Below are 57,671 nucleotides of genomic sequence, written 5' to 3'. Positions count from 1 at the left end.
TTGATTGTGGAGTAACCAACATAGAAATCTTCAGAACCGGAAACAGGATGTTTATGATTTTGGAAACTGTGGACGACTTTACTTTCGAAGAAAAAGCGAAAATGGATGCTGAAAATCCCATCATTCAAAAATGGGAAAACCTTATGTGGAAATACCAGCAGCCGATTCCTTGGGCAAAACCTGGTGAAAAATGGGTCTTGATGGATCGAATTTTCAAGTCAGGCGAATAAAATCTTTTAAAATGAAAAAATCTTCTTCTTTACTGGTATTCAGTATCATATTAATGCTTTTCAGTGGCTATTCGCCAAAAGCGAAATCTCCCAAACACGTACTTATTTTTGGCATCGATGGTTTAAGTGTAGAAGGCCTTAAACAAGCCTCTACCCCCAACATTGATAAATTGTTTTCAGATGGGATTTTATCCCTCAATACCCGATCAGTCATGCCATCAGTGACCTTGCCAAATTGGACAAGTCACTTAACCTCCGGTGGGCCTGAGCAACATGGGGTGACATCGAATGGGTGGACATTAACGGAACATGAATTGACCCCAATTGAGACGGATTCTGAAGGTTATTATCCATCCATCTTTAAAATTCTCAAAGATCAAACTCCGGAAACTAAGACCGCATTTTATTATAACTGGGGGAATTTAATCAACTCCTTCAATCAGAAATATTTAGATGAGGTAAATTTTGAAGCGGATGATCAGTATTCAGAAAACTATGAAAAGGCATTTCAGTTTTCCAAAGCCCATCAAGATGTCCCCTCTTTGATCTTTCTATATACAGTTCATGTCGACCATGCCGGTCATAACAAAGGTTGGATGTCTAAAGATTACATCAAAGCAATTGAAGCTGCTGATAAAGCCATTGGAGATTTAATCAAAAAGATGAAATCAGATGGGCTTTTCAAAGACACCAATTTCTTGCTGATCACAGATCATGGAGGAAAAGAAAATGGTCATGGTGGTTTAAGCATTGGTGAAATGGAAGTTCCATGGGCAATCACAGGGCCTAATATCAATAAGGAACAAAATTTTAAGACTCCAAATAGCAATGCAAATACTGCCAAGGTCATAGCCGATATTTTCGGAGTAAAAGAACTCCAGCCTTCTGCCATTGGTAAAACTCCCAAAGGAATATTTAAGAAATAAGGAAAAATACCCCATACTTGTATAGCCCAAATGATCTGTTTCTTACAACACGTCTAAAACCCCAACCCACATTTACATGAGAATTTCAATTTTTGGTTTTCTTGCAATTCTTCTTGCTTTTGGATGCAGCAGCCCTGAGAAAGCGGAAAAGGATCTCCCTAGAATTGCCATTGCTGGTCTTGCTATAGAATCCAGTACCTTCTCCCCTGCGCAAAGTGATGCTGCAGCTTTCCGAACTAGAACAGGCAATGAGATTTTCTCTTATTACCCGTTTTTGGATTCAGGTTCAGTAGACCGAGGAAGAGCAGAATGGTTTCCGACCTTAAGAGGTCATGCGATTCCTGGCGGAATTGTCACCCGGGAAGCTTATGATTCCCTGGTCGGTGTCACTCTTGAAATGTTGAAAGAAAATCTTCCTTATGATGGTCTATTTTTCGATATCCATGGAGCCATGAGCGTGGTTGGTTTGGATGATCCAGAAGGTGATTTTATCACCAAAGTCCGTGAGGTAGTTGGAACAGAAACATTGATTTCAACTTCCATGGATTTGCATGGGAATGTTTCCAAAAGACTTGCTGAAAACACAGATTTGATCACCTGCTATAGAATGGCTCCACATGAAGATGCCTTGGAGTCAAAACAACGGGCAGTAGAAAACATGCTGGATAGATTGGAAAGCGGTAAGGGTAAACCAGCTTACAAAGCTTGGATTCCTGTTCCGATTCTTCTTCCTGGAGAAAAAACCAGTACGAGAATTGATCCGGGAAAAAGTCTTTATGCTAAAATCCCTAGCCAAACTGAAAAGCCTGGAGTAATCGATGCGGCCATCTGGATTGGCTATGCCTGGGCAGACGAACCTAGAAATCACGCGGTGGTGATGGTAACCGGAGATGATGAAAAAGCAGTTTCTGAATCTGCTGAATATTTAGCCAAAAGCTTTTGGGATGTAAGGAATGAATTTGAGTTTGTGGCACCTGTCGCAACTTTGAATGAAAGTTTAAAAATGGCATTGGCAAGTGATAAAAAGCCTTATATGATCTCTGATATGGGTGATAACCCTACAGCCGGTGGTGCCGGAGATGTCACTTGGACAATTACAGAACTCCTGAAAAGACCTGAGTTCAAATCTGAAAATGGCCCGACTTTGATTTATGCATCTATCCCGGGTCCTGAATTTGTCGCAAAAGCGATGGAGGCTGGAATCGGAGGTACGGTAGAAGGAACTGCTGGAGCTGCTGTGGATGATCGATTTGCTCCGCCAGTATTCCTTAATGGCACCGTAGAAGCAATTAAAGAAGGTGATGGAGCAGCTGAAGTAGAAGTCGTGGTAAAAATCGGTTCTATGCATGTAATCGTGACAAAAAAACGAAAACCTTATCACAATGAAAATGATTTTACCGATTTGGGACTGAAGCCAAGAGAAGCAGATATAGTGGTTGTGAAAATCGGATATTTGGTACCTGAGCTGTACGACATGAGAGGAGATTGGGTGATGGCTTTGACTCCGGGCGGTGTAGATCAGGATTTGGAAAGATTAGGTTACAAACGGATCAATAGACCGATGTTTCCATTGGACAAAGACATGGAAACTCCTGATTTGAGTACGCGATTTATTCCTGCTTCCGACACCAACTGAAATAGAATCCCAATAATTTATTTAAAATGCTGTTCTCAAAAGGAGCAGCATTTTTTTATCTTCAATCCCAACAATTCATTTCGTTCATGAAAAAGCTGTCCATCCTTCTGATTTTCATTTTTGCTTCTTACTCCGGCTTTGCGCAGCAAAATGGATTATCAGATGAAGAACAAATCCAAAACCTCATTCAGGAATCTTTTGATGTACTTTTTTCGACATATGATCTTGATAAAATAGAGAACTACTATACGCCGGATATCAAAATCCTGGAAAATGGAGAGATCTGGGACATAGAAATAATCAGAGGGATTCTGGAAAATGCCAAAAGCCGAAACTCAGGAAGTAGGGTCAATAAATTTGACTTTATTGAAACCCAAGTGGATGGAAATATGGGCTATTCTGTATATCATAATTTCGCGACTATTTCTATGAATGGAGAAGTCGTCAGGGAAATTCATTGGATTGAAAGTGTGGTGGCCGTGAAAACTCAGGAAGGTTGGAGGATCAAAAACCTTCACAGTTTTCCTGCAAAAAAAGAATAAATTATGAGCCTTAAAAAAACTGTTTTCCCGATTTTAATCGCTTGCCTTTTCTTTTTCCAACCTTCTTTTGGGCAAGAAAACTTTAACAATCCAACCGATACCAAACAGATCCTATTCCTAGGAAATAGCATCACGTATGCTGGTCAGTACATCGCTTTTGTAGAAACTTACTACCGTATCAAACACCCGAATTCGTCCATTGAATGGCTGAATCTAGGTTTGCCGAGTGAGACAGTTTCGGGACTTTCTGAAGAAGGCCATGCTGGTGGAGCATTCCCAAGGCCAGATTTACATGAGAGATTAGACCGAATTTTTGAGCAAATCCAGCCAGATTTTGTGTTTGCCAATTATGGAATGAATGATGGGATTTATCTTCCTCTGAATGACGATCGCTTTGCTTCCTATAAATCGGGAATTGAGTGGCTAAACCAAAAGATAGATTCAATTGCCGCAGCCGCAATATTTGTCACTCCTCCGGTTTTTGACCCGATCAAAGGTGAAGCCTATGCCAATGTTTTGGATATTTATTCCGATTGGCTGATCAGCAAACGATATACGGATTATTGGAAAGTGATTGATTTGCATTGGCCTATGCGGAAGTTTTTGGAAGATCAGCGTAAAACAGACCCTACCTACTTTTTGGCAAAAGATGGCATCCATCCCGGAGAAACAGGTCATTGGCTGATGGCAAAACCCATTCTTGAATATTTAGGTGAAAATGTAGGGGAATTTGATTCATTTCAAGAAGCAATCGCAACCGAAGAGAATGCTCCTGAATTATTGATGCTTATCACCCAAAAACAGGCAATTCTAAGAGATGCTTGGTTGAAATCCACAGGACACCAAAGACCGGGATTAGCTAAAGGATTGCCTCTTAATGAAGCAATGGAACAAGTAGAAAAATTAGAGCAAAAAATTCAACAATTATTGAACTGACAGATGCAAAAAGGAAGGTTAGAAGCTTTTAGCGATGGGGTTTTGGCCATTGTCATCACAATCATGGTGCTAGAGATCAAGGTTCCTCACGGCCATGAATTGGCGGATTTAAAGCCTTTGATTCCTGTGGTGCTCAGCTACATTTTGAGCTTTATTTATTTGGGGATTTATTGGAACAATCATCATCACATGATGCATACTGTCAAAAAGGTTTCCGGATCGATTCTTTGGGCAAACTTGCACCTACTATTCTGGCTTTCACTGGTGCCGTTCGTCACTGGTTGGATGGGTGAAAATAACTTTGCCAATATCACCATGGCACTTTACGGAGTGGTTCTTCTGATGTCAGCGATAGCCTATTTTATTTTGCAACGAATTATCATTCAAGCACATGGAAAAGATGGAGTATTGGCAAGAGCTGTAGGAAATGATCTGAAAGGTAAACTATCCCCTATTTTATACATTCTGGGAATTGCTTCCAGTTGGATCCACAGTTGGATCGCCGCTACCTTTTATATTCTGGTTGCCCTGATGTGGTTAATCCCTGATAAAAGAATAGAAAACACCTTGAAAGAAACTGAAAATTCCTAAGAGAAAATCTTCCTTTATTAATGAAAATCAACACTAAAATCGTTTTTACTTTATCTTCAATTTTTCTGGCAATCTTAGGAATCTCCCTCTCCTTTTTCCCTCAAGAATTAGCAAACTATTTTGGCTTCCCTTCCGAGTCTAGTATTTTCCTCCAACTCACAGGCGCCCTTTACTTTGGCTTTGCTATGGTCAATTGGATGGTAAAAGGAAGCACCATTGGAGGAATCTACAATCGTCCGATTGCAATTGGGAATTTTTCACATTTTATCATTGGAGCTTTGGCCCTGTTAAAATACCTTCCACAGCATTTTGACAAAATCCCACTTTTGATTTTAGCTGCTATTTATGCTGTATTTGCTGTGATTTTTTCATTAATTGTATTCACACACCCTTTACAAAAGTCCTAATGGAAAATCTTCATAAAACCTCTTTTCAGTTTATCAGTGAACCTTCAGATGTCAATTTCGGTGGGAAAGTCCATGGAGGCGTGGTGATGAAGTGGATAGATCAGGCAGCTTATACTTGTGCCAGAACATGGGCTGAAAGTTATTGTGTCACTGTATATGTGGGTGGTATCAGATTTTATAAACCCATCAATATCGGTGAGGTAATTAAAATAGATGCAGCTGTGATTTATACCGGAAACTCCAGTATTCATATCATGGTAGAAGTGTATTCCAGAGATTTTTCAGAGCATGAGTTTGAGAAAAAAACGCATTGTATCATCATTTTTGTTGCAGTGGATGAACATGGAAACCCTAAGAAAGTAAAGCCTTGGATTCCTCAATCTGATCAGGAAAAGAAGTTGGAGGAATATGCCATGCGACTCAAAACTTTGAGAGAAAATATCCACAATGAAATGAAGCCATTCTTTAATGAATAGCAGAAGTCTTCATTTCAGAATTTATTGAGTTTAAAGGAAACAAATTCCTATAGCCCTCATGCAACTAATGAAGCCTGTATTGCATCTTGTAAGTGACTGACAGATATTTTTATGAAAAAGCTAGCGGGGACCATTCTCTTTTTAATTCTTCTCAATTCACTTTTTGCGCAAAATAAACTTGAAGAGATTGATATTTCATACGGTCCTTATACTGTTGGATTTTCCCATTATCCTTCTTTTGACAGTTCTAGGGTATACAGCCGTATTTTTGATTATTCAAATAAAAAGACTCCTCGCCCAATCCCAATAAGCATTTGGTATCCATCAAATCAAGAAGTAAAAGAAATAACTCCGCTTACTGTCAAAGACTATGTGAAAATCCTTGCTGAAGAACAGGAATGGGAATATTTACCAGATTACCACTTATTGAACTGGTTCCAAGAAATCCAAAATACTCCTCAAAACGAAGAGCAACTCCAGGAAAAAAGCAATGCATATTTTGATTTGAAACAGCTTGATGGAAATTTCCCCACTGTTATTTATTCACCAAGTTACCAAGCATCTTCAATCGAAAATTTTATACTTTGCGAATTTCTCGCAAGTCATGGATATATCGTGATCTCAAGTCCAAGTAGAGGTGCGGATTCTCGATTTTTAGAAGGTGGAACAGTTAAGGATTTAGAAACTCAGGCTAGAGACATCCAATTTTTAATTGAAAAAGCGACACAAATGCCAGGTGTTGATCCCGATAAAATTGCATCAATGGGATTTAGTTTTGGAGGTATGTCCAATGTACTTTCACAAATGAGAGATAGCAGGATAAAAGCTTTGATTAGCCTTGATGGAACTGTCAAATACGCATATCAAACACTACAGGCTTCACCATTCTTTAACATTGAAAATGTCAATGTCCCTTTCATTCACATGGCACAAAAAGACATACCAAAGGAGGTTCTTGAGGCAGATAATATTGAGGCTTCCTTAAATTCAGAATTTACATTTTTTGACGAATTGGAGCAGAATGATGCCTTTCAACTCAAATTTCTACATTTGACCCACCCCTATTTTAGCACTATGGGGATTTTATTTGGAACCAGAGATCCCCGGCAAGATCATGCAGATTCTATGATTGCGGAGTCTTACAAGATCGTCACATCCTATACTTTAAACTTCCTAAATGCCTATTTGCTTGGAAATGAAAAAGCACTTGATTTCATGAAAGTCTCTCCAGAAAATAATGGCATCAAAGATGGTTTTTTGACAATCAAGAAAAACCAACCTATTGAAAATAGAAGTTTTGACTTTTCTGATTTTAATGATTTAAACAATAAAAATGGATATGCCACTTTGAATGAAAATTATGATTCTCTCAAAGTAGTTTATCCAAATTTAGAATTCCCCGAGGGGAATTTGAATACGTTAGGTTTACAATTGCTTTATAACAAAGAGACAACCGAAAAAAGCATTAGGATTTTTGAATTTGCAACGAGACTATATCCCAATTCTGCTAATTTATTTGATAGCCTTGGTGAGGCTTATTTATTCCATGGAGATATAGAAAAGGCGAAAATTAATTATCAAAAGTCTCTAGAACTTAACCCTCAAAATGAGAGTGCAGCATCAGTTTTAAAACGATTAGAAAAAACTAAAAAATAGCTGATTTTGAAGGACAAGTATTTTTAATGTGCTTTTTTAGAGAATAGCTTATGGAAGAGTTCAAATATCCCGAAAGCTGCAAAACCAATCACCAAACCCAACAGGATTTCTTTCAGAAGGGAAGGCCATGATTCCAGAAAATGATGAAAAAACTCCACGTTGTGGGCGAAAATCCCTCCTGAAACCAAGATTAACGCGATAGTACCAATCACTCCCATTCCTTTGATAATCTTTGGCAAGGCATTCACTAATATTCTCCCTACTTTATCTGAAAAGCTATCATCCTCTTCATTTAGTGAAATCAATTTGTATCCAAATTCATCCATTCTCACAATCAAAGCGACAATGCCATAAACACCCACAGTTGCCAATAAAGCGATAATGCTGACAACAAAAATTTGAGTGGTAATAGGTGAATCTACAACAGTTCCAAGGGCTATAATTACGATCTCCACAGAAAGAATGAAATCCGTGACAATCGCAGATTTTATCTTTTCCTTTTCTCTCTTTAAAATTTCTTCCTCCGAGAGATTTTCGATCAACTCCACTTTGTTTTCATGCTTATGGGGAACTAAGTACTCGTAGATTTTCTCTGCTCCCTCAAAAGCCAGGTAAACACCCCCAATCAACAAAATAATTGTCACCGCGACAGGAACAAAGGCACTTAACAAGAAGGCAAATGGTAAAATAATAATCTTATTAAGCAGGGATCCTTTGGTAATTGCCCAAAGGACTGGTAACTCCCGATCGGAAACGAAACCAGAGGCTTTTTCTGCATTCACTGCCAAATCATCTCCTAAAATTCCTGCGGTTTTCTTAGCAGCAACTTTACTCATAACCGCCACATCATCCATCAATGTGGCAATGTCATCTAATAATGCAAATATTCCTGAAGCCATATTTTATACTCTAAAAACTTGATTAACAATCAACGAAGATACCTCTCAATTAAAACTCACCAAAAACTATTCTTTTATCTTTTCAATAAATAAATGCTCCACATAAAACTGCCAATCAGCAAACTTCTTAGCCTGATTTGCTAAATGCACATGGTGATCTTGGTCTAAAATATAGTCTTCAGGCTTATCCAGAATTCTGGTTTTGCCATATACTTTTTCAACATCCTTTTCAATGGAATTCCACTTTGCTGCCATTCCAGCCAGTTCGGCTTTTGCAACATTTCTCTCCTCTCCACTCGGATGATCTAGTTTCGCTAAAGTAATGAGTGCCTCGTTGCTGAATTGCACCGCTTTGGCCACTTGCTCATAAGCTTCCAGGTTGTAGACATTCCTTTTTGCAAGTTTTTTGGAAGCTTCAATTTTTGCTAAAATTTCCTTCACAACCTCCATGTTTTCCTCTGCCTTTTTTACTCGCTCCTGATACTTTTCAGTCCAGACACCCGCAGAATCAAGATTTGGCAATTCTATCAAGGCTTGATTTTCGGGATCATCCAGATTTCTAAGTCTATTTCTATCTCTTCCATCCAAAAGCGCGTTTTTCCAGAAAGCCACCGGACCTTCCAACTTCTCTACAAAAGCGAATTCATCCGATGCCAGCTCAGGCCCGAATAAACGCTGACGAAAAGCAGTGTGAATCTCCTCATCCGACCTTTTTTCCCCTGACCAGGTGTATTCGGCAAAAGTTGAAATACCTCTTTGGTACAATTCAAAAAGAGGGGAATCATCATCCCACAAAGTCAACAAGAGTCCATCTGCGTTATTGTTGATGGAAATCAAAGCAAAATCCCGAATGTTGGCAGTATTGCTATTTTCCAGCGGCATCAAATTCCAACGGGTTTGGCCTGCAGTCGCTCCCATTACTTGAAAACCATTTTCTGCAAACCATTTCATCGCTTTCTTATTACCGGGAGATTCTGGCATGCTATAGTTCCATCTCATGTAAATGCAGTTTTTAGGAAACATGTCCACAAACTCATTCAACTTCACTTCATTTTTTGCCCAAATGCTATCCACTTGTGCTTCGCTCAATTTCGGATCATAAATAGATCTATAAACGGAAGCATTTTGGAGCGGCATATCATCCCAAAAAATCGGAGTCAAACCTTTATCTTCTGCATACTTGCTTACCCGGTTTAGCCAGATAAGTTGGAGTTCCAATGGAGATTTACCACTATTTCTTCCTGTAGTATGTACCTCATCACCTCCGACATGCAAGTAATTTGCATGGGTAAAGGCCTTTAATGCATCGGTATATAGATCAAATTGAACTTCGTACGTTTTTTCATTCAAAGGATTAAATGCCCAGTCGCTTTCCGGGTCATCTCTCAATTCTTCATATTCTGGATGTTTCAAAATAAAGGAAGCATGTCCCAATCCTTGTACCAAGGGAGAAATACGGATATTTCTGGCCATAGCATAATCAGAAATCGCCTTCCAATCAGCAATCGAAAAAGCATCAGAAGAAGCCACCGCTGGTTGCAGTTCAAAACCAAGTTTATCTTCGATTTCTATAATGATCCCATTGATTTTTAAAGCAGCCAAGCGGTCCATTAACTCATAGTAATATTCCTTTTTCTCCAAATGATGCTTTACATCCAAATGAACGGCACGGTAAGCCAATGCCGGCTCGTCTTTAATTTCCACTTGAGGTAAATAAGCTTCTTGATCCTCGGCATCTTGCACTAGCTGATCCAAAGTCATTAAGCCATACCATAGACCAGACTCGGAGTTGGATTCTATTTTAATTTCATTGGCATCGATAGAAAATAGATATCCCTCATGTTTAATTTTTAGATCAGGATTCAGTTCAAATAAAATCTCCGGAGTTTTAAAGCTTTCCAACCTTCCACCAGAAGTAAATTCAGCTTTTGCGTTTTCCAAAACCGACCTGACAGAGCTTGGATCAATACCAGAACTACCATTAATGGAGAATTCACTAGGAAGGGGAAGCAATCTAAATTCAGCTTCTGTTTTCAATTGAGGCTGACAACCAAAAAAAGTGATTAAAAATAGCATGGAAAGGAGAAAAGAAACTCTTTTCATAAAGGACATATTTAGGTTTATTTCTATTATAACTTGGAGTTGAAAATAGATAAAAAAATTGTCCTTCAAGGCTTTTCCTGATTGAAAGTGGAGAAAAATTAGGGCATTTAGCCAATAACAATAGGTAAATCAAAGAGATACAGAACTAAATCCATGTACGGCCTTTTTTATTGAGCATTTTTCTTTAATTTTTAGGTTGAACCTAAGGTGATATTTACCTCCAACCCAAAATAAACTAAGTAAATTCATGATTACCCTCCTGATTATTCTGGTGGCGCTTGCGTTTATTATGATCGCCATCGTCAAGTTTGACATCCATCCATTTCTAGCCCTTTTTGTCGGAGCAATTTTTTACGGTTTGCTTTCAGGCATGTCAACAGAACTTATTCTCAAATCCATATCAGATGGTTTTGGAGGTGTTTTAGGAAGCATCGGACTCTTGATTCTGTTGGGTGTGATGATTGGGACTTTCTTAGAAAAAACCGGAGGAGCTCTAGTAATTGCCCAAAAGATTTTATCCTGGATCGGAGAAAAAAGAGTGACTTCTGCGATGATGTTCAGTGGCTATATTCTGTCCATTCCTGTTTTTGGGGACAGTACATTTATCATGATGAATCCGATCAGTAAATCGCTTTCTCTTAAAGGGAAAGTACCCTTCGCAGCTACTACGATAGCTTTGGCATTAGGAGCTACAGCTTCTCACTCTCTCGTCCCGCCAACTCCAGGGCCTATTGCCACCGCTGGGATCTATGAAGCAGACTTAGGAATGGTGATTTTCTGGGGTTTGATAGTCAGCCTCACCACATTGATTCCGAGTTATATTTTCGTCAATAAGGTGGTTTCTAAAATCCCTTTGGAGCCAAAGTTTGCGACCACCAATCCTGAAAAAGAAGAAAAGATCGCTCCAAGTCCATTTAAATCATTCCTTCCGATTATTCTTCCATTGGTATTAATAGTCCTCGCTTCCATTGCTAAATATCCTACGCAACCATTTGGAGACAATACCTTTACACAGCTGATTTTATTCTTAGGAAGTCCTGTGATTGCTTTATTAATCGGCGCATTTCTTTCCTTTGCTTTGCCTCCGAAATTCGACAAGAAATTATTAAGCTCCACAGGCTGGATCGGGGAAGCTATGCTGATTGCTGCTCCGGTAATTTTAATCACAGGTGCAGGAGGTGTGTTCGGCAAAATGCTGCAAAACTCAGGAATAGGAGATCTGGTTAGTTCAAGTATGAGTGGAGCGAGCTGGGGAATTTTCCTTCCATTTTTGATCGCTTTCTCTCTGAAAACTGCTCAAGGGTCCTCCACAGTAGCAATGATCACGACTGCTTCGATCATCGCTCCATTGCTGGGAAGTTTAGGATTGGACTCAGATACGATGAGAGTATTTGCTGTGCTGGCTACGGGTGCAGGTGCTATGGCCATTTCCCATGCAAATGATAGCTTCTTCTGGGCTGTGACCCAGCTTTCGGGACTTTCGATCAAGCAAGGAAATAAGTCCCATAGCTTTGGAACCTTTATCATGTCGATCACAGCGATTTCGATGATTTATCTGATATCCTTATTTGTAGGCTAAAGTCTTATCTATGTTAAAACAACTGCAAAAATTGAGGTTGTTCCCATTGGTCCTCTTCTTGGTTTTAGGAATTGGATTTCATTCGAAATCTCAAATAATCAAGAAGCCAATACCAGACAAACTAGTTGTATTGACATTTGACGATGCCCCTGCCAGCCACTATTCCGTGGTGGGTCCAATGTTGAAAAAATATGATTTTGGAGCCACTTTTTTTGTCTGCGAATTCCCGCCAAATTCTCAAGACAGCAGTTTGTACATGAATTGGAGGCAGATTCAAGCATTGAATACGATGGGATTTGAGATCGCAAATCATACCCATACGCACGCCAATGTCAGCAAGTTGACGAAGGAAGAATTCAACTCTCAACTCAGCTACATTGAGGATAAGTGTGATTCTTTGGGTATTCCTAAACCTATAAATTTCGCCTATCCGGGATATGGTTTAAACGCCCAGAGCTTGGGTTTCCTTGAGAAAAAAAGCTATCACTTCGCAAGAGCGGGAGGAAGTCGGGCTTATGATCCTGAACACGATCATCCTTATTTACTGCCTAGTTGGGCGACTGATGAAACCAACAAAGAGGAGATCTTTGAGGCCTTAAACATGGCCAAAAATGGAAAAGTCGTGATTTTGACTATTCATGGAGTACCTGATTTAGAACATCCTTGGGTGAACAACCCTCCAGAGTTGTTTGAGGAATATTTGATTTTTTTAAAACAAAATAACTATCAGGTCATCTCCTTGAGAGACTTGGAAGATTTTGTGGATTTTGAAATGGCGAGAAAAACGATTTCTCCTGATTTCAAAGGAAAACTGAACAATTAAAAAAGGTGGCCTTTTTCAAGACCACCTTTTCAATCAATTAGTTACGCTTTTCGATTATTTCAAATCAAATCGATCCAGATTCATCACTTTATTCCATGCTGCTACGAAATCCTTGACAAATTTCTTGTCGGAATCAGCGCAAGCATAAACTTCTGATAATGCTCGAAGTTCAGAGTTAGAACCGAAAATCAAATCAACTCGAGTACCAGTCCATTTTGGCTCACCGGTCTTTCTATCACTTCCCACAAAGATGGATTGTGAGTCAGTAGTAGCACTCCAAGTGGTATTCAAATCCAATACATTTTTGAAGAAATCATTACTCAAAGTACCTGGATTAGCAGTAAAGACCCCATGCTTGGAGTTATCAAAATTCGCATTCAAAACTCTTAATCCACCCACCAAAACTGTCATTTCAGGAGCTGTCAAAGTCAAGGTTTGAGCTTTGTCAATCAATAGTTCTTCAGCAGAAGCCTTATGCTTTGGCTTATAATAATTTCTAAATCCATCAGCAGCTGGTTCCAAGGCCTCAAAAGAATCAATCTCTGTTTGTTCCTGAGAAGCGTCATTTCTACCAGGAGTAAATGGAACTTCAATTTCATGACCTCCAGCTTTAGCAGCTTTTTCAACTGCAGCGCAACCTCCTAACACAATCAAATCAGCCAAAGAAATTTTCTTCCCGTCAGATTGAGCTGAATTAAATTCAGATTGAATTCCTTCCAAAGTGCTTAACACCTTAGATAACTGAGCTGGATTGTTAGCGGCCCAATGTTTCATTGGTTCCAGACGGATTCTTGCTCCATTGGCACCACCTCTTTTATCTCCTCCTCTGAAAGTAGAAGCAGAAGCCCAAGCGGTAGAAACCAATTCCGAAACAGAAAGTCCGGAGTCAAGAATTTTGGATTTCAGAGCAGCAATGTCTGAAGCATCTACCAATTTATAATCCACTTTTGGAATTGGGTCTTGCCAGATCAACTCTTCTGAAGGTACCTCAGGTCCTAAATAAAGTGACAATGGCCCCATATCTCTGTGGGTTAATTTGTACCATGCACGAGCAAAAGCATCTGCAAATTCGTCTGGATTTTCAAAAAAATGTCTTGAAATCTTCTCGTATTCCGGATCAAACTTCAATGCCAAATCTGTTGTCAGCATCGCAGGAGCATGTTTTTTACCAGGAATATGCGCATCAGGAACAGTTCCAGCTCCAGCATCTCCTTTTGGTTTCCACTGATATGCTCCTCCAGGACTTTTGGTGAGTTCCCAGTCGAAGCCAAATAGGTTTTCGAAGAAATTGTTGCTCCATTGTGTAGGAGTTGTGGTCCAAGTCACCTCTATACCGCTGGTAATGGTGTCCTCAGCATTTCCTTTTCCGAAGGAATTTTTCCATCCAAGACTCATCTCTTCGATAGATGCTCCAGCTGGCTCAGCTGCTACATATTTCGCAGCATCAGCAGCACCATGGGTCTTTCCAAAGGTATGCCCGCCTGCAATCAATGCCACAGTTTCGTAGTCATTCATAGCCATTCGGCCAAAGGTTTCACGGATATCTCTTGCCGCCCCAATTGGATCAGGTTTTCCTTCAGGACCTTCCGGATTCACATAAATCAAACCCATGTGAGAAGCTCCAAGTGGATTCTCCAACTCGCGATCTCCGCTATATCTTTCCTTATCTCCTAACCACTCACCTTCTGAACCCCAATAAACATCCTCCTCTGGCTCCCAAATATCTTCTCTACCTCCTCCAAATCCGAAAGTTTTCAAACCCATGGACTCAAGGGCGCAGTTACCTGCCAAAATCATCAAATCAGCCCAAGATAACTTTCTGCCATATTTCTGTTTGATAGGCCAAAGCAACAATCTGGCTTTGTCCAAATTGGCATTATCAGGCCATGAATTTAGGGGAGCAAATCTCTGTGCACCTGCACCTCCTCCACCTCTTCCATCTGCAATTCTGTAAGTTCCTGCACTATGCCATGCCATACGAATCATAAAAGGACCATAATGACCAAAATCCGCTGGCCACCAATCTTGTGAGGTGGTCAAGGTGTCAACAATGTCTTTTTTTACTTCAGCCAAATCCAATGAATTGAATTCATCTGCATAATTAAAATCCTCATCCATCGGATTTGTCAAAGATGAATGCTGTCTTAAAATTCCTAAGTTTAAAGCATTTGGCCACCAGTCTCTGTTTCTGGTTCCTCCTCCAGCACTGTGCTGCATTGCTCCGCTTGTAAAAGGACATTTTGCGCCCTCCTTATTCGTTTCAAAAGCATTTCCGTGAGGATTATGTTGGTTATCCATAGTGAAATATTGTTTTAGTGAGTTCTTGTATTTGCTAAGATATTAAAAATAATATTTATGATTTTAAAATTTCGATAGATAATAACTATGACTGTTACTACTTTTCAATCCCATTCTGAGCATGAGTAATTTAACAAAAAAGGAGCAATTCGGAAGGTAGAAATCTCGTTAAACTGACAAAAATCATCGTCTTGTCAAGATTTCAAGCAAAGCAAAAAATTACATTTTCAACGCTTGTATTAATTTATCGCTGAGGATTTCGATTGACAGAATTTAAGATCATGGTGTTTTGGATAAAATAAAGTATTTTCAAGTGGTTAACTAGTTATCCGATAAGTAGCTAACATCATTTTGTATCCTTTCACTTTAGACTCGAACGCATGTCTTCAATACTAATCATTCTTGCCTTTGTAGTAGCACTAGGTTTTATGATTGTTGCAATTTTCAATCGCTTTGTCCGAAATAAAAACATGGTCAAAGACGCCTGGAGTAATATTGATGTCGCATTAAAAAGGCGATACGATTTAATCCCAAATCTAGTAGAGACTGTAAAAGGGTATGCCTCACATGAAAAAGAAACATTGGAAAAAGTGATTTTGGCCAGAAATGCGGCGATGGCTGTTCCAAGTGGAGATATCAACAAGCAAATTGAAGCAGAGAATACCCTTCAAAAAACCCTTCGAAGTATTTTTGCTTTGAGCGAAGCGTATCCTGATCTTAAAGCCAACACCAATTTTCTCCAGCTTCAGGATAAGCTAAATGAGATCGAAGAAAATCTAGAAAAAGCACGTCGCTATTATAATGGTACTGTCCGAGAAAACAACACCTATGGAGAGAGTTTCCCAGGGGTACTTTTTGCAGGAATGTTCAACTACCAGCATTTTGACTATTTCGAAGCAGAGCCTGAAAGCAGAGAAAACGTGAAAGTTGATTTTTCTTAATCCACTTAAAATTTATAAATCAGCGGGCCGCAAATCCATCGCTAAACCAATGAAAAAAGTATTTTTTCTTATTGTTATCCTATTTGGCTGTATAGATCTTTTTGCACAGGATTTTACGGTTAAAAACTATTCCGTTGAGGTTTACATCAATAAGGATGGGTATTTTGATGTGGTAGAAAAATACCATCTGAATTTTGAATTCCCAAAACATGGGATTTACCGAGATATCAAGGTTTGTTATGACTTGGAAAACCAAGATGGATCGATCGAAAAACGGGAAATACAGATTGGAGAAATTGAGGTTCCTGGATACAAATTTGAAAAGAGCTCAAAGTTTGAACAAAGAATGAGCTGCAATGCTCAGATCAAAATCGGAGACGCAGATATTACCTTAGTCGGAGATCAGGATTATGAAATTCGATACCGGGTGTATAATGCGTTCTTACATGAAGAGTCTCAAGACCAGTTTTACTGGAACATAAAACCCAATAATTGGAATGCTGATTTTCAAAAAATCAACTTCCAAATTCACTTACCTGAAGGAGTTAACATCTCCCCTGACAAAGTCTTAATTTATTCCGGTCTCGTGGGAAACTCCACTCCTAGCTCAGACTTTGATTCGAGCTTAAATGGCCAGGTTTTTTCCGCTTCAAGTAACGACGGAGTGATTTCATCAGGTGGTGAAGCGGTAACTGTTTTGATAAAAATGCCTCCCGGAAGCATCAAAGAGATCAAACCATTCTGGCCATTTTGGTCAGACTACGGATGGACCATCATCTTGGGGTTGATTATTTTCGGATTCATTAGAATTTGGGTTTTGCATGGCAAAGATGACCATGTGTCCACCACCACGAGTTATTACCCTCCTCAAGGGATGGACCCAGCCATGGCAGGATATTTAATAGATGATTCCGGAGACACATCTGATTTGATATCACTGATCCCATTTTGGGCTACCCAAGGTTATTTGAAGATTGAAGAAATTGACAAAAAGGGATGGTTTGCAAAAGACGATACCAAGCTGATCAAGCTGAATTCTCTTCCTCCTGGAACTCCTTCCTACCAGAGGAAGATTTTTGATGGGCTTTTTTCCAAATACGGCGATTCTCAGGAAGTTTTAATCAGTAGCCTCAAGGAAAAATTCTATACCACCATGAATGCTTCCAAAAGCTCATTAAAAGATGCTGCCCAGATTTATTATGTCAATGAGTCACGTAAGATTAGAAATTATACCATTGGAGGGTTGATTTTCTTATTGATTATTCTCTCTCCTATCGCTTTGTATTTTTGGGGTATTTTAGCGGTGGTAGCTACCGTCGTTACTCTTATTTTTCTTTTGATCATGAGTCAGTTTTTGATCAAAAAGAACTCGAAAGGCAATCTAGCCTTATCCGAGCTGAAAGGCTTCAAGAATTTTATCAAAATCGCCGAAGAGAACAAACTGAAGATGCTGTTGAATGAAGATCCTACTTATTTTGAAAGTACGATGAGCTATGCTCTTGCTTTTGGGATGTTTGATAAATGGTCTAGAAAATTTGATGCACTAAATATCCCACCTCCAACTTGGTACACTTCCAATACAGGTAGGATGATGAATATGAATCATTTTTCTCAGTCATTTTCGAGTTCCATCAATTCGGCAAGATCCACCATGGTCAGTTCACCATCCAGTTCTGGAAGTTCAGGAGGCGGAGGTTCCTCCGGTGGCGGATTTGGTGGTGGCGGAGGAGGAAGCTGGTAATAACTATTCCATGAATCTTCTCAGGGAAATCACCATTCTACTTATAAAATGAGATGATAAAATCTATTACACTTTCTATTCTTTTTCTTCTTGGATTTGGCACCTCATTCAATCAGGACAAACTAAAAATCCTCATTATTGGTGATTCAATTTCCATTGGTTACACACCCTTTGTGCAGGAATATTTTTCTGATCAGGCAATCATTTATCATAATCCCGGAAATGCTGAGCATACTGGAACGGGAATTCAAAAAATTGAAGAATGGATCGGAGAAGAAGATTGGGATATCATTCAATTCAATTGGGGATTGTGGGATTTAGCCTATCGACATCCAGACTCGAAAGAATATGGAAACCGCGATAAAGTAAATGGCAAAATCACTTCTAGCCTTGAGGAATACGAACAAAATCTCGATTCTTTGGTCACTTTTATCCAAAAGAAAACAGATGCGAAATTGATATTTGCGACCACGACTTATGTTCCCAAAAAAGAGGCAGGGAGATTTGCAAAAGATGCCCAGAGATACAATAAAGTGGCAAAATCCATTATGAAAAAACATGGTGTGCTTATCAACGATCTCTATCCACCTTCTAAAAAAATACATTCCAAATTAGGCTTGGGGGAAACGGATGTTCACTACACTCCCGAGGGATACAAGGAACTGGGCAAAATCGTGTATGAATTTCTCAAAGATGAATTAGAAGATTTTTAAATAACTTCGAAATTCCTTCAAAAATCAAACTCCATGGAAAAGAAAAACAGTGTTTTTATCGCCAATTCTTTAGACGGTTTTATCGCAGGAAAAAATGACGAATTGGACTGGCTTTCCACCTTTCCTGAAATTGATCATATCGACACTGGATTTCATGATTTCACATCAGGGGTTGACGCGATTTTGATGGGAAGAAATACTTTTAAAATCGTGGAAGGTTTTGACGGAGAATGGTTTTATAAAAAACAGGTTTTTGTCTGGAGCAATTCAATGGAAGAAATGCCGGAAAAATTTAAAGACAAAGCATTCCTAATTAGCGGAACTTTAGACGAAGTCCTAAATGAAATTCATGGTAAAGGCTTTTATAAATTGTATATCGATGGAGGAAAAGTCATCCAAACCTTTCTAAAAGAAGATCTAATCGACGAAATGATCATCACGACAATTCCGGTTTTATTGGGATCTGGAATCCCGATGTTTGGAGATTTGCCAAAGCAGCTGGTCTTTGAATGCATCAAATCCACCCGCTTTTTAGACAAAGTCGTGCAAAATCATTTCGTCAGATCTAGGTAAACTATCTCGCTGTCCAGCCTCCGTCAACAGTCACCATGGAGCCTACCATATATTTCCCTGCATCCGAAGCCAGAAAAATAGCTGCGCCCTGAATTTCTTTCAATTCACCCCAGCGTCCTAAAGCAGTAGCGCCAACGACGAATTTCTTTCCTTCTTCTGTATCTGCAATTGGCAGGTTCATTTCCGTCAAAAAAGGTCCTGGGCAAATCGCATTTACATTGATATTAAATGGGGCAAACTCCAATCCCAATGCTCTTGTCATCTGCACAATGGCACCTTTGCTGGAAGTATAAGGAGTCCGATTCGATAATCCCACCAAACCCAGCGTACTAGCCAAATTAATAATGCTACCACTTTTCGCAGCTTTCATGTAAGGAGTCACTGCCCTGCTACAAAGCCAAGTTCCAGTAACATTGATATCCATTACTTTTTGAAAATCATCCAGTGTTAACTCATCTATCGCACCACGTATATTGATGCCTGCAGAGTTTATTAAAATATCAATTCTTCCAAAGGCATCCATCGCTGCTTTTGCCATAGCAATGGTCTGACTTTCATTGACTACATCAGCCTGAAAAGCTACTGCCTTCACTCCAAAAGCATCCGCAATTTCTTTGGCGGCAGCCTCTCCTTCTTCCAGAGTTCTACTGACCAGCATGACATTAGCGCCTGCACTTGCCAGTCCGGCAGCCATGGCTTGACCGAGGCCCTTTGAACCACCGGTAATGATGGCTGCTTTTCCTGTAAGATCAAAAAGTTTAATTCCTGGTAATTCGCTGATTGTATTCATTATCGTTATTTATTGTTTCAATTCGCATTTAATTTTAACCTAATCCTAGTCTTTTTTCGCTGTATTCCAGACAGGAAATCACATTTTTCTCTTCAAAGGCCAAACGTTCCTCTTCACTTAATCCTGTAACTTTCGGAAGTCCATTTTCCGGCTCAGACTCTTTTACTACCCTTAAAGTTCTAGCAAGTTCCGAGGCTTTGGTATTCGGAAAAGTACTCCAATAGTCGGCTTTCATCACGGGAATTTCTAAAGGATCTCGAGTGATCATCTCCAAACTGAAATTGATTTTAGGATTATACTTTTTGCAAAGCTCCACGCCTGCTTTGATATCCACGATTCCAGCGCCAAGAGGAACCTCGGATAGCAAAAAGCCCTGATCGTATTCCTTTACAGCCATATCTTTCACATGAGTAGAAAATGCCATCGGGGCCAAAGTTTCAATCACAGTCATCGGATCCTCCAGCAAAGCCATATTATTTCCAAAATCCACCGTCACTCCTACCCACTCACTTCCCAGATTCTTGATGATTTCAGCAAGTTCAGCCGCTTTCCAGTCTTTGTGATTTTCTACAGCCAATTTCATTTGATGCTTTCTGACGATGGGCTCCGCCAAAGCTAAGGCTACCAAAGCGCCGGCTTTGAAGTTTAAAAATTCCTGCTCAGAGTGAAAGTTTTCATATCGTCTCCCATTCAAACAAACGGTTCTCAATACCTCTGCCCCTGCTTCTTTGGCCGCTAAAACTTCCTTTTCAAATTTTGGAACCTGATCCGCTGACTTCGGCAAACTGATGCTTCCTTCTAAATACAACCCACTTTTTTCTCTTACATCCCGCACTTGCTTCGCAAAGTCACTTGCCCAACCGTTTACTCCTACTTGAACACCACCAGCTCGTATATTCTTACAATGATTAATTAAATCAATCGCATTTTGAAAAGCCGGGTAAGCTGAACTTTGTACTTTTGAATTCCATCTTGCACCATAAGAATGAACCACAATTCCCATGGGAACTCCGGACAAATAATCCGGAATATTCGGCAGTGGGAAATTCATGGCCAAAACTCCTAAACTTGCTTTTTGGAGAAATTCCCTTCTCCCAAAAGTTGAAATGCTTGGTTGATTTTTCATAGGTTAATTGGGTAAGGTTTGTGATTATTCGGGCTTAGTCGTTTCTAAATTTTCAATATGCTTATTTAACTCCTCTGCTGACCAAGGGTACACTCTTCCTTGTGTCAAAACGCGCATCCCTCCCACAGTTCGTCTAGACACTGGAGTCGCCTGATTCCCCCATTCGTTTCGGATATAGGTAAGAATTGCAGCAATACTGGCGTCATCCATCGTGGAATGTGCTGGCATCACTGGTAATATTTCCGGGGCATCATACTTCTTCCCGTCCACTTCAATAGGCCCTTCCAACCCATGAAGCAAAATCAAGGTAAGTCTTTTTTCATTTCCCAAAACCCAATCTGAATTCACCAACGGTGGCCCCATACGATTAGCTCCTTTTCCATTTGCTCCATGACAACTTGCGCAACTCGTCAAAAACTTTTGTCTTCCATCGGCAAATTGCTTCATGGCATCAGCATCCAAGGAATTAGAAGAAGCTTCAACCACCTTCGGGTCAAAACCAGGCCAGGAGAAAATGCTTTTGAGCATTTCGACACGGCTTGATTCCAAAGGAATATCCGCTCTTTGGAAAATCGATGGTTCTGAAGCAAATTTCACCATTCCCTTTTCAGGTAAATTCCCTGATTGAATCGCCAGAGAAGATAAAACCGCTTGTTCCTTCCATCCGAACTCTTGACTGTCTACCAATGCCAAAAGTTGCTTAATTTCATTGCCATCTGCTTTTTTTACAATTGCAGCTGTGAGCATCTCAAGGACGATTTCCTGATACGATTGATTTCCTCCCCAGTTATCATTTTGCCAAAGGGCCTGTAGAAATTCAAATTCATGATCCTGTAAACTGCTCATGACTGCATCACGAATCAAAGCGTCATTTCCATGTTCTTTTAAAACTGAGGTCAAGATAGTCTGTGACTCTTCCTGAGGAAGTGCATAAGAACTTAAAGCTAGCTGTAAGGTCAAATTTTCCTGAGCATTCTCGGCAAGTTCTAACATAGCTTTAGCCAGTCGATTTTTTACTTCAGGGTCAATTTCTGCCTTGTCATCCAAAATCCTTAATGCAGCACTTTGCACTAATTCGGAATGACTCTCCAGCGCATTAATTAAAAAATCAGCATCCGCTTGCCCCATTCCTTCCAGGGTCCAAATCGCATGAAAAGCTCCTAATTCCGAAGGAGAATTCAACACAATCTCCTTAAGATTCGGAACCACGGAAACATCCATTCGCTCTACCAAAAGTCTTTGAGCATTATCCCGATACCATCCATCTGGATGAGATAAAAATGGGAGCAGTTCCTCACTGGATTTGGAGCCTAGTTTCTCTATGGGTTTTGGAGAAGAATCCTTCGGAACGATTCTCCAAATTCTTCCCATATGAACTGGCGCATCCAGCTTTCTCTCCAAAGTTTGCTCCTTAAGATACTCAGTCATATAGTCAATATGTTGGACGATTCCATGGTACATATCCACCACATAAAATGCTCCATCTGGACCTATTGTCCCATGAACAGGCCTAAAACGCTCATCCGTCGATGCTAAAAACTCCTTTCCAGGATTCGGATCTTCGGCAGAAAGGTAAATTCCATTTTCTGTAATGACATTTCTTTTGACAAGGTTACCTGCATTTTCCATGACGAAAATATTCCCTGCATATTCCTGCGGAAATAATGTGCTTCGATAAACTATAGGGGAACAAGCAGATGTGAATTCCAGAAGGCGACCATTTTCATCCAAAGTACCGGGAATATAACCTCGATTGATCGCGAGGTTAGATCTTATTGGATAGATTCTCCTATCAATGGTCAGCCCATAATCAATCCCTGTGGATGGCGTATGATTTGGGTTTCTGAAAAGGTAATTTGCCGGAACGAGGTCACCATGTAACTGCGACCAATTATAATTGTAAATCAATCTTCCTTTATCATCCTGTGAAATCCCCCATTGCCCACGGAATTCTGTACTATCACGGATCCATTCATCCCCCTGCATTTTATACCGAAGTCTGGATTTGGCACTGTAATACCAGTTGTCGACATTTCTCACAAACCCGTTATCAGTGTGCTCCACTACCCCATTACTAGAATAAGTAGAATCCAGCAATACTTTTGAATCTGCTTTTAAGTCTCCATCAAGATCTTTGGTTACCCAGAGTGAATTTCTTTCTGCAACTAATGCTCCGCCTTCAAAAAGCCCAATGGACCTAGGCATCACCAAGCTGTCGAGATAAATAGTGGATTGATCCATCTCTCCATCCCCATCTGTATCTTCCAAAATGGATATTCTTCCTATCGGCTCATCCTCATTACTCCCATCGATATCCATCATATAACCTCTCATTTCCACCACCCAAAGTCTTCCTTGCTCATCAAATTGAACCGCAACTGGTTCCTGAACCATCGGTTCAGCAGCTACTAACTGGATTTCAAAGTTTGGATCTAATTGAAAAGTTTTGAGTTCCTCTTCGGGCGAATGTGGGGGAGAAATAGCATTCGGATCTTTTGATTCGGGGCTGGCACAGGAAAATCCCGCCAGCATCAAAAGATGAATGCCTAAGAATCGGCTAATGGACATAGGTTTATTTTGGGTCAATGAGCTACCAAGTCCCCAGAAGAATAAATCAAACTAGAAAAAATGGCAAGCTTTCTAATTTGACACTTATTTGATTGATTCACAAGGCCATTTTATCAAGTGGTCTGATTATTTTTATAAAAACTGTGAGTACCATCCCTAAACTTCGAGAAATCAAATGATAACTTTTAAGCCTCTTTTCACCTTATTTTTAGTCGTCTTTACTGCGATCAGCACCTATTTTATCACCACCAAAAACCTCGAAAAAAATGAATCTGAGGTTTTAATTATTTCAGAAGAAAGCTGGAATGGTACGCCGATTCCCGCATATCCTGAAGGCAAACCAAAAATCTCAATTTTAAAGATTACAATACCTCCAGGATCTTCTTTGCCCAAACATATACATCCGGTAATCAACGCCGGGGTTTTATTGAAAGGAGAATTGTTTGTTGAAGATGAATTCGGAAATCAGTTACAGATGAAAGCCGGAGATCCCATCATAGAAGTAGTCAACACAGTTCATTATGGAGTAAACCATGGAGATGTTCCAGCTGAGATCATTGTATTTTATGCTGGTACAGAAGGAATGACTATAACCAAGGTCCTGGATAAAAATTAAAAAAAATATCTATTCCAGTTTTCGATTTTAACCGAATCTAGATTAGGAATTCAAAACGGCTCCTTAAATCCTGATAATTAATTGTTTGATTTTCAAAATTTAGACAACAGTCTTGTTTTATTGCTAAAATAAATAACTGAATTTTGCGAACTCAATAAACAATTTGCCTGTTCGGTATCAATAATCAGTAGGAGCTAAAATTTATTTTTCGTTGGTGAAGCAGATATCAAAAAAGGAATATTTCAAAATTGTCCTGGTCCTTGGAGCTCTTTGTACAATCAGTCCATTTTCAATAGACATGTACTTACCGGGGTTTCCGGCTATGGCCAAAGATCTGGATACTTCCATTGCAAATGTTCAGTTGTCATTAACCGCCTATTTGGTAGGGATTGCGATTGGACAATTGTTTTATGGCCCCTTGCTTGATAAATACGGCAGAAAGAAACCTCTTTATGTAGGTCTTGGAATTTATGTTCTAGCCTCCATCGGCTGTGCCATGTCCGGAACGGTTGAAAACTTGATCATCATGCGTTTTCTTCAAGCTGTTGGTGGTTGTGCCGGAATGGTAGCTGCTCAGGCAATGGTTCGAGATATTTTCCCTGTGACCAAAACAGCCCAAGCCTTAGCATTATTGACTTTGGTCATTGCAGTTTCACCTATGATTGCCCCTACTCTTGGTGGCTTTGTAACTGCCTATTACCACTGGCATTGGGTCTTTATCGTGTTGGCTTTCCTTACGGTGATCATTTGGATTGCAGTAATTTGGGTTTTGCCTGATGGTGCTGATCCGGATAAATTGGTTTCCTTAAAACCAAATCAAGTTTGGAAGAATTACATCCAAGTTCTTCAAAATCGCCAATTTCTAGTTTACATGTCCGTAGGTGGTCTGGCCGGTGCGGCTCCCTTTGCTTATATCGCAGGATCTTCAGACGTGTTTATGAATATTTATGGAGTTTCTGAAGCCCAATACGGTTGGATTTTCGCCATTCTTGCTTTTGCAATGATTGGATCTACTCAACTGAATCATTTATTGCTGAAACGATTTACAAGTCAGCAAATCATTAATTTCTCCATGCATTATCAGGTTTTGGTAGGGATTATTTTAGTATGTGGGATCTATTTTCAATGGCTGGGATTAGAAATGCTATTAGTCTTGATGTTTGTATTTCTTACTGCCCATGGCCTCAATGGCCCAAATACAGCTGCCCTTTCTTTAGCACCTTTTTCAAGAAATGCCGGCAGTGCTTCTGCCATTTTGGGAAGTATGAGAATGGCATTTGGTGGATTGGCATCTGCCGGAGTTAGCTTTTTCCATGACGGGACATCCTTGCCGATGGTTTTCGGAATGGCAGCCTGTGCCGTAGCCGGATTTTTGGTTTTGAAACTGGATCAAAACATCAGCGGAACAATCAGTAAAGTTTATAATAAAGAGGCGATTGCTTAATTATCCTCTTTCCCTGATGTCAGCTTTTCTTTCTTTGAGCTGTTCAAGAACTCAATTTTACTTTTCAATTCAGAGAACTCCTTACCTTTGTGAAAATTGAATTCTATGACCTTCGCTAAACTTGGATTGAATCAGCTGCTTTTGACTGCAATCGAAAAAGCAAACTATCAAAGCCCCTATCCAATCCAAATTGAGGCAATTCCCGCATTTTTAGAAGGAAAAGATTTACTTGGAATTGCTCCCACGGGCTCCGGAAAAACTGCTTCTTTTATTTTACCTATACTTCAGATACTTCAAGGAAAGAAAGAAAACAAAAGCAGAAATGTCCCAGTATTGGTGTTGGTTCCGACTAGGGAACTTGCCTCTCAAGTGGCTCAAGTAGCTGACAATTTCTCTAGATTTTTAAGCAGAAGGGTCAAAACAGTAGCAGTTTTCGGAGGTGTTTCCATCAATCCTCAGATGAGGAAAATGAACGGAACTGACATCTTGATCGGCACTCCAGGAAGGCTTTTAGATTTACTTTCGAAAAATGCACTTTCATTAAACCAAGTTGAAATTCTTGTCATGGATGAGATGGACAAGGTTTTAAACATGGGATTTAGAGAAGAAGTCAATCAAATTCTAGCTGAGATTCCTAAAAAGCGACAAACCATTTTGTTCTCAGCGACCATGGATGAAACCTTGGAGGAATTGATTTCAAAACTTTTGAAGGATCCAAAAAGGATTTCTGTCAAGCCGGCTGAGGTAGAGGTTGATCTCATTGATCAATATGCCTACCGGATAACTCCAGAGAAAAAAGGTCCTCTTTTGAGACATATCATCAATTCCGGAGATTGGACTCAGATCTTGGTTTTCACATCTTCCATTCGCACAGCCAACAATGTCACTCAGAAATTGGTAAAAAACGGCATTGACGCAGTTGCCTTTCATGGTGATAAAAGCCAAGGTGCAAGAACTGAAGCCTTGGCAAAATTTAAATCGGGAAAAACCCGAGTTTTAGTAGCCACAGACTTAGCTGGAAGAGGAATTGACATTCAGTTTTTACCACTAGTAATCAACTTTGAACTTCCACGATCTCCAAAAGACTATGTGCATCGAATCGGCCGAACAGGCCGTGCCGGAGCTACGGGAGAAGCGATTTCCCTGATCACCGAAGAAGATTTACACCATTTCAAAATCATCCAGAAAAAGATGAAAAAACACGTGCAGTTGAGAAGCACAGATGATTTAGATCTTTAAACGAGAATTTGAAATTCCTTTTTATTTAGAGATCTTATACCTGATTCAGGTTGCATGTAAAATGACTCTTTCTAAAAACGTCCTCTTTTTATTTACTTTTCTCGGAGCAATTCAATTTTCTTCAGCTCAAAGACTTCCAAATATCATTTTGATCATCACTGACGATCAAGGATACGGTGATTTTGGCTTTACCGGAAATCCACATATCTCCACTCCTACGATCGATAAATTAGCCCAAGAAAGCATTGAGTTTACCAACTTTTATGTTTCGCCGGTTTGTGCCCCCACCCGATCCAGCTTGATGACTGGGCGTTATTCTTTGCGGACTGGAATTAGAGATACCTACAACGGAGGAGCTATGATGGCTACCGATGAAATAACCATTGCTGAGCTTCTAAAAGAAAAGAATTATACGACCGGGATTTTCGGAAAATGGCATTTGGGAGACAATTTCCCTATGCGTCCAAGTGATCAGGGTTTTGACGAATCATTGATCCATCTATCAGGTGGAATGGGCCAAGTCGGAGATTTCACCACCTACTATCAGGGAGACCGAAGCTATTTTGATCCGGTCCTTTGGCACAATAACAAGCAAGAATCATATGCAGGATATTGCTCCGATATTTTTGCTGGAGAAGCCATCAAGTTTATTGAGAAAAATAAGGATGTTCCATTTTTCACTTATCTCTCTTTCAATGCGCCTCACACGCCTCTTCAGGTTCCAGATGAATATTATCAGAAGTATAAAGATCTAGATCCTATAGAAGGTTTTGGGAAGGATGAAAAACCATTTTATCCAATGAATGAGTCCCAGAAAGAGGATGCAAGAAAGGTCTATTCGATGGTGGAAAACATCGATGATAACCTGAAAAAACTCTTTTCTAAACTAGATGAATTAGGGATTGATGATAATACGGTGGTCATTTTCCTGACAGATAATGGTCCTCAACAGCAGCGCTATGTAGCCGGCCTTCGAGGTTTAAAAGGAAATGTGTATCAAGGTGGAGTTAGAGCTCCATTGCTTATTCATTTTCCAGAAAAATTCTCCAAGAATCAACAAATAAATGCACTGACTGCACATTTGGATATTCTTCCGACAATTGCAGATTTGATGGGAATAGATCTGCCTAATGATCGAAAAATCGATGGTAAGAGCTTATTGCCTTTAATCAATGGGGATGAAAGTAATTTTAAAAATCGAAGCTATTTCACCTACTGGAATCGAAAATATCCTGAGAAATACACCAATATTTCTATTCAAAATTCCGGATGGAAACTGGTCGGAAAAACAGATTATGATGCAGAAATTGAAGACTTTCAATTATTTAATCTTCAGGAAGATCCCTTTGAGCAAAGGAATTTGATTTCCGAAGAAAAAGAAAAAGGGCAAGAACTGAAAGAGGAAATGGACCAGCTTTACAATGAGCTGATTGAGGAAAAGAATTTAATCGATCAACCCAAAATTCAAATCGGATATGGAGCCGAAAATCCAACATTTTTAAACAGAAATGATGCTGCTGGCGAAAGAGGAATCTGGGCTCAGGAAGAAATCTATGGGTTTTGGGACGTGAAATTGGCTGCAGGAACTTATGATTTCAGATTCAAATTTGTGAAGCCGGTACCGGCAAAAGGTACTATGTTTTTGGAAACAGGCACAATTGTCAATTCAAAGACTAACAGTTCTGAAGACGAGGTGGATATGATCGAAATGAATGGAATAGAACTTTTTGAAATGGAAACTCAATTGATCCCTTTTTACCGAGTCAATGGAAAAGAGATTTTCCCATTTTGGGTGGAGGTAATAAAGAAATAACCGCTTGCCTTTCATCATAAAATTCAATGCTATCTATAAATCAAGTTTAATAGATTCGTTTATTAGCTTATCTTTTTACCTGAAAAAGACCAAAATATAATAGTACATGCCCAATCCATCAAGTCCGGAAATTCAAGAAAAATTACCAAGAAACTTAGGGCTTTGGGGAGTTTGGATGCTTGTAGTCAACGGGCTGATTGGTGCAGGAATTTTTGGTCTCCCTTCCGGTGCTGCTAGATTAGCTGGGGAATACAGCGTTTTCATTTATGCCTTTTGTGCCTTATTGATGCTGCCAGTCATATTGTGTTTCGCAGAACTTGGAAGTTATTTCAGAGGAACTGGTGGACCAATTCGTTATGGTAAATTGGCATTTGGATCCTTTGTTGGTTTTCAGGGAGGCTGGCTTTATTATTTGGCAAGACTCATTTCTTTTGCGGCCAATACGGTCTTATTGACAGACAGCATTGCCTATTTTGTTCCATTCGCGGGAGAGGGATTTGGAAGACTTGTAACCATCGCCCTAACCTGCGGGGGACTCAGTTTGATCAATATTTTAGGTTCTTCCGAATCCATCCGGTCCATGACCTTATTCACCATTATCAAATTTACCGTCTTGGTAGGATTGATCTTTGGAGGATTTATTCTTCTTGGACCTTCAGTAATTCCTGTTTTTGACAGCCCATTACCGGAAAGTTCGAGTTTAGGTGCTGCAGCATTGTTATTGATTTATGCTTTTGTCGGTTTCGAAGGCGCTGTGGTCCCTGCTGGTGAAGCGAAAAGACCAGAACGAGACATGCCTCTCGGTTTGATTCTTGGATTAGTGATTGTAGCTGTATTGTATATGCTGATTCAGCTTGTTTCTCAGGCAGCAGTCCCAAATCTTGCCGGAAGCAGCACTCCTCTTTTGGATGCTTCCTCTGCCCTATTCGGGAATACAGGGGCAGTAATTTTGATGATAGGAGTAGCCACATCTGTGATTGCAAACTTGATTGGTTCAATGTTTTCCGCCACGAGAATTACCTATGCTTTATCATTGGAAAAGTCACTTCCAGAATGGTTTGGAAACGTTAATGAGAAGTTTCTGACACCTGCTAATTCCATCTTGTTTTTTGGAGTTTCAGCATTTACATTGTCGGCATTTGGTACGTTCACTTTTTTGGCTGCCATGACGGTACTGTCTAGACTATTCTTATTTATCATGAGCTGTGCTGCCATTCCAGTATTACGACCTCGATTCAAAAAAGACAGTCCATTTATTTTAAGAGGGGGATATTTGATTCCGATTTTAGGAATTGCTGCCTGCCTTTGGCTAATGATTCAGGTAAGTTGGACTTCGGTTTGGCTTACTGCAGTCCTAATTTTAATTGGAACAGGATTATATTGGCTTGGAAAAAGAGGCCAAAAAGTAGAATAAATATTGGACTAAAGTTTCTTGGGTAAAAGGAAACCCAGACCTTTGCAAAATCGGTTATCCTTTTTATAAACTGGATTCCGAGCATCTCTTTTAAAATAAAATGTCCAACCAGAATATCGCAGTAAGAACCGTAATTTTCAGCATGCTGGGAAATGTGGCTTTGGCCACTATCAAGTTCCTGGCTGGGATTTTTGGTAATTCTTATGCGCTGATCGCTGACGGAATCGAATCTGTCGTGGATATTTTTGCTTCTATATTGGTTTTAGTGGGTCTACGATACGCCCATCGACCTGCCGATGAAAATCATCCCTATGGTCACGGTAAAGCAGAACCCCTGATTACTTTTTTGGTAGTGGCGTTTTTGATCCTTTCTGCAGCCACCATTGCCTATCAGGCTATTCAACATATCAGGATTCCACACGAGCTTCCAAAAAGTTTTACCCTCTGGGTTCTGGCAGGAATTATTATTTGGAAAGAAGCATCTTATCAGATAGTCATTCGAAGAAGTAAAAAAATAAATTCTGACTCACTCAAAGCGGAAGCCTGGCACCACCGTAGCGATGCGATCACTTCCGTCGCTGCATTTATCGGTATCTCCATGGCTTTGTATTTAGGTGAAGGTTACGAAGTTGCTGACGATTATGCGGCTTTGGTTGCTGTTGTTTTCATCGTTTACAATTGTTACAAAATCTTCAGGCCTGCTTTAGCTGAGGTCATGGATGAAAACAATCATGAGGATATGATTGAAGAAATCCGGAAAATTGCCATTCAGGTAAAAGGTGTCAAAGGCACTGAAAAATGCTTTGTCAGAAAAGCCGGAATGGACTACCACGTCGACCTACATGCTTTGGTGGAAGGTCACCTTACAGTGCGAGAAGGGCATGATATTTCCCATGTTTTGAAAGATCGTTTACAAAAAGAAATGCCTGAGATCGGACATTTACTGATACATATTGAACCTTACTAAGAGATTTCTATTTTTAAATCTCTCAATATTCCCAATACCTATGAAAAAATCCTCTGTTGACGAAATACGAGCTCGATTTGACAATGATGTAGAAAGATTCTCCAACATCGAAACCGGGCAAATCTCGACCATTGATGCTCAAATATCTTTGGAACTCATCACTGAAGCCGCAAAAAGAATCACTCCAAATGCAACCCAACTTTTAGATGTGGGGTGCGGAGCAGGAAATTACACCATCAAAATGCTTTCAAAACTTCCCAATCTACACTGCACTTTGGTGGATTTAAGTCTGCCTATGTTACAAAAAGCAGAGGAGCGAGTAAGTAAGGCAACCACTGGTAAAATCAGAACAGTTCAACAAGATATTCGCGAGGCAAAATTGGAAGATCATGGCTTTGACATCATTTTAGCGGGAGCTGTTTTGCATCATTTGAGAGATGATGAAGATTGGGAGCAGACATTTACTAAGCTTTATCATTTATTAAAACCAGGGGGTTGTTTGATGATTTCAGATTTGATCACACAGGAAAACCCGATCCTTGATGCTTATACTTGGGAGCGCTATGGAGACTATTTGGAAGACATCGGCGGCAAAGAATATCGCCAAAAAGTCTTGGATTATGTGGACAAGGAGGACTCTCCAAGATCCATGAGTTATCAATTGGAACTGATGAAAAAAGTAGGATTTAGCAGCACAGAGATCCTCCACAAAAACATGTGCTTCGGCGCTTTTGGCGGAATTAAATAAGAATAAAATCCAATCTTTTAAGGAAGCTTGTAGGCTTGTCTGGCGAGAAGCTTCCAACTTCCTTTTTCCTTTTGCCAAACTAGCATCACACCGATTTTGATAGGATTCACTTTATCTCCTTCTACCACATCCGCCACTAAATAATGGCGAACAATTCCAATATTTTTTTCTACCATAATCTTCTGATCTTCAAAAGAAACAGAAGCAAAATCTGATTTGCCAGAAACAAGTGCTTCAATAAATTGATCTTGATTTTCTAACGCACCACTGGAATGACCATAGGTAAGCGAAGTAGAACTTAGCTCTTTTAAAGCTGCTTCAGTAGGATCAATTAAAGCGAGCCTAAGTTTTTCAACCTGATTTTCTAGGTCTTTTTCAGTTTGTGCGAAAGTGCAAAAACTACCAATAAAAAAAGCGAGAGTTAGTAGGGTTTTCATTGTATTGATCTGGAGTAAAATGGAATAGAAATTTCTGTGAATTTTTAAAGGGTTATACCTTGATTTAGCCTTCATCTTTAATAGGCTTTTTGTGCCAATAGGAGGCCAAAATAGACCCTGACACATTCATGAATGGACCAAAGACCGCAGGAGCAAGGCCGACGGTCGCAATTTTCCCCATTTCTTTGGCAATCCCGGAAGCGAGACCTCCGTTTTGCATCCCAACTTCAATCGCAATTGTTCTACAATCTTTTTCATCCAATCTAAACAAACGGCTTGCCCAATATCCCAACATATAGCCGGCAAGATTGTGAAAAACCACCATCAAAATCAGCAAAGGACCAATGTCCAACAAACTATCTCTTCCTGCTGCCACGATTACTACCAGAATAAGTGCAATGGCGGCCATAGAGATAATCGGCATTAAATCATCCAACCATTTCGCTTTCCCACGTAGGAAATAATTAAAAATCAAACCAGCTCCAATCGGAATGATGACCATTTTCACAATACTAAACATCATATCCACCACGTCAATCGCTACAAATTCTCCCGCTAACCAACCCATCAGGTAAGGCGTAACAAAAGGTGCCATCAAGGTGGTTACAGAGGTTACTGTAATAGAGAGAGCCAAATTTGCCTTCGCCAAATAACTCATCACATTAGATGCCATTCCACTTGGGGAGCAGCCAATCAGAATCATTCCTGCGGCAATTTCCGGTGGAAATCCACTGATTTTCGCAAGTGTATATCCAATAAAAGGCATAATAGAAAACTGGCAGAGAACTCCAATCAAAACACCTTTGGGCATTTTAACCACTCCAAGAAAATCTTTGACGCTCATGGAAGTTCCCATTCCAAACATGATCACTTGTATCAATGGAACGATGAGTGCACTGAATTTAAACCCATTGTACTCAATGAAATATTGCGGGAAATAGAGGGCAATTGCCACTGAACCAAATATTATCATCGAAAAAGCGTACCCTCTTAAATTGGGATTGCCTAAAAATGATATGGCGCAGATAAAGAAAAATCCGATCCATAAAAAGCTTGCATTTTCGATACCAGAAAATATGCTGGTTGCAATAGCCGCAAGAAGTAAAACAAGGGAAAGGATTGAGAGTGCTTTGGTGATTTTAGGGTTCAAAATGCTGGTATTTTGGGTGGTATTGAAATTTAATCTGAAAGCTTGCCAATTCACAAGCTCTCAGATATTTCTTTTTAAATAATCCTGATTTTAACTGTAGGTTCTGTCATGTGAACGCTTGTCATTCCACATGTCAGTTGGTGCAAAATAAGAATTGTCAGAAGGATGAAGATGAGCTTTCACTACCTCTTCATTCAACTCGATTCCTAATCCAGGAGCATCCAGCGGTACAGGAGCATATCCTTTATCAATCATTTTTCCTCCACCAGTCATAGTCACCAGATCTTCCCACCATGGGACATCGACAGAGTGATGTTCCAGTGCCAAGAAATTCTGAGTTGCCGCAGCGCAATGAACATTTGCCATAAATGAAACCGGAGTACCCGCTTGATGCATGGCCATGGAAATTCCTTTTTCTTCAGCATAGTCAGCAATACGTTTTGTTTCCAAAAGACCACCAGAAGATGCCAAGTCTGGATGCACAATATCCACTGCATGGTTATCGATCAAATCTTTGAAATACTGAAGCAAGTAAATATCCTCGCCAGTCGTGGTTGGAGTATTAAGTGCAGTGGTAATGGTTTTATGCTGCTCCCACATTTGCCAAGGTACCATATCCTCAAGCCAGGCTAGTCTATATTTATCCAAAGCCTGACCTAGTCTGATACAGTTGTTCAAATCAAAATGTCCATAATGGTCTGTGGAAAGTGGAATCTCATATCCAACCATTCCTCTCACGTGGTCTACAATCTTGGCAAGTTCATCCAGTCCTTTTTCAGTAATTTGAACTCCAGTGAATGGGTGAGCAGTATTTGCATAGGACATGTATCCACCTTGCCATTGACTTTTGCCCATTTTAAAAATCTCAGGATTGACAATGCAGCCTGGAATATCCATGATTTCCCCAATGGAAACATCCATTTTCAGCCAAGTATATCCTTGCTCTTCAGTTCTATATTTGATGAGTTTCATCTGCTCTTCTGGAGAGCTTGCCTCAGGAGTATCTGCATATAATCTTACCGAATCCCGATATCTTCCTCCAAGCAATTGCCAAGCAGGAACATTATATGCTTTCCCGCAAAGATCCCACAGGGCCATTTCTACCCCGCAAACTCCTCCCGCCTGACGGGACTGGCCACCAAACTGCTTAATGATTTTGAAGATTTTTTCCACGTTACATGGATTCTCACCTAAAATACGGCTCTTCAGCATCAAGGCATATTTTGGATCCGCTCCATCTCTTACTTCCCCTAACCCATAAATCCCTTGATTGGTATCTATTCTAAGAATGGCCGTACCACCCATCACAGCAGTATGGGCATATCTCAAATCCGTAATCTTAAGATCTGAAGGAGCTGAAGCCCTTCGAACATTTTTGGTGGTTTCAGCCATGGTATCTTCAATACTCAGTCCCATCAAAGCTGAGAGACTCAGACCCCCCAGTGCAGTTTTCTTCAAAAAATCTCTTCGATTGTCTTTTGTCAAAGGATTATCAATCTCGGCTTGGCGCTGAGCAACATATTGCTGCTCTCTGATTTTATTTTTTTCAATAATGTCTTTTAAGGTATTTTTCATGGTATTCCGGGTTAATGTTAGATCAATATGATTGAAGGCCAGTTAGCTTTTAACCAGCAAAAATGAGTCTGGACAAGGCATTTTCACTTTCCCAGATTCACTCGTAAAAGTTTAATAATTTCTCTCCTTCAGATAGTTATCCAGTTCTTCTTTGGTCATTGGGAGTTTACCAGGATAGTTATTCAACCAATCCAAAAAGTCCTTCTTGATTTCCTCTGTCCATTGACTGTCGATTTGTCCTGCAAGGTATTTTCCTTCCCGAAGTCTCTGATGACCAAACTCATCTCTCAGGCCAGTAACTTCAGAAGTCAACACCAAGTCCTCCACCAAATAGGCAGGAATGAATATCACTCCATACTTTTTAGCCAACACCACATCTCCAGGAAGAACAGTAGCGCGACCGATTCTGATTGGAGCGTTAATGGAGGTCAACATCATTTGTTGAATGTAAGATGGATCTTGACCTTTCATCCAGGCATTAAATCCTTCAATTTCAGATAGACCTTCCTGGTCTCGAACTGAGCCATTGAAAACTACTCCTCTTTGGGATTTTGCGTAGATAGCATTCCCCAAATTATCTCCTATGAGCGTACCGTCAGCAATTTTTCCATAGCCATCCGCCACATAAACATCACCATTTGTTAGAATATCGATCGGCCAGGAATTCGTCCCACCTTTTGGAGATCTTCCTTCATTTTCGACTCCTTGATCCTTCACCTGTTTTTCCAAATCAGGTCTCAATGGCATGTATTGGGCGGTAACAACTCTACCGGTCATCGCCTCATCCGGAAGCATTATTTGCCAGTCACCTTCGTATTGATTCTGATATCCTTTATTCCGCAAAACTCCCCAAGCTTCTTCTATGGATATGTTTTTTAATCGCTCAAGGATGGAATCAGAGACTTTTGGCCTTCCGTCAGGAAATCTTTCTCCTGTCCATTGGGAAGTCAAAGCCTTGATATATTCTGGTGAGGCTCCCACATTCTGCGCTTTTACCTTCCCAAGAGGAAGCATCAATATGGATGAAAGTGCAAAGACATATAAAAAGCCTTTTTGTAAAAATTTATTAGTCATAGGGAATGTTGGGTTTTAAGGTTAAAATTTAGGGTAACTGATTTCTATTGTTTATTCAAAAAATGGAATCCCAGGAACGGCATGTTTTTTCATTCCTTCCTCATTGATTTCCACTCCTATCCCAGGTTTTTCTGAAAGAGTAATGAAGCTGTTTTCAGTCCTAGGTCCATCGTAAGTCACGATATCCTTCCAAATCTCATCTTTGTCCATATAGATCTGCCACTCCATAATCTGGAAATTTGGAACTGAAGCACAAACATGGCAGCTAGCCATAGCTCCAAGGAAAGAGGCAACCATATGCGGTGAAAACGGCACATAATAGAGGTTTGCCAAATTGGCAATTCGCTGAGCCTCACCTAAGCCACCGGCTTTTTGTAAGTCAGGCATGATGATGTCCAAAGCTCCATCGGAAAGAAGTTTTGTAAAACCATAGGCGAGATAAATATTCTCCCCAGCACAAATCGGTGTGCTTGTCTCCTGAGTTATATGCTTATAAACTTCCGGGTTATCAGCAGGAACTGGTTCTTCGAGCCACATCAGATTCAAAGGCTCATACATTTTCGCCATTTTCATCCCGGTTACTGCATCATATCTGCCGTGCATATCCACACAGATATCTATGTTTGGACCAACTTCCTCTCTTACCGCTGCGATGGCATTATACATTCTGTCAATTTCAGCTGGGTTGGCCGTCCAATTAAACCGATCGTATTTATTTGGATCTCTCCCATTATCTACATCGAATTTCACGGCATTATATCCCCTGTCCACTGCATCCCTTGCCGCAGCAGCATAATCCGAAGGTTCTGGATTAGTAGTAGCATAAAGTGCAGTATCGCAATACACACGGATTTTATCCCGGAATTTTCCTCCCAAAAGTTGGTAAACCGGAACATTAAATACTTTCCCAGTAATGTCCCAAAGTGCCGTCTCTATCGCCGTCAAAACAGCTACAAAAACGCCGGACTGAGCACCTCCAAAAAAGGATCCCTTTCTCAATTGTTCTGCAAGTCGGTTTGGATTGAGCGGATTTTGACCCTTGATCTGATTGCCGAGTCTTTTCACCAGATAATAAGATCCATGAATGGCATCTACAGCTTCGCCACAACCCCAAACGTCTTGGTTGGTATAAATTTTAACGTACACAGCGCCGCGGACAAAGCCACATTTGACATCTGTGATTTTTAAATCTGATGGGTTGGAATAATTGTTTTGTTTTTGAACTGCTGCTTGCAATCCTTGGCCAAAGCTGGTCATTAATCCAGCTCCGGTTAATCCAAGAGCAGCTCCTTTTAGTAGGAATGATCTACGAGATTTTTTGTTAGTCATAATAGGTATTGAGTTTACTGATAGGTTACCAGGTTCTTTTCTTTAAGATTTCCTGAATTTGTTCTCTGGCAATTGGAAGTTCATCGATATGGTCATTTAACCATTGGGAAAAATCTTTCTCAATTTCATCAGACCATCTGGTATCGATTTGTCCTGCTGTATATTTTCCTTCTCTCAATCGCTCATGGCCAAACATATCGCGAAGGCGAACCACTTCTGAAGTAACCACTACTTTTTCGGCCAGATGCGCCGGAATAAAGGATACTCCACCATCTCTTCCCAAGACCACATCACCTGCCATCACAGTTACTTGATGAATTCTAGTGGGTTTATTGATGCCTATCAACATGGTATTTAAATCACCTGGTTGATTATGATGAGATGGATGATAGCTTGAAACATAGGAGGTAAATGATCCGATTTCTTTCAATCCTACAATATCACGGATAGCGCCATCATAGACGATTCCGTTTCCTGACTTGGCATAAATGGCATTGCCCACATTATCTCCAATGGTAGGACCTCCATTATGAATTCCAAATTGATCTACTACATAGACATCTCCAAGCTGTAATAAATCTACAGGCCAGGAATTCTGTCCACGTTTCCCCTCTTTCTTTCCTCTTTCATCGATAGCATCATGGATATCAGGTCGCCCGGGCATAAATGTGGCTGTCAACGCTCTTCCCACCAAGACACTGTCTGGATTAATGGTCAAGCCCCATCCATCAGCATATTGATATCGATAGCCTTCATTTTTCATTACAGCCCAAGCCTCATCATGTGTTACCTCCTTCATTCTTCGGAGTATATCATCAGATACTTTAGGCCGACCATCTTCAAACCGCTCTCCGGTCCATTTTTGGGTAAGAAAAAGCATTTCTTCTTTAGAGATCTGCTGAGCGAAAGATTCTATCACAAAAAATGATAGAACTAGTAGGATTATATAGGTTTTTGTCATTTTGGAATATAACTAATATTAAAAAAACCGAGTTTGGAAATTCCAAACTCGGTTCTATTTTTATTTATCCCACCAAACTTTTGTAGCTAAGTTATCAGGACCCTGCGAAGATATCGCAGCATTTACATTTTCCGAATTGACAGAAATTTCTGAATTCGGATAGGTCAATCGATTAATAAAATCAACTTCTTTTCCTGGGAATGGATTTGTGTCTAGGATTGGATATCCAGATCGACGGAAATTTGCAAATGCTTCCGGACCATTCATGAAAGAAGAAATCCAATACTGCGTATTGATTTGTTCCAAAGCTTTGGAAGCATCAAAAGGATTCGCTGCTAGATAAGCATCAACTTCATCGGAAGGAATTGCTGAATTTTCATCGACGAAACCCAACTGCTCCATATGAGCCCTTACGCCAGCATTATAGTAGGATTCAACATCCCCAGTCGTGATCCAGCCTCTATGTCTGGCTTCTGCGAGCAACAGGTTATTTTGGGAGGCAGTAACGAGGAAGTTTGGCGCTGTGTTTTTTGCAACCCTTCTTCTATCTGCCTGAGCAAATTCGTAGAAACTGGCCAATCCAAGATCTGAAGCTGCTTTGACAGCTCCAGCATTGTCATTTCCCATTGGCATACCAACATGTACACTTGCGTCGTAAGTACCGCTTGCAACTGTTTGTTCAGGACCTGACTTTGCTCCTACATAAGTAATAGCGATAGCAGAAAGTCGAGGGTCATTTTTGCTTCGCAAATAATCCACAAATGGAGCAGTCAAATAAAAGTTAGATGCTTCTGTGGAATTAAGAAGGTTACCGATTGTATTGGTGTAGTTAGGATCATGCAGAATCACTGCATTCTGATCATTGGATAAAATCACACCTCCCTGAAATGCCGTTTGGACAATTTGTTGGGCTTTACCGGCATCCACTTCACTTAATCTCATACCTGCTCTTAGCAATAGAGAATAGCCAAAGCTTTTCCATTTATTTAAATCACCAGCATACAAGATATCCGCTGTTTCCACTCTTCCAGAAAGATTCAAAGCGGATGTTGCTTCAGTCAGTTCTTTGATTAGGTCCTCATAAATAGCTTCCTGAGAATCATAGACAGGAAGATAAACTTGTTGGGAATATCCTTGACCACCTTCGAAATAAGGAATACTACCGTAATCGTCCGTCAAAACCATAAATGCAAAAGCCTGTATGATTCTGGTCATCTGAAGAAGATTGGATCTCTCAGGTTGATCTTGGATCCTATTGATAACGTCACGGGTATTTTTGATGACGTTTCGATAATATCCCTGCCATAATTCCTGTGTGGCATTCCTATTATCCTGATTGTAATTTGCTCCTGTCAATACTCCTGAGTTAGGAGAAATAATCTGCTGAACAACTCCAATGTCGTAGATCAGACTACCATTGGGATAAGCACAGCCCACGATTGCAGCATTCAATTGGAATGCAGGGTCTATGGAAGTAGCAGAAACTTTATTGGTATTCAGCTCATCGAAATTGCTATCACAAGAAATCACTAAAGCTGCTGCAACTAAAAACGATATATTAATAAGTAACTTTTTCATGTCTCTGGGGCTTAAAATTTGACATTAAGATTAAATCCTAACCCTCTGGTAGAAGGTAAGCCTGTAGATTCCATACCGACCAAATTATCCGAAGAATATCCGAACGATTCGGGATCTATGTTATCAACCCATTTCTTTAGCATGAGTACATTATTCGCAACAAAATTGAGTTTGACGGATTTGAAGGGCTGATTTGCAGGCAGATGTTTCGTGAAATCATATCCCAAGGTGATCTGCCTCAATTTCCAGTAGCCTCCATCATAAATAACAGGCTCTACCAAAGCTTGAGATCTTACCACTTCCCAATAAGATTGAACTGGTGCTACTGCGGTATTGATTTCCCCGGCTTCGTTTACTCCATCTCCGACAACGCCACCTTCTCTACCTTCCAAGGTCATTTTATGCAAACCATGTCTTACAGCATTGAAGTTGGTTCCCGAAAGCATGATGTTGCCTAACTTAAAGTCAATCAAGAATGAAAGCATGATGCCTTTGTAGTTAAAGGAGTTTGTAAAACCTCCAACCCAGTTTGGCAAAGCACTTCCATAATTAACCAGATCTGGGGTTCTCAATGGAATTCCATTTGCTCCGAAAATTTTACGGCCTTGCTCATCTCTTCTGTATCCGAAACCTGCAACCTGTCCCATTTCCATTCCCACAATCTGACGGAGCTCACCATTGAAAACGTGAGTTCCAACAGTGATTCTTTCTCCAGGCTGGTCAGTCAATAAGCTCAAAACTTCTGTGATGTTATAAGCAGCATTCATCGAAGCTTCCCAAGTGAAATCATTGCTTTCAACAGGAACCACAGTCAAGAGCATTTCCACTCCTTTGTTTTCACTCTTTCCACTATTAATAGAAGTATTGACAAAGCCAGAGGCGTCAGAAATCTGTGCACTTACGATCTGATCGGTAGTCAACTTTCTATAAAGTGCCATGTCTAAACTCACCCTGCTTTGGAACATGCTCAATTCAAAACCAATTTCCGCCTCACCGATTCTCATAGGTCTTAGATTCGGGTTTGGTAAGTTGGTGCCGTTTGGTCCTCCTACAGGCTGACCACCGAATAGGTTATTATTGATTCCGTAGAAAAGCACATTGGAATAAGCCCCAACGTCAGCATCACTACCCACCTCAGCATAGGCTGCTCTTATTTTTCCGAAATTCAACCAACCGGTGGTATTCAGGTTTTCATGGAATACCCAGCTCGCAGAAACAGATGGATATAAAATGCTTCGGTTTTCTTTAGAAAGAGTGGAGAACCAGTCATTTCGAACAGTACCTGTCAAGAAAAATTTATCCTGAAATGATAATTCTGCAGAACCGTAAAGTGAATTCACTGCTCTTTCATTTAGATCATAAAGAGGATCTTTGGCTCTGCCGTTTTGAACCGTATACAAGTCTCGAACTACAAAGTCGGTCACCTGGACGCTGTTCAAATCCGATCTTCTTTGCATGTGGTTACCACCGAAGTTTACATTCACTCCCAATTCACCAAACTTCTTGTTTGCATTAATTAAGAAGTCTGTGTTGATTTCTCTAAATCGTCTTTGTTCTTGCGTGTAGACACCATTGACAAAACCTGCCGGTGCTGGGGCTCTCGAAGCTTGACCTGTTGGGAAGTTGTTGTAGTCCTGGTCCCTGCTCCAGTAATCCTGTCCAACTCTACCTTGCACAAATAGCCAATCAGTCAGGTAATATTTCAGCGCAATATTTCCAAAAATTCTATCTCGCTTAATGTTTTGGAACTGATCAGAAAGAGTGAAATATGGATTAGTTCTATTTCTGAATCTTGAATAAACAGCTTCATTTCCATTAGCATCGTAGCGGTTATCTCTCAGCACATCCAGCGGCATGGAGTTAGCCATGTTGTAAAGTGCTACTGGAATGGTGTTATCCTGCTGACCAATGTTAGGTGGGTTTTCATTATCCTCATGAGAATAATTGAAATTACCTCTAAAGCTAAATTTAGGACTGAGGTTATAAGCAAAACCTAAATTGATTGTCTTTCTGTTATAAGTATTGTTAGGAACAATACCCTTGCTATTCAGATCAGAAAAAGATAAACTCATTCCACCTTTATCACTGGAAGTTGCCAAAGTGATGGAATTTGTCACATTTTGACCATTTCTGAAAAATGCCTTCACTCTACCTCTAATAGGCTCATAAGGAACAGTTACTCCGTCAAAAAGTACTTGAGTCATTCCAGGCTGGAATTTCTCACCAAATGACCATTGACCAGAAGTAGGATTTGGGGTCGTAGGTCTTACACCTTGTTCTCCCTGACCATATTCGTATTGGTAATCAGTAAAATCAAGAGGAGCTTCATTTGTGTAATTCAGGTTATAAGTAACTCCAATTCCTTTGGAATCATTTTTACTCTTAGTGGTGATCATGATAACCCCATCTTTTGCTCTTGATCCATACAAAGCCGCAGCTGCTGCACCTTTCAAAATTGTCATGGTTTCCACATCATCCGGATTTATACTGGACAAACCGTCACCACCATCTGATGTATTTCCTCCTCCTCTGACACCGATACTGCTATCTGAGGCATTGTTTCCTGGATTCGAACCAAAGTTGGTGTTATCAATCGGAACACCATTTACTACAATCAATGGGTTATTTTGACCAGAAATGGAAGACTGGCCTCTGATTCTGATTTTAGAAGTACCACCTGGACCGGAACCTAAAGCCGAAATGCTTACACCTGCGACTTTCCCTTGCAAGGCATTCATCACATTTGGTGTTCTGTTGATCGAAAGCTCATCTGAGTGAACTGTGGAAGTGGCGTATCCAAGGCTCTTGGCTGATTTCTCAATTCCCAAAGCAGTTACTACGACTTCCTCCAGATTGCTTTCATCCACTTCCATCTGAACATTTATGACAGACTGATTTCCTACCACAATTTCCTGATCCACATATCCGACAAATGAGAAAACCAATACTGAGTTTTCATTTTCAACATTTATCACATAATTACCCTGTGCATCAGATACAGCTCCTGTGGTCGTACCTTTTAAAAGAATGTTGACTCCAGGAAATCCACTGCCATTTTCATCGGTTATTCTACCACCGATTTCGACTCTTCTTTTTTCTACTTTCGCGTTTTCTATTCCACTAAAAGTGCTTCCTCCGTTAATCTTGTTTGAAGCTGGAAAAGAATTTACCAAAACCGTTTCCTGGCTGTTGAGAGATGGAACCTGACTCGGCTTTTTCTGAGAAATAATATAAAATCTTTCACCGGCCTTATCGTATTTCAGACCAGTACCTTGGAGTAGGACAGTTAATGCCTGCTCCACAGATTCAAATGAATCCATTTTTGCTCGTGTCTTCTTTGCCTTCACGATTTCATCCTGATAGGCAATAGAAACCTGGAACTCTTGCTCAAGCCAATTCAGGCTTTGTTGCAAATCAAGAAAAGTTTTGCTGGCTTTTCCAGCAGTGTTAATAGTCTGCCCTGACGCAATCAGGTCTGTGACTTGCGCATTCGCTTGCCACAAAACCGAGCAGCCTATACACATGAACAGTAATAGCTTTTTCATGTTTAAAGGGGTTGAGGTTATTTTGGGAAAAACTCATTTTGGGTTATTTAATCAGGTACTTGTTATTTTCTTTCGTTAATTCCACATTGAAAATCAATGCGATCTGATGTAAAAATGAATCTGCATCAGATAGAGGCATAGAGCCAGAAGCGGTAAGATTTAAGGCTTCTTCATTTTGGACCTCGATCATCACTCCATAGTTCTCTTTAGCCATTTTCACCATATCCGATAGGCTGGTTTGATCGAGATTTAAAATATTGTCTTTCCAAGAGGTATAAAGGGAGGTATCCACACGCTCTTTTTGGAATTTATTGTCTTTAAATTTTACCAAATCACCAGGCTCCATGACGATTTTACCTTCCTTATCTTCGACAGGAAAACTCAATGTGACCAAACCGGAATTCAGAATCACTTCAGTTTCTTCAGATCGGTTGTAAACATTGAATTCAGTTCCTAACACCTCTATCGTTACGCCTTTGGAACTTAACACTCGAAATGGCTGGTGATCTACTTTATGTACCACATCAAAAAAAGCTTCACCCTCGATCATGATTTCTCGGGAAGTCTGCTTCTCCCAGTTATCGTAATAACTGAGCTTTGAATTCGCATTTAAGATGACTTTGGAACTATCGGGAAGGTTGATTTCAAGCTTCTCACCATAACTGGTCACAAACTCCACCTTTTTTGGAAGAGTAATCATCCAATATGCTGAAAGAGTCAAAACAAAAAGCGCCAAGATCCCAGCAGCAATTCTCCAAGGAAATCTCCTTGGTTTTTGGGTTTCAAAAGTCTTTTTTGGCAATTGAACATTTTCTTGAATCTGGCCCCAAACAGTTTTCAGTTCATTGGAGGACATTTCAATTTTTGATCGCTCTATGGAGAGGACCAATTCTCTGGCTTCATCTAAAAGCTGAATTTTTTCAGGATTTGATTTCATCCATCTCATCCAAAACTCATCCTGTTCCGGAGAAGGATAAAGAACCCATTCTTTGAAAAAAGAATCAAATGTAAAATCTTCTAAAGTAAATTTTTCGTAATCTGGATGAATGTAACTCACACTATCTGAATTTGGGTTTCAGATATTAGAGTCCTAAGTGTTCAATTCCTCATCATTATTTTTCACTTTTTTTTAAAAAAGTTTTAAATGAGAAGTACTCTTTTGTTAAAAATCAGATTTTACTCTTCATCAACTTCAGGGATTTTGAAAGAAGATTGTGTGCAGAGGCTACACTTATACCCATCATGGATGAAATCTGGGTATAATCCATTCCATTAAAAAATCGAAGTATTAAAATTTCCCTTTGTCTTTTGGAAACCTTTCCAAGGGCTGATTTTACGATAGATTCATTTAAAACAGATACATCTGCTTCAATGATTTTTTCTTCAACCGACAAATCACTCTCTAAAAATGTGTCTTCAGGCTCATCTGTGAATTTCCTGCTTTTATTGATTGATTTCACCAAGCTATTACGGAAAGATTTGAAGAGATAATATTTGACAGAGTCCACATCAGTTAAAGAATTTCTCTTTGTCCATAGCCAAGTAAAAAGCTCCTGAATACAATCTTTTACTATTTCCCTATCGTAGCAAATATTCATTCCATAATTAAAAAGTGGGTTTGCATACCGATTATACAAACTGGAAAAAGCCAAGGTATTTCCTTTTGCCAGACTCCTCCAAAGAGTCTTATCATCAGCTTGGCTATCTTTAGATGCCTTTTGAGATTTAGAAGTAATAAAATTTATGCTATTGCTCATTTACAAAACAAATACCTCGTAAAACAGCAATTAAATTAGCTAAAATTTTGATATAGGTCAAAAAACATAGATTTATTTATTTTCATCTAAGGCTCAAAGGTTCATTAACCCAACACTCCCGCGATAAAAAATCCAGCGTAAGTTCCCAAGGCATTCCCGAGGCTTCCTACTAAAATCCCTGGGATCAATAAGTCAGGTCTATTCAGGCTTTCGGCAGCTGCCAAAGCAGTTGTATTTCCGCCAACATTCGCCTGGGAGGCAACTGTGACTATATCCCAGTCAATTTTCAATATGGCTCCCAAACCATAAATCACTAGACCATGAACCAGCACTAAAATCCCAACAAAAAGTATCAGGGGACCTGCAAGACTCCCTAAACCAGCAAGTGTATTTAGATCACAAAGGGTACCGATTACTCCAAGAAAAATTAAAATCAAAAAGAATCCAATAGTATGAGTTCCTCTTACCTTTTTGATCATAGGCATTTGCGCCATCACCAAAGCAATAGTGGTCAAAGTAATAATTTCTGGAATAGCCGGATAGAAATGACTAAGGGCTTTGGAAAGAGCCATCGCTATAAAAGCCAATCCGAATATTGTTGCTAATGAAGCAATTGAAATGGATTCCTGGGTCTTTATTTCTCCCAATTCACCATTGGGAGGAAGAAGCTTTTTATGAGGGAAGAGTTTCTGCAAATACTTTGGAAGAAGTAAGGTAATTACTATCCAGGGCGTGCCGATTAGATTATCTACCACAGTGGTTGCGGCAAACAAATCGGCATTTTCATTTATCTGGTAAGAAAGAGCTACTGCGTTAAAATTGATACTTCCTCCGATATAAGTACCTGTATACATCCCAGCGATCGCATTTGCCAACGGTCCGATTTTAACTGCAGGATTTACCACAAACCAGGCTACCAAAACGCCTATTATTGTCCCTAATGCTCCAATTCCAAACATCAAAAGAATCGGAAAACCTGCACTTTTCACACTTTTCAAATCCACATCAAGTAGGGCTATGAAAATCCCCATTGGAGCTATATAGACAAAAACTGCGGTGTAAATAGGATGACCAGAAGTGGCAGTAGGGATGATACCGATATTAGCTAAAATCCCACAAAGAATGATGACGATAATTGGGGTACCTAAAGACCTCCCAATCTTATTTTTGCTTAGCCAGAAGGAAATCAAAACCGCAAAGCAGAGCATCCCACTAACGTAAATCGGGTCCTGGATCCAACTCATCTGGGAAAATAGAAAAAAATATCTTCTCTCTTCGAAAAAATCATTACCTACAAGAAACTGAAAATTAAACTCCTTCTATAAATCTCTTTTAAAATTAAGCTATCTTAATTGTTCACAACATTTTTACCTATTCGAATGAAAAAAATTCTAACTCTTATTTTCATTGCCTGCCTAGGATATGCCTGTACACCAGGAGCAACCCCTCCCATCGCATCTCAAATTGGAGAGAGCACCTATACACCAGGCAGAGTGGTTTGGCATGACCTTGCCTCTCCCGACCCAGAAGCTTCTTCCGCCTTTTACGAATCAGTTTTCGGCTGGACAACTGTCCCATATGGGGATGGTAATAAAAAAGTCTGGGTATTCAAACAAGGAGACAAACCTGTAGCATTGATGGCTTATTACAAAACCGAAAATGGGTCCGGGGAATGGATTGGTGCTATTTCTGTTCCAAGTGTATCGGAAGCTACAGCTAAAGCAAAAACTCAAGGTGCGAAAATCGTCAAAAAAGCGATGGAGGTAGATAACAGAGGTACAATTTCCTTTTTGCAAGATCCACAAGGAGCAAGTATTTCATTAATCAAACTCAACAACGGCGATCCAGAACCAGGATTAGCGGAAATGAACACTTTCCTTGGCCAGGAACTCTGGACAAATGATGTTTCACAATCCACCAATTTTTATAAGGAAGTAGTAGGGTATTCTACAGAAGAAATTGACAACCAAAAAGTGCCTTATACTATTTTCAAAATGGGCGATATGAATTGTGCAGGCATGCTTCAAAGCCCAGCTCCAGACGTCAGGTCCCATTGGGTTCCTTATATCAGAGTCGCAAATTTGGATGAGACAATCTCAAAAGCGAAAAATGCCGGAGCAAAAGTATTAATCGAACCAAGTCCAGATATCAGAAATGGAAGCGTAGCTTTATTGATGGATCCTACCGGCGCACCTTTGGCAGTTCAAGTTTATAACCCTTAATCAATGAAAAGATGAAAAAGAAATTAATCATGTTTGGCTTAATCATTTCTGCATCCCTTTTGGTTACAGCCTGCTCAAATATGTATGTATCAGGAGGCGTGGGAATGAGCTACTATGGAGGCCCTTATGGAGGAGTCAGAATGTCACCGTCAATCAATGTTGGAATGTATGGCGGTGGAATGAGATGGTAAACACCTGTAAATAAAACTTTTGGAGATCCTAAACGGCTTAGATTTTACTGTTTAGGATCTCATTATTTTTTATAAAAAAACCTACGAATTTTTTGAATTATTTATTCGATTTTAAAGCTGCTTTTAACGAATCATCCATTCTGGACAAATCAAGAAAGGGAACCTGCATCAAGAAATTTTGCTAATTGGAAACTTAAATTTTTACGGGAATATTGGTCAATAGAAGGCATCTGTTCACCCGTTCCTTCCGATTCAAAATGCTTTCGGAGACAAAGCTGAAGCCCCACATGATCCTCAAAAGAAATCACTGGCGCCGCTCCCACAGCTTTCAAGATTTTGGAAGAATCTCCATCTGGATCACCTAAAGCAATAACCGGTATTTTGGTTGCTAAATATTCAAATAATTTACCGGGAATATTCCCTTGAGCATTTTTCGTATTAGTCAAAATCAACACTAATAAATCCGCATTACTATAATAATTAAAAACCTCCTCATGTGACACATAACCTGAGAAATGAACGTGCTTTTTTAACCAAGAATCCGAAGCTATTTGCTCTTGAATCTGATCGCTAACCCTTCCTACAAAAGTAAAATTCACTTCTTCTTTCATAGGTTTGAATTCCTCTCTCATCGCATGTAGCAAGGGCATTGGGTTTCTGATCGAGTCAATTATTCCAGAGTAAACCAAGTTTAGACTTTTGGGTTTTTTGGGTTTTACATTGAAGTCAGAAGGAATATCGGCAGGATCAAACCCATTAGTTAGCAGTTCGATTTTTCTATCTGCCAGCTTATTTAAGTCCTTTTGGAAAGTCGGTGAAATAGTCGTCACCACATCTGCTTCTTTCAATACGGATTTTTCCATCTGAGCATGCTTTTTTTTCACATAAGACTGCATGGGTAACTTGTCCAAAAACTCCCATTGAGACCAAGGGTCCCGAAAATCTGCCAGCCAAAAAACATCCGTTTTTCTCTTCAGATCTCTTCCGATCAAGTGCATGCTATGAGGAGGCCCTGTAGTAATAATGGCATCAAATTGTCCGTTTCGAATCAAATCTGTCAAAAACTTAACAGATGGTTTCACCCAAAAAACCCGGGGATCAGGCACCATCAAATTTGCTCGAAGCCAAATTGCAGCTTTCTCTATCCAGCCCTGTTCTTTTTGTTCCAAAACCCGACCGGGATGCGTTTCTTTTTTTCCACGCAACTTATCCAAAAGCTGGTAAGGCTCCCAAATTGGGAATTTTATCACTTCTAATTGGGGAGAAATTTCTTCAGACAGACTTTCATCTTTGAGATCAAAATCAGGATTTTCGGGAGTAAAAATAACTGGCTCCCAGCCTGCTTCAGGAAGGTATTTTGCGAATTTCAGCCATCGCTGCACTCCGCTGCCTCCACTTGGCGGCCAATAATAGGTAATGATTAAAACTTTTTTGGACATAATTTAAGTACCTCTACTCAACACAAAGTACCAAGTAGCAGGCCATAAAATCAAATTTGTAAAAAAGAAAGGGATCTGGTTTCCCAAATCCCTTTCAAAATAATATTCCGAACTTTCTGTTCTTCTTATTCTCCTTGAGAAAGTGAATATCCTCTCACTCCATCAAATGAGTATAAATTTTCTGTTTTGATAAAATCAAATCCATTTGCATCAATTTGATTCAACAATTCAGTCACAAGAGAATGCTTGATTGAAGACATCTCAGCATTTTGGAATCTACATCTCCAGTGGTCTGTACAGAATGTTTCTTTCATTCCTCCAGGGAATACTTTGATCCCGCGATTGGTGATCAATTGCAACTGCAATCCATCCACGTTCAACTGACGAAGTTTCTCTCCTAGGACTTGTGGGTCTCTTCCACTTTCATCCCAATCCAAGAAAACATCCACACCGATCAATTCCTTCTTTTGCTTTGGTCTTTCAGAAACAAAGATATTCATCGGCTCAGTACTCTCTTTGTCAAAAGAAGCAGGAATCATCTTAGCTGGAACCTGACCGATTCTCTCGATCACTGCATTTGCAAATTCCTCAGTTCCAACTTTTTTAGATGAAAGTCCTTCCTGATAAATATCTCCAGTATGGATTCCATCTTCCAAAGTTTTCATCCATGCATTAGCAACTTTCTCCGCAACCTCTGGCTGACCGATATGTACCAACATCATGATTGCTCCATTCAACAGACCAGAAGGATTTGCAATTCCTAATCCAGTGATATCTGGTGCAGAACCGTGTATCGCTTCAAACATAGCTACTTCTTCACCTACGTTTGCAGAACCACCCAATCCAACAGAACCAGTTACCTGAGCAGCCACATCAGAAATAATGTCACCATACAAGTTTAAGGTCACAATCACATCAAACATTTCAGGTCGATCTGCGATCAAAGCAGTACCGATATCAATGATTTTGTGATCAGTCTGGATATCTGGATATTCTTTTGCTACCTCGTCAAAAGTTTTATGAAAAAGACCATCGGCAATTTTCATGATATTATCCTTGGTCATACAAGTCACTTTCTTGCGACCGTATTTTTTAGCATACTCAAATGCGTAACGGATAATTTTCTCAGAACCTGGCTTGGAGATCAATTTCAGCGACTGACAAACTTCCTGAGTCTGTCTGTGCTCGATTCCAGAATATAAATCCTCTTCATTTTCTCTGATAATCACCAAATCCGTTTTCGGGAAATGTGTTCTGATAAAAGGAGAAAATGCTTTGCAAGGTCTAACGTTTGCGTATAACCCGAATGAAGTTCTGGTAGTTACATTCAATGATTTGAATCCACCACCTTGTGGTGTGGTGATAGGCGCCTTCAAAAACACCTTGGTTTCTTTAAGTGACTCAAACGCACTTGGCTCCATACCGGAGGAAATCCCTTTGAGATAAACCTGCTCACCGATTTCGATGACATCGTATTCTAATTGAGCTCCAGCAGCTTCTAGGATTGCCAAAGTTGCTTTCATGATTTCAGGACCGATCCCGTCACCATAAGCCACTGTGATTTTTCTTTTTGAAGACATAATATAATAGTGGATGTAGTTAAAACTGAATTTGCCACAAAAGTAATAAAAATGGCTGAGGGAATTTTGGGTATAGAAAATTAAGATAAATCCTTTGAAATAAAACCATTTAAAACTCAAGGCTCTCTCGGTTTCATGGATTTTTCTAAGTCACAAAATTTGGGATTGGCGACCCTGCTTGTATATTTGTTTTAAACAGAAAGACGTTTTATGGCTGAATACAATAATATTCTGACAGAGGTAAAAGAAGGCATTCTTTATTTGACCGTCAACCGGGAGGAAAAAATGAATGCATTGAACTTCGCAACCCTTGAAGAGTTGAAGGCAATTTTCGAAGAAGTTGCTGACAGCAAATCAATCAAAGGAGTTATTATCACCGGAGCTGGGGAACGTGCTTTTATAGCAGGTGCCGACATCAGTGAAATTGCCGAATTGAACGAGGTAAATGCCAGGAAATTCGCTGAAAATGGGCAGGAAATCTTCAGTACCATCGAAAATCTCCACAAACCCGTTATCGCTGTTACCAATGGATTTACGCTTGGCGGTGGATGTGAATTGGCTATGGCCTGCCATATGAGAGTTGCTTCCGCAAATGCCAAATTTGGTCAGCCAGAAGTGAACTTGGGTATTATACCAGGCTATGGCGGCACGCAAAGACTGACAATACTCATCGGTAGAGGTAAAGCAAATGAGTTGATGATGACAGGAGACATGGTCGATGCGAATGAAGCTTTATCGCTAGGGCTTGTCAATCATGTATTACCTACCAAAGCTGATGCAATCGCAAAAGCCGAAGAAATTGTAGCCAAAATAATGAGCAAGGCTCCATTGGCAATCGGCATGATTATAGATTGTGTAAACGCAGTCTATCTATCCGATGAAAATGGATTCCAAACAGAAGCCAATTCCTTTGCCCGTTGTGTTAAATCTGGTGATTATAAAGAAGGAACCACTGCATTTCTTGAAAAGAGAAAACCAAATTTCAAGGGAGAATAACCGATTTTCTCCCTTATGAGCAATTTCAAAAAACTTGCCGGACAAACCGCAGTTTATGGCCTAAGCAGTATTCTAGGCAGATCTATTAATTTTTTAATGATTATCGTGTACACCGAATACCTCACAAAAGAGGCTATGGGGTCGTTCACGAGTATTTATGCCCTCATCGGGTTTATGAATATTGTCTTCACCTATGGGATGGAGACTACTTTTTTCAGGTATTCTACCGGTAAAAATCTTGACCCAAAAAGGGTTTACAATTCCACTCAATCCTTGCTCCTCACCAGCACAGTTGTCTTGGGATCAGGATTATTCCTGCTTGCCCCATGGCTTGCTGAATGGCTGGAATACCCAGGCCAATCCTATTTATACAGATGGACTGCATTAATTCTATCCTATGATGCGATTTTAGCTATCCCATTTGCCAAGCTGAGACTGGAAAACAAAGCCTTGATCTTCGCTGGTGCCAAGATATTTAATATCCTCCTTAACATTTTTTTCAACCTCCTCCTGATCATTGGTTTTCCTTATTTTATCACAAATGGGGTGATTCAAGATGGTTTTCTAGGGTATAGATCTGATTGGGGAGTCGAGTACATTTTGCTTTCTAACCTTCTAGCCAATGGATTGATAATTCCATTTGTTTGGTGGAAAGCAGGATTTTTTAAATTCAAACTGGAAGGGGAAATCATCAAACCTATGTGGGTTTATTCGATTCCTCTGCTATTTATGGGATTAGCTGGAGTAACAAACGAGCTATTTTCCAGATTCCTCTTTGAATACGTCCTTCCCCCAAATTTCTATGCAGGCCTATCGTCCAGAGAGGCCGGAGGTATTTTTGGAGCGAATTTTAAACTCGCGATTTTGATGAATCTGGTCATTCAAGCATTTAAATATGCTGCCGAACCTTTTTTCTTCAAACAATCCCAAGACAAAAACTCCCCTCTACTTTATGCAAAGGTGATGCATGCTTTTATCCTGTTTTGTACCCTGTTGATGATTGCGATCTCTGTCAATCTGGAATGGTTAGGCCCATTATTTTTAAGACAACCTGGCTACTCTGAGGGGCTTTTTATAGTGCCTACACTTTTGATGGGGTATTTGCTTTTAGGAATTTATTTCAATCTCTCTATTTGGTTTAAAATCACTGATCAGACCAAATATAGTTTCTGGATTACTTTGGTTGGAGCGATTATCACAATAGCCATTATATTCATTTTTGTTCCAATTTGGGGTTACATGGGTGGTGCGCTCAGCACGATAAGTTGCTACTTTGTGATGTGCTTGCTTTGCTATCTTTATGGCCAAAAATATTATCCTATTCCCTATCAGACAGGCAGGGGTATTTTTTACTTACTAATTTCCTTTGGAATAAGCTACGGGGGATTTTATCTGGATTTAAATAATCCGTTCTTAAATTTCCTAGCAAAGAATAGCCTCATTCTCCTTTTCGGATTGATTATTTGGATGTTAGAAAGGGATCAGATCAAAACTTACCTAAAGCCAAAAACTAAGACCACTTAAGTAAAATAATAGTGCTTTTGGGATCAATTTTGACAAAAAGTCGTTATGCATCTACTGGATAGATTAACGCAAAGTCAATCTGTCTTATCCTAAACTCAAATACCTGCCAAATTCCATAAAAGGCATTATGTTTGTATTCTTAAGCAGAACACTCCAATTCACGTGATTTTCAATAGATTTCTTCTAATATCATTCTTCCTATTGTTCAGTGCATCAATAGGATTCTCTCAGGAAAAGCTTTCTAAAAAGGAAAGAAAGGCTCAGGAAACTGAAGCCAAAGCTACGCGCTATTATATCGAGGGAGAGAAATACCTCGTACTTGGGGAATTAGACAAGTCCTATTTTTATTTACAAAAAGCACTTGAATTCACTCCAGAAGAGCCTGCAATCAATTATAAAATTGCTGAAGTTTTACTTCGAGGGAATAAACCAGAAAAAGCACTTCCTTATGCAGAAAAAGCAGCTAACCTGGATATTGAAAATAAGTATTACGCCTTAATGGTAGCTGAAATTTATACCAATTTAAAGCAACCTTTGAAAGCGGCTGAGATTTTAGATCGATTGACAGCGGATGGAGAAAATAATCAGCAGTATAACTTAGATTTAGCTTCAATTTATCTGAATGCTGGCGAGTATGACAAAGCTTTGATAGCACTGGACAGAGCTGAGGAATTTTACGGAGTAATGGAACCTGTCACTACTCAAAAACAAAGAATCTACCTTAAAAACAATAACCTTGATAAAGCCATTGAGGAAGGAATGCGACTGATTGAAGCAAAATCAGGCAATCCAGATTATGTGCTCAATTTGGTAGAAATTCTTTACAACAATAATCGATTGGATCAGGCATTGGATTTGGTCAACACCGAAATCTCCAAGTTTCCAAACCAGCCAGAATTGCATATGGCAGCCTATACTTTACAAAAAGAAAAGGGAGAAATCGAACTTTCTGAAAAATCAATTATTACTGCTTTCTCAAATCCTGATTTAGACCCTATGGTAGAATCTCAGGCATTTGAATCCATTTTTAACGAAATGCAGACTTCCGAAAGGGATTCGCTTTTGAACAAATTAGAAAGGTTAATGCTTTTAAATCACCCTCAGGTTGCTGCAGTTTTCTCAGCCATTGGCAAAAGGCGAATGAAAGCTGGAATGAAGGAAGAAGGGATTGAAAACTTCAAAAAATCACTTCAGGTTGATCCGAAAAATGCAGAGTTATTGGAGCAGGTAATCACCAATTCTTTTGGGGAGAGTGCTGATTTTGCCGAAGTGGAGAAATTCACCATCATGGGTGTCGATGAATTCCCAGAACGACCAGAATTTTGGTTTTATGACGGCGTGATTAAAAATGCCATGAAAAAGGATTCTTCGGCTGTGATCTCTTTAGAGAAATCAATGAATCTGAATGCTGGTAAAAACATTGGTTTGGATCAGGCTACTTATGGTGCACTCGGAAATGCCTATTACAATTTAGGAGAGAAAAAGAAGGCCTTCGAAAACTTTGATATGGCCGTAAAACTCAATCCAAACGATGAGCAGGTTTTAAACAATTATGCCTATTTCCTTTCCCTGGAAAAACAAGATCTTGAGAAAGCTAAATCCATGTCAGAAAAAGTTGTTAAACGATTTCCAAATAATGGCACTTTCCTTGATACACATGCATGGGTTTTGTTCCAAAGTGGAGATTACGAAGGCGCTAAAAAATACATGGATCTAGCCATGGAGCATGAAGCAGAGCCTAGTGGAGTGATGTTGGAGCATTATGGAGACATTTTATATCATTTAGGGAATAAATCTGAAGCAATCAGTTATTGGAAAAAAGCTGAGAAAAGCCCGGAAGCCTCAGATAAACTTCCCCAAAAAATTAAAGAAGGCAAATACCATGAATAAGCTTTTTGCAGGATTGACAATTCTGTTTGCTATTGGATTTTTATCGAGCTGCGCAAAGAAAAATGTAGCCTACCAAAGCAGCGGAAAGATGGAAGACTTTTCTCCGATTTATAATGATTATGATTTCCTTTCTGCAAAAGCTAAAATCGTCATCGAAGAGGAATCAGGTAAAATCACCAGAGGATCTTTAAATCTCCGCGCAAAAAAAGACAGTGTATTATGGTTTACTGTTTCTCCTGGTTTGGGGATGGAGGCTGTCCGCGGTTTGATCACTCAGGAGAAAATTCAGATTAAAGACCGAATCGGTAAGGAAGATGTCAATCTAACTTTCAAAGAATTTGAGACGATTTATGGTCTCAAACTATCATTAGAATTATTTCAAAATTTGCTTTGGGCAAACCCTCCCACTCCATTTGATTATAAGGACCGGTTAATTCGAGTAGGTAAGTCATTTGAACTCACACAGGTGCGAGATCAGGTTCGTTATTTCAGCAAGGTAGATGTGAACTCCAGAAAAGTTTCAGAATTGGTCAGTAACTCGCTAGATGATAGAGGATCTTTACTTGCCAGTTTCCCCAACTTTCAGGATGTAGAATCACAGCCTTTCCCTCTGGAAGTATTGTATAAATTAGCCTACCAATTACCGGAAGGCAGTCAAAATACGATAATAAATTTGGAGTGGAATTCAATCGAACCACATTCTAATCCACTTTCTTTCCCATTCAGATTTTGATTTCAATGAATAGGAAATCTCTTTTCTTTTCTTCTATAATAGCATTGTTATTTTGCTGTTATATCACTGATTTACAAGCCCAGACCAAAAAATCCAGGGAGCAATTAGAACGTGAAAAAGCAGAGGTTCAAGAGCGTCTAAAAGAATTTGACAAAATTCTGAAACAGACTACTGCAATCAAGAAGAATTCTATTGGAGAACTCAACGCTGTTACTAAAAAAGTCCAGACTCAGTCGAGGCTTGTTAATACTTTAGATCGAGAAATCAAACTTCTAGATCAGGAAATCAGAGAAACCGAGACCAAAATCAAAAAACTGGAGCAGGAACTGAAAGATCTAAAGGCAGAATATGCCCGAATGATTTATAGCACCTCAAAATTAAACAGAGGTTTATCGATTGTTTCTTTTGTATTCAGTTCGGGAAGCTTCAATCAACTGTATATGAGGATGAAATACCTCAAGCAATACACTGATAACAGGAAACAGCAGGCTGAACAAATCCAAGAGGTCAGCGTTCAACTGGCTCAAGAGCAAATTTCTTTGGATGAGAAAAGAGCAGAAAAAGAAAAAGTTCTAGAAGAAGAACGCAAAGAAAAACTTGCTTTAGATCAGGCAAGAAAAGAGCAGCAAGGCATCGTTAATAATCTGTCTAAGAAAGAAAAGGACATTCAAAAACAAATTGCTGCAACTAAGAAACAACAGGATCAATTGAATCGAATGATCAAGCAAGTGATCGAGGAAGAGATCCGATTAGCTGAAGCAGCTGCGAAAAAATCTAATAGTACTGCTACAAAAAGTGCTGGAAGCAGCATGCCTATGACTCCTGAAGCGGCGGCATTATCCAGTAGTTTTGCAGGAAATAAGGGTAGATTACCATGGCCTGTGGAAACTGGTTTTATTGCACAGGGATTTGGTACATATCCACATCCTACACTGAAAGGCATCACCATGGACAGTGATGGGATTGACATTCGAACACAGCCTAACTCAAATGTCAGAGCTGTATTTGACGGAACTGTAACTAAGATTACGACAATGCCTGGTTTTGGTGGTACTGTGATTATCAAACATGGTGAATATTATACCATGTATAGTAAGCTAAAAACCATTTCTGTAAAATCAGGTCAAACTGTAAATTCAAAAGACGTAATTGGTCAGGTAGCTACAGGGCCAGACGGGCAAGCTGAGGTACATTTCCAGACATGGAAAGGATTGAGCGTAATGGATCCTGCCACTTGGATCACGTCCAAATAGTATAATTTATCGTATATTTATAAAAAAGAATAACTCTCGGCCGTTTACTTTGTGTAAGCAGATGACAGTTATATCTTTGCAACACATTTACCCTTAAACATAAATCATCATGACTACATTGGGTTTCATTCAAAATATGGGCGGAGGCTCGATCGTATTGATCATACTTGTTATCCTCCTATTATTTGGTGCTAAAAGAATTCCTGAATTAGCAAGAGGTCTAGGCCGTGGAATCAGAGAATTCAAAGATGCTACTAAAGACATTCAAAACGATCTCGAAGAGGGACTGAAGGACAAGAAAAAATAATCCCTTAAGCCAATAGCATTGGAGAAATTTATTTCATTCGACGAAATCAAAAAATCGCTCGAGAAAAAGGAGACTGATTGTAGAGCAATTGTCAATCATTATCTTCAAAACATTAAGACGAAGGCGCACTTAAACGCCTTCGTCGAAGTTTACGAGCATTCCGCTTTACAACAGGCTGATTTAATCGATCAAAAGCTTGTAGAGGGAAAAGCTGGTAAACTTGCCGGAATGGTCATCGGCATTAAAGATGTTCTTTGCTATGCAGATCATGAGGCAAATGCTTCCTCAAAAATTCTTCAGGGTTTCCAATCCCAATTCACAACCACTGCCATTCA

At 39.8% G+C, this 57,671-nt stretch carries 50 protein-coding genes (2 of these 50 cut by a window edge); 31 read left to right on the top strand and 19 right to left on the bottom strand.

Features of this window, described 5'->3' with window-relative positions; translation table 11 throughout:
* From FHS59_RS02710 to FHS59_RS02670, 9 genes are all read left to right on the top strand, one after another.
* Nucleotides 1-230, top strand: the 3' portion of a protein-coding gene (locus FHS59_RS02710; RefSeq protein ID WP_184492870.1) for an L-rhamnose mutarotase. Its footprint begins 112 nt before the window's first position; the window shows 230 of its 342 coding nt (coding positions 113-342); its start codon lies off the left edge, out of view; the stop codon is at nt 228-230.
* Nucleotides 231-241: 11 nt separating this feature from the next.
* Nucleotides 242-1,156: an alkaline phosphatase family protein gene (locus FHS59_RS02705; protein ID WP_184492869.1), complete on the top strand. Its 915-nt coding sequence runs from the start codon at nt 242-244 to the stop codon at nt 1,154-1,156.
* A 76-nt stretch (nt 1,157-1,232) separates the two neighbouring features.
* Complete coding sequence (locus FHS59_RS02700; protein ID WP_184492868.1) at nt 1,233-2,792, top strand: M81 family metallopeptidase; 1,560 nt, start codon at nt 1,233-1,235, stop codon at nt 2,790-2,792.
* An 86-nt stretch (nt 2,793-2,878) separates the two neighbouring features.
* Entirely contained in the window at nt 2,879-3,334 is a 456-nt protein-coding gene (locus FHS59_RS02695) for a nuclear transport factor 2 family protein (protein ID WP_184492867.1), read from the top strand.
* Nucleotides 3,335-3,337: 3 nt separating this feature from the next.
* The gene (locus FHS59_RS02690; RefSeq protein WP_184492866.1) at nt 3,338-4,270 is read left to right on the top strand and encodes an SGNH/GDSL hydrolase family protein; all 933 of its coding nucleotides are present in this window, start codon (nt 3,338-3,340) and stop codon (nt 4,268-4,270) included.
* A 3-nt stretch (nt 4,271-4,273) separates the two neighbouring features.
* On the top strand, nt 4,274-4,861 hold the full coding sequence (locus tag FHS59_RS02685; protein WP_184492865.1) for a TMEM175 family protein: 588 nt from the start codon (nt 4,274-4,276) through the stop codon (nt 4,859-4,861).
* A 20-nt stretch (nt 4,862-4,881) separates the two neighbouring features.
* Nucleotides 4,882-5,268 (top strand): hypothetical protein, encoded by a 387-nt coding sequence (locus FHS59_RS02680; protein WP_184492864.1) that lies wholly within the window; start codon nt 4,882-4,884, stop codon nt 5,266-5,268.
* A complete protein-coding gene (locus FHS59_RS02675) occupies nt 5,268-5,744 on the top strand; it encodes an acyl-CoA thioesterase (protein WP_184492863.1) in 477 nt (158 codons plus the stop codon). Before FHS59_RS02680 ends, FHS59_RS02675 begins: the two co-directional genes overlap by 1 nt.
* A 111-nt stretch (nt 5,745-5,855) precedes the next feature.
* On the top strand, nt 5,856-7,400 hold the full coding sequence (locus FHS59_RS02670; RefSeq protein ID WP_184492862.1) for a prolyl oligopeptidase family serine peptidase: 1,545 nt from the start codon (nt 5,856-5,858) through the stop codon (nt 7,398-7,400).
* A gap of 23 nt (nt 7,401-7,423) precedes the next feature.
* On the opposite strand, the gene FHS59_RS02665 is transcribed toward FHS59_RS02670, so the two are convergent.
* Together FHS59_RS02665 and FHS59_RS02660 are read right to left on the bottom strand one after the other, a co-directional pair.
* Nucleotides 7,424-8,299, bottom strand: coding sequence for a DUF808 domain-containing protein (locus FHS59_RS02665; RefSeq protein WP_184492861.1), 876 nt, complete (start codon nt 8,297-8,299; stop codon nt 7,424-7,426).
* A 66-nt stretch (nt 8,300-8,365) separates the two neighbouring features.
* A complete protein-coding gene (locus FHS59_RS02660; protein WP_184492860.1) occupies nt 8,366-10,402 on the bottom strand; it encodes a family 20 glycosylhydrolase in 2,037 nt (678 codons plus the stop codon).
* A 247-nt stretch (nt 10,403-10,649) separates the two neighbouring features.
* Between FHS59_RS02660 and FHS59_RS02655 the strand changes: the two genes are divergently transcribed.
* Together FHS59_RS02655 and FHS59_RS02650 are read left to right on the top strand one after the other, a co-directional pair.
* Complete coding sequence (locus tag FHS59_RS02655; RefSeq protein ID WP_184492859.1) at nt 10,650-11,981, top strand: GntP family permease; 1,332 nt, start codon at nt 10,650-10,652, stop codon at nt 11,979-11,981.
* Between the two features lie 10 nt (nt 11,982-11,991).
* Entirely contained in the window at nt 11,992-12,804 is an 813-nt protein-coding gene (locus tag FHS59_RS02650; protein WP_184492858.1) for a polysaccharide deacetylase family protein, read from the top strand.
* 54 nt (nt 12,805-12,858) lie between these two features.
* On the opposite strand, the gene katG is transcribed toward FHS59_RS02650, so the two are convergent.
* Nucleotides 12,859-15,102, bottom strand: a complete 2,244-nt coding sequence (katG, locus tag FHS59_RS02645) for a catalase/peroxidase HPI (RefSeq protein ID WP_246388270.1) — start codon at nt 15,100-15,102, stop codon at nt 12,859-12,861.
* Nucleotides 15,103-15,482: 380 nt separating this feature from the next.
* On the opposite strand from katG, the gene FHS59_RS02640 reads away from it, so the two are divergent.
* The 4 genes from FHS59_RS02640 to FHS59_RS02625 are packed head-to-tail and all read left to right on the top strand — an operon-like array spanning nt 15,483 to nt 19,070.
* Nucleotides 15,483-16,043, top strand: a complete 561-nt coding sequence (locus FHS59_RS02640; protein WP_184492857.1) for a LemA family protein — start codon at nt 15,483-15,485, stop codon at nt 16,041-16,043.
* A gap of 49 nt (nt 16,044-16,092) precedes the next feature.
* Nucleotides 16,093-17,784, top strand: coding sequence for a DUF2207 domain-containing protein (locus FHS59_RS02635; protein WP_184492856.1), 1,692 nt, complete (start codon nt 16,093-16,095; stop codon nt 17,782-17,784).
* A 53-nt stretch (nt 17,785-17,837) separates the two neighbouring features.
* Nucleotides 17,838-18,497, top strand: a complete 660-nt coding sequence (locus tag FHS59_RS02630; protein ID WP_184492855.1) for an SGNH/GDSL hydrolase family protein — start codon at nt 17,838-17,840, stop codon at nt 18,495-18,497.
* A gap of 33 nt (nt 18,498-18,530) precedes the next feature.
* Complete coding sequence (locus FHS59_RS02625; RefSeq protein ID WP_184492854.1) at nt 18,531-19,070, top strand: dihydrofolate reductase family protein; 540 nt, start codon at nt 18,531-18,533, stop codon at nt 19,068-19,070.
* 1 nt (nt 19,071) lies between these two features.
* Here FHS59_RS02625 and FHS59_RS02620 read toward each other — a convergent pair whose 3' ends face one another.
* Genes FHS59_RS02620 through FHS59_RS02610 form a run of 3 tightly spaced genes read right to left on the bottom strand, consistent with a single transcriptional unit; the run spans nt 19,072 to nt 23,554 of the window.
* Nucleotides 19,072-19,860 carry an SDR family NAD(P)-dependent oxidoreductase gene (locus FHS59_RS02620; RefSeq protein WP_184492853.1) on the bottom strand — a complete coding sequence of 263 codons (789 nt, stop codon included), beginning with the start codon at nt 19,858-19,860 and terminating at the stop codon, nt 19,072-19,074.
* A gap of 34 nt (nt 19,861-19,894) precedes the next feature.
* Nucleotides 19,895-20,986, bottom strand: coding sequence for a sugar phosphate isomerase/epimerase family protein (locus FHS59_RS02615; protein ID WP_184492852.1), 1,092 nt, complete (start codon nt 20,984-20,986; stop codon nt 19,895-19,897).
* A 24-nt stretch (nt 20,987-21,010) separates the two neighbouring features.
* Nucleotides 21,011-23,554 (bottom strand): DUF7133 domain-containing protein, encoded by a 2,544-nt coding sequence (locus tag FHS59_RS02610; protein ID WP_184492851.1) that lies wholly within the window; start codon nt 23,552-23,554, stop codon nt 21,011-21,013.
* 175 nt (nt 23,555-23,729) lie between these two features.
* Between FHS59_RS02610 and FHS59_RS02605 the strand changes: the two genes are divergently transcribed.
* The 7 genes from FHS59_RS02605 to FHS59_RS02575 all read left to right on the top strand — a co-directional run bounded on the left by FHS59_RS02605 (nt 23,730) and on the right by FHS59_RS02575 (nt 31,795).
* A complete protein-coding gene (locus FHS59_RS02605; protein WP_184492850.1) occupies nt 23,730-24,170 on the top strand; it encodes a cupin domain-containing protein in 441 nt (146 codons plus the stop codon).
* Between the two features lie 223 nt (nt 24,171-24,393).
* A complete protein-coding gene (locus FHS59_RS02600; protein ID WP_184494468.1) occupies nt 24,394-25,614 on the top strand; it encodes a multidrug effflux MFS transporter in 1,221 nt (406 codons plus the stop codon).
* Nucleotides 25,615-25,719: 105 nt separating this feature from the next.
* A complete protein-coding gene (locus tag FHS59_RS02595) occupies nt 25,720-26,853 on the top strand; it encodes a DEAD/DEAH box helicase (protein WP_184492849.1) in 1,134 nt (377 codons plus the stop codon).
* A gap of 61 nt (nt 26,854-26,914) precedes the next feature.
* The gene (locus FHS59_RS02590; protein ID WP_184492848.1) at nt 26,915-28,666 is read left to right on the top strand and encodes an arylsulfatase; all 1,752 of its coding nucleotides are present in this window, start codon (nt 26,915-26,917) and stop codon (nt 28,664-28,666) included.
* A gap of 106 nt (nt 28,667-28,772) precedes the next feature.
* Nucleotides 28,773-30,080 carry an APC family permease gene (locus tag FHS59_RS02585; protein WP_184492847.1) on the top strand — a complete coding sequence of 436 codons (1,308 nt, stop codon included), beginning with the start codon at nt 28,773-28,775 and terminating at the stop codon, nt 30,078-30,080.
* 100 nt (nt 30,081-30,180) lie between these two features.
* Entirely contained in the window at nt 30,181-31,047 is an 867-nt protein-coding gene (locus FHS59_RS02580) for a cation diffusion facilitator family transporter (RefSeq protein WP_184492846.1), read from the top strand.
* A gap of 40 nt (nt 31,048-31,087) precedes the next feature.
* Nucleotides 31,088-31,795, top strand: a complete 708-nt coding sequence (locus tag FHS59_RS02575; protein ID WP_184492845.1) for a class I SAM-dependent methyltransferase — start codon at nt 31,088-31,090, stop codon at nt 31,793-31,795.
* A 17-nt stretch (nt 31,796-31,812) separates the two neighbouring features.
* On the opposite strand, the gene FHS59_RS02570 is transcribed toward FHS59_RS02575, so the two are convergent.
* The 11 genes from FHS59_RS02570 to FHS59_RS02520 form a co-directional block, all read right to left on the bottom strand.
* Entirely contained in the window at nt 31,813-32,232 is a 420-nt protein-coding gene (locus tag FHS59_RS02570) for a nuclear transport factor 2 family protein (protein ID WP_184492844.1), read from the bottom strand.
* Nucleotides 32,233-32,296: 64 nt separating this feature from the next.
* Entirely contained in the window at nt 32,297-33,382 is a 1,086-nt protein-coding gene (locus FHS59_RS02565; protein WP_221444431.1) for a bile acid:sodium symporter family protein, read from the bottom strand.
* A 90-nt stretch (nt 33,383-33,472) separates the two neighbouring features.
* Complete coding sequence (locus tag FHS59_RS02560; protein ID WP_184492843.1) at nt 33,473-34,957, bottom strand: mandelate racemase/muconate lactonizing enzyme family protein; 1,485 nt, start codon at nt 34,955-34,957, stop codon at nt 33,473-33,475.
* Nucleotides 34,958-35,068: 111 nt separating this feature from the next.
* The gene (locus FHS59_RS02555; protein ID WP_184494466.1) at nt 35,069-35,971 is read right to left on the bottom strand and encodes an RraA family protein; all 903 of its coding nucleotides are present in this window, start codon (nt 35,969-35,971) and stop codon (nt 35,069-35,071) included.
* Between the two features lie 111 nt (nt 35,972-36,082).
* Nucleotides 36,083-37,360, bottom strand: a complete 1,278-nt coding sequence (locus FHS59_RS02550; protein WP_184492842.1) for a mandelate racemase/muconate lactonizing enzyme family protein — start codon at nt 37,358-37,360, stop codon at nt 36,083-36,085.
* A 25-nt stretch (nt 37,361-37,385) separates the two neighbouring features.
* Nucleotides 37,386-38,321, bottom strand: a complete 936-nt coding sequence (locus tag FHS59_RS02545; protein ID WP_184492841.1) for an RraA family protein — start codon at nt 38,319-38,321, stop codon at nt 37,386-37,388.
* A 60-nt stretch (nt 38,322-38,381) separates the two neighbouring features.
* Nucleotides 38,382-39,899 (bottom strand): SusD/RagB family nutrient-binding outer membrane lipoprotein, encoded by a 1,518-nt coding sequence (locus FHS59_RS02540; RefSeq protein ID WP_184492840.1) that lies wholly within the window; start codon nt 39,897-39,899, stop codon nt 38,382-38,384.
* 11 nt (nt 39,900-39,910) lie between these two features.
* Nucleotides 39,911-43,444, bottom strand: a complete 3,534-nt coding sequence (locus tag FHS59_RS02535; RefSeq protein ID WP_246388266.1) for a SusC/RagA family TonB-linked outer membrane protein — start codon at nt 43,442-43,444, stop codon at nt 39,911-39,913.
* Between the two features lie 43 nt (nt 43,445-43,487).
* On the bottom strand, nt 43,488-44,501 hold the full coding sequence (locus FHS59_RS23505; protein WP_184492839.1) for a FecR family protein: 1,014 nt from the start codon (nt 44,499-44,501) through the stop codon (nt 43,488-43,490).
* A 112-nt stretch (nt 44,502-44,613) separates the two neighbouring features.
* Nucleotides 44,614-45,201 (bottom strand): RNA polymerase sigma factor, encoded by a 588-nt coding sequence (locus FHS59_RS02525; RefSeq protein WP_184492838.1) that lies wholly within the window; start codon nt 45,199-45,201, stop codon nt 44,614-44,616.
* Nucleotides 45,202-45,305: 104 nt separating this feature from the next.
* The gene (locus FHS59_RS02520; protein ID WP_246388265.1) at nt 45,306-46,445 is read right to left on the bottom strand and encodes a DUF819 family protein; all 1,140 of its coding nucleotides are present in this window, start codon (nt 46,443-46,445) and stop codon (nt 45,306-45,308) included.
* A 135-nt stretch (nt 46,446-46,580) separates the two neighbouring features.
* Here FHS59_RS02520 and FHS59_RS02515 point away from each other — a divergent pair, with 135 nt between their 5' ends.
* Together FHS59_RS02515 and FHS59_RS02510 are read left to right on the top strand one after the other, a co-directional pair.
* On the top strand, nt 46,581-47,423 hold the full coding sequence (locus tag FHS59_RS02515; protein ID WP_184492837.1) for a VOC family protein: 843 nt from the start codon (nt 46,581-46,583) through the stop codon (nt 47,421-47,423).
* A gap of 11 nt (nt 47,424-47,434) precedes the next feature.
* Nucleotides 47,435-47,614, top strand: coding sequence for a hypothetical protein (locus tag FHS59_RS02510; RefSeq protein ID WP_184492836.1), 180 nt, complete (start codon nt 47,435-47,437; stop codon nt 47,612-47,614).
* Nucleotides 47,615-47,763: 149 nt separating this feature from the next.
* Here the strand turns inward: FHS59_RS02510 and FHS59_RS02505 are convergent, their stop codons facing one another.
* The gene (locus tag FHS59_RS02505) at nt 47,764-49,053 is read right to left on the bottom strand and encodes a glycosyltransferase family 4 protein (RefSeq protein ID WP_184492835.1); all 1,290 of its coding nucleotides are present in this window, start codon (nt 49,051-49,053) and stop codon (nt 47,764-47,766) included.
* Between the two features lie 125 nt (nt 49,054-49,178).
* Nucleotides 49,179-50,633 (bottom strand): NADP-dependent isocitrate dehydrogenase, encoded by a 1,455-nt coding sequence (locus tag FHS59_RS02500; RefSeq protein WP_184492834.1) that lies wholly within the window; start codon nt 50,631-50,633, stop codon nt 49,179-49,181.
* A gap of 210 nt (nt 50,634-50,843) precedes the next feature.
* Between FHS59_RS02500 and FHS59_RS02495 the strand changes: the two genes are divergently transcribed.
* From FHS59_RS02495 to gatA, 7 genes are all read left to right on the top strand, one after another.
* A complete protein-coding gene (locus tag FHS59_RS02495; RefSeq protein WP_184492833.1) occupies nt 50,844-51,629 on the top strand; it encodes an enoyl-CoA hydratase/isomerase family protein in 786 nt (261 codons plus the stop codon).
* Nucleotides 51,630-51,644: 15 nt separating this feature from the next.
* Nucleotides 51,645-53,153, top strand: a complete 1,509-nt coding sequence (locus FHS59_RS02490; protein WP_184492832.1) for a polysaccharide biosynthesis C-terminal domain-containing protein — start codon at nt 51,645-51,647, stop codon at nt 53,151-53,153.
* A gap of 201 nt (nt 53,154-53,354) precedes the next feature.
* Nucleotides 53,355-55,043 (top strand): tetratricopeptide repeat protein, encoded by a 1,689-nt coding sequence (locus FHS59_RS02485; protein ID WP_221444430.1) that lies wholly within the window; start codon nt 53,355-53,357, stop codon nt 55,041-55,043.
* On the top strand, nt 55,036-55,776 hold the full coding sequence (locus tag FHS59_RS02480) for a DUF4292 domain-containing protein (RefSeq protein WP_184492830.1): 741 nt from the start codon (nt 55,036-55,038) through the stop codon (nt 55,774-55,776). Before FHS59_RS02485 ends, FHS59_RS02480 begins: the two co-directional genes overlap by 8 nt.
* A 5-nt stretch (nt 55,777-55,781) precedes the next feature.
* Nucleotides 55,782-57,029: a murein hydrolase activator EnvC family protein gene (locus FHS59_RS02475; protein ID WP_184492829.1), complete on the top strand. Its 1,248-nt coding sequence runs from the start codon at nt 55,782-55,784 to the stop codon at nt 57,027-57,029.
* 109 nt (nt 57,030-57,138) lie between these two features.
* Nucleotides 57,139-57,336 (top strand): twin-arginine translocase TatA/TatE family subunit, encoded by a 198-nt coding sequence (gene tatA, locus FHS59_RS02470; protein WP_184492828.1) that lies wholly within the window; start codon nt 57,139-57,141, stop codon nt 57,334-57,336.
* Nucleotides 57,337-57,354: 18 nt separating this feature from the next.
* Nucleotides 57,355-57,671, top strand: partial view of an Asp-tRNA(Asn)/Glu-tRNA(Gln) amidotransferase subunit GatA gene (gene gatA / locus FHS59_RS02465; protein WP_184492827.1) — the beginning only. It continues 1,111 nt past the right edge of the window; only the first 317 of its 1,428 coding nucleotides appear in the window; the start codon lies at nt 57,355-57,357; its stop codon lies beyond the right edge, outside the window.

Origin of the sequence: Algoriphagus iocasae (assembly GCF_014206875.1) — a bacterium.
Taxonomy (GTDB): domain Bacteria; phylum Bacteroidota; class Bacteroidia; order Cytophagales; family Cyclobacteriaceae; genus Algoriphagus; species Algoriphagus iocasae.
This window is presented reverse-complemented; position numbering and strand designations above follow the sequence as displayed.

What these genes read in the sequence shown, in the direction of transcription:
- FHS59_RS02515 (WP_184492837.1), top strand. Translation starts at nt 46,581, where the DNA reads ATGAAAAAAATTCTAACTCTTATTTTCATTGCCTGCCTAGGATATGCC.
- FHS59_RS02560 (WP_184492843.1), bottom strand. Translation starts at nt 34,957, where the DNA reads ATGAAAAATACCTTAAAAGACATTATTGAAAAAAATAAAATCAGAGAG.
- FHS59_RS02540 (WP_184492840.1), bottom strand. Translation starts at nt 39,899, where the DNA reads ATGAAAAAGTTACTTATTAATATATCGTTTTTAGTTGCAGCAGCTTTA.
- FHS59_RS02475 (WP_184492829.1), top strand. Translation starts at nt 55,782, where the DNA reads ATGAATAGGAAATCTCTTTTCTTTTCTTCTATAATAGCATTGTTATTT.
- FHS59_RS02520 (WP_246388265.1), bottom strand. Translation starts at nt 46,445, where the DNA reads ATGAGTTGGATCCAGGACCCGATTTACGTTAGTGGGATGCTCTGCTTT.
- FHS59_RS02555 (WP_184494466.1), bottom strand. Translation starts at nt 35,971, where the DNA reads ATGCTTCCTCTTGGGAAGGTAAAAGCGCAGAATGTGGGAGCCTCACCA.
- katG (WP_246388270.1), bottom strand. Translation starts at nt 15,102, where the DNA reads ATGGATAACCAACATAATCCTCACGGAAATGCTTTTGAAACGAATAAG.
- FHS59_RS02655 (WP_184492859.1), top strand. Translation starts at nt 10,650, where the DNA reads ATGATTACCCTCCTGATTATTCTGGTGGCGCTTGCGTTTATTATGATC.
- FHS59_RS02620 (WP_184492853.1), bottom strand. Translation starts at nt 19,860, where the DNA reads ATGAATACAATCAGCGAATTACCAGGAATTAAACTTTTTGATCTTACA.
- FHS59_RS02605 (WP_184492850.1), top strand. Translation starts at nt 23,730, where the DNA reads ATGATAACTTTTAAGCCTCTTTTCACCTTATTTTTAGTCGTCTTTACT.
- FHS59_RS02495 (WP_184492833.1), top strand. Translation starts at nt 50,844, where the DNA reads ATGGCTGAATACAATAATATTCTGACAGAGGTAAAAGAAGGCATTCTT.
- FHS59_RS02685 (WP_184492865.1), top strand. Translation starts at nt 4,274, where the DNA reads ATGCAAAAAGGAAGGTTAGAAGCTTTTAGCGATGGGGTTTTGGCCATT.
- FHS59_RS02675 (WP_184492863.1), top strand. Translation starts at nt 5,268, where the DNA reads ATGGAAAATCTTCATAAAACCTCTTTTCAGTTTATCAGTGAACCTTCA.
- FHS59_RS02615 (WP_184492852.1), bottom strand. Translation starts at nt 20,986, where the DNA reads ATGAAAAATCAACCAAGCATTTCAACTTTTGGGAGAAGGGAATTTCTC.
- FHS59_RS02635 (WP_184492856.1), top strand. Translation starts at nt 16,093, where the DNA reads ATGAAAAAAGTATTTTTTCTTATTGTTATCCTATTTGGCTGTATAGAT.
- FHS59_RS02705 (WP_184492869.1), top strand. Translation starts at nt 242, where the DNA reads ATGAAAAAATCTTCTTCTTTACTGGTATTCAGTATCATATTAATGCTT.
- FHS59_RS02640 (WP_184492857.1), top strand. Translation starts at nt 15,483, where the DNA reads ATGTCTTCAATACTAATCATTCTTGCCTTTGTAGTAGCACTAGGTTTT.
- FHS59_RS02650 (WP_184492858.1), top strand. Translation starts at nt 11,992, where the DNA reads ATGTTAAAACAACTGCAAAAATTGAGGTTGTTCCCATTGGTCCTCTTC.
- tatA (WP_184492828.1), top strand. Translation starts at nt 57,139, where the DNA reads ATGACTACATTGGGTTTCATTCAAAATATGGGCGGAGGCTCGATCGTA.
- FHS59_RS02690 (WP_184492866.1), top strand. Translation starts at nt 3,338, where the DNA reads ATGAGCCTTAAAAAAACTGTTTTCCCGATTTTAATCGCTTGCCTTTTC.
- FHS59_RS02505 (WP_184492835.1), bottom strand. Translation starts at nt 49,053, where the DNA reads ATGTCCAAAAAAGTTTTAATCATTACCTATTATTGGCCGCCAAGTGGA.
- FHS59_RS02700 (WP_184492868.1), top strand. Translation starts at nt 1,233, where the DNA reads ATGAGAATTTCAATTTTTGGTTTTCTTGCAATTCTTCTTGCTTTTGGA.
- FHS59_RS02580 (WP_184492846.1), top strand. Translation starts at nt 30,181, where the DNA reads ATGTCCAACCAGAATATCGCAGTAAGAACCGTAATTTTCAGCATGCTG.
- FHS59_RS02680 (WP_184492864.1), top strand. Translation starts at nt 4,882, where the DNA reads ATGAAAATCAACACTAAAATCGTTTTTACTTTATCTTCAATTTTTCTG.
- FHS59_RS02610 (WP_184492851.1), bottom strand. Translation starts at nt 23,554, where the DNA reads ATGTCCATTAGCCGATTCTTAGGCATTCATCTTTTGATGCTGGCGGGA.
- FHS59_RS02575 (WP_184492845.1), top strand. Translation starts at nt 31,088, where the DNA reads ATGAAAAAATCCTCTGTTGACGAAATACGAGCTCGATTTGACAATGAT.
- FHS59_RS02535 (WP_246388266.1), bottom strand. Translation starts at nt 43,444, where the DNA reads ATGAAAAAGCTATTACTGTTCATGTGTATAGGCTGCTCGGTTTTGTGG.
- FHS59_RS02570 (WP_184492844.1), bottom strand. Translation starts at nt 32,232, where the DNA reads ATGAAAACCCTACTAACTCTCGCTTTTTTTATTGGTAGTTTTTGCACT.
- FHS59_RS02500 (WP_184492834.1), bottom strand. Translation starts at nt 50,633, where the DNA reads ATGTCTTCAAAAAGAAAAATCACAGTGGCTTATGGTGACGGGATCGGT.
- FHS59_RS02510 (WP_184492836.1), top strand. Translation starts at nt 47,435, where the DNA reads ATGAAAAAGAAATTAATCATGTTTGGCTTAATCATTTCTGCATCCCTT.
- FHS59_RS02525 (WP_184492838.1), bottom strand. Translation starts at nt 45,201, where the DNA reads ATGAGCAATAGCATAAATTTTATTACTTCTAAATCTCAAAAGGCATCT.
- FHS59_RS02665 (WP_184492861.1), bottom strand. Translation starts at nt 8,299, where the DNA reads ATGGCTTCAGGAATATTTGCATTATTAGATGACATTGCCACATTGATG.
- FHS59_RS02630 (WP_184492855.1), top strand. Translation starts at nt 17,838, where the DNA reads ATGATAAAATCTATTACACTTTCTATTCTTTTTCTTCTTGGATTTGGC.
- FHS59_RS02490 (WP_184492832.1), top strand. Translation starts at nt 51,645, where the DNA reads ATGAGCAATTTCAAAAAACTTGCCGGACAAACCGCAGTTTATGGCCTA.
- FHS59_RS02590 (WP_184492848.1), top strand. Translation starts at nt 26,915, where the DNA reads ATGACTCTTTCTAAAAACGTCCTCTTTTTATTTACTTTTCTCGGAGCA.
- FHS59_RS02695 (WP_184492867.1), top strand. Translation starts at nt 2,879, where the DNA reads ATGAAAAAGCTGTCCATCCTTCTGATTTTCATTTTTGCTTCTTACTCC.
- FHS59_RS02625 (WP_184492854.1), top strand. Translation starts at nt 18,531, where the DNA reads ATGGAAAAGAAAAACAGTGTTTTTATCGCCAATTCTTTAGACGGTTTT.
- FHS59_RS02670 (WP_184492862.1), top strand. Translation starts at nt 5,856, where the DNA reads ATGAAAAAGCTAGCGGGGACCATTCTCTTTTTAATTCTTCTCAATTCA.
- FHS59_RS02585 (WP_184492847.1), top strand. Translation starts at nt 28,773, where the DNA reads ATGCCCAATCCATCAAGTCCGGAAATTCAAGAAAAATTACCAAGAAAC.
- FHS59_RS02545 (WP_184492841.1), bottom strand. Translation starts at nt 38,321, where the DNA reads ATGACAAAAACCTATATAATCCTACTAGTTCTATCATTTTTTGTGATA.
- FHS59_RS02660 (WP_184492860.1), bottom strand. Translation starts at nt 10,402, where the DNA reads ATGAAAAGAGTTTCTTTTCTCCTTTCCATGCTATTTTTAATCACTTTT.
- FHS59_RS02550 (WP_184492842.1), bottom strand. Translation starts at nt 37,360, where the DNA reads ATGACTAACAAAAAATCTCGTAGATCATTCCTACTAAAAGGAGCTGCT.
- FHS59_RS02480 (WP_184492830.1), top strand. Translation starts at nt 55,036, where the DNA reads ATGAATAAGCTTTTTGCAGGATTGACAATTCTGTTTGCTATTGGATTT.
- FHS59_RS02595 (WP_184492849.1), top strand. Translation starts at nt 25,720, where the DNA reads ATGACCTTCGCTAAACTTGGATTGAATCAGCTGCTTTTGACTGCAATC.